Here is a 57,671-nt window from a genome sequence, read left to right on the forward strand (position 1 = left end):
TGAGGTTGACCCTTCGATTGTAAAATCCATTCTTCGACTGTATCTATATGATCATATTTAGTTTCTCTGTTTGTCCACCTTAGGTTTAAAGTTGCGGGATCACACGGGTTAGGATGAAAAGGTTCGGGAAGAGCACCCGGACCTTGTGTTCCAGCTGCTGAATAATGTAGATAGAACAGACCGTTATAATAAAACTCGGGATGAAACGCCAGCCCTAGCAATCCCCGCTCATCATATCCGCCACCGGCACCCAGTTTGATAATACGCGAACGAATATCTAAAAAAGTATTTATTACCCCATTTCCTGTGTAAAAGATCTCTCCTACCTGGGTTGCAATAAATAATCTTTCCATGGAATCGCCTGGAAGTATAGCTGCTTTCAGAACAGTGGGTAAATTGATCTTACTTACAATAGGCCGTAAACGAACCTTAACTTTTTTCAACTAACTTTACACTCCTTCTTATTGCTTTTTTTAAGAATATGATCAGAACTATTCTAGTAGTACACGACTAGGGCGCAGGTCCTGTGTAAGGGTTACTTCAATGAAACAGCAAAGAGGAGCTGATCTTGAGGCAGCTCCTCTCTATCGTTCTCCGCTAGTTTATTTTATGCGTTCATTCCAAGCCCAGCCGGTTCAGCCTCCACCACCGCAACGGCCCGAACCGGGGACCCGTCGCCACAGACGATACGCAGAGGAAATCCGTAAAACATAAAGTCGGTTCCGCCGGGAAGACGATCCAATCCTTGCAGTCCCGTATACGTCACAATTCCGATAGCAAGCAGCGCCCGCTCCAGATCTTCAGACAGTTCGCCGCCAACGAACGGTGGTCGCAATGCAGCGAGTCGGTCCAAGCATTCTAGCCCGACGGATTCGGAGAAAAACAGCCCCCGGCCTTCCGGCCAAGCCGGGTCTTCGATCCGTACTACGCGCGATACACCGAAAAATCGCTCCAGTGGCAGCTCATCCAATGTCGCGGCACCGGGATGCATGTGCGAAGGCACATCCACGTGTGTTCCAGTATGGCTGCCCATCGAAAGCTGCCGCAGTTCCCAGGTGTGACTCTCATACGTGTGCGCTATCTTGACTTTCACCTCCGGATCGCCGGGATAAACGGGCATGCCGTCCGCAATCGGCATGGACAAGTCGATCACTCTCATTCAGGCGCCTCCTTCCTCCGAGTTCCACATCGAACTATTAAGAGTGCTATTTATTGGTTTTTCAATTCGTCGGAGAAGAACTTATACCTTCTTATATTACGACGAAAAACGGGCCCCGTCATGAGCCCGTCTTCCTCCTAATCTTGATTACGCATAGCTTTCCAAAAAAGGTTCGAGTACGGTTAGCGCTTCATGTTGCAGCGGGCTGCCAACCCCATAAAAGAATCCGTGCTCGGCTTCCGGAAACAACACGACCTCCGAACGTTTGGACAACTGCTGAAGCTTTTCGCTCATTTCATAAATGAAGGAATGCGGGAAAAACTTCTCCTTGCCTGCAAGTATAAACAGAAAGTCAGCTGCCTCCCCTTCCACATATGCCATCGGAGAAGCATCGCGAAAGAGCGGACTCTCTTCCTCGTAGGTGACGCCAAGCATATTCTCAATATCGCGCTTGATGCCTTCGTGCATAGGTTCCCACTTCTCCAAGGTGGCCGGTCCATTGATGGACACGCAAGCGATTGGCCGGAGCCATGGTACCGTCGGTTCAATGCCCCGATTCCATACCGCCGGATCGGTCAATGCCAGCATGGAAGCGAGATGCGCGCCTGCAGAGCTTCCAAGCACGATCACCCGGTCGACCTCCAGCTCCCGCTCCCGGATATAAGAGAGAAACCGGTCATACCCGATCGCGACATCCCCCATTTGCTCCGTAAAATGAACATGGGGCGCAAGCCGGTAGCCTGCCGAAGCGCATACATAGCCTTTGCGTGAAAAATAATACAAGTGCCGGTGAAAGCCGTCCCGCGCCCCCGCTCTCCAGCCGCCGCCATGAATGTAGAAGAGGGCGACTCTCCGGGTAACCTGCGTCGGACAAACGATATCGACGGCCCGTTTCAATACGATATCCTCATCATAATAGCGGGTAATTAATTCCAATCGGCTACACCTCCCATCCTAACCTTCACACGATCAGATCAAACCGTTCAATTCCGGCAAAACGAAATGCTGAACATATTGCCTCAACTCGACATAAGGCCGGATGTCGTTCACGTCGGCAATCGTATACACGAGCGGGGAGTAGATCTCATAGCTTTCCCCGTTCGCGGGCGATTTCCCGCACGGCCACATATCCACCGTTACGACCGACGCGGCTGAACCCGCCTTCATAGCGCTTGTTAGGACGGAGAACTCCGTATTGCGAAACGAGTTGCCATGCCCGTAATGCTCGAATTCGAAAGTTTGTCCGCTTCCTTGCAGCGTAATCGCGGTGAAGGGTGTACGCCCGATCGTCTTTTGACGCAGCATCCAGCATACGACCACCCATTCGCCTGCTGCGACCGTAATATCGAACGGCTCCGTAATGCGGCGGTTTGCGGCCGTCCCGATCACAGGCGGTTTAGCAGGCGCAGCATCGTTCCAGACCGGTTTTTGCAGCAGCTGCGGATCGAAGCGGTCGCTTCGGAAATACGGTGTCGTCGCATTATTGTTTAAAAATTTCTCCGTATTGTTAATCCCTGGCATCACAAATTCCATCTTATTCGTTTGCTGCGACCAATAAGGATCGCTGCATCTGCCGTTGAGCGACTGACTGAGAAGCACCCGGTGTGTGGTCTGCGGCCGGGACATAAAGTTTTCTCCGATATCGAAAGGCCCATTGTTACGATGCACGTAAATAATAGCCTCGCCCGTATTCGCTTCAAAATAATTGTTTTTGATCGTCAGCCCGCGCTGGCCGCCCGAAATACGGATCGTGTCTCTCTGCCCTTCCAGAATATTGCGGCAAATGGAGATGTTGTGGCCCGAAATATGAATACCGCCCGTACCTGTGCTTTTTCCGTTGTTGCCTCCTTCATTATAATCATAAACAAATCCGTTCCATGCCGTGGAATCGATCGTCCGTGCAATAAAGTCATTGTGCATCGTCGCACAATTCTGAATCCGAATAACGCCCATCGCAGAAAAACTGGTACCGCTGGAAGCGGAGCTCGCGTATAACTCAAACGCTTTCCCGAATTTTCCGACGGATACGTGCTCGAATACGAACTCCCTTCGGAATTGCCCTTCCCCGCCCACATCGAAGCCAAAGCAGCGTTCTGCCTTCAAGCTTTGCACACCTGACGCTTTCTTTACATTCGTAACGAAAGTCAACCGGCTTGCCGCAAATCCGTTCAAATTGTACGCATGGGACAACCAGACGCAATCCCCGGCATGATCGGCCAATATTGTAGACGGAACGGTATGGTCGAAGCGGTGCTCCCCTTCCCGGTGCAGATGTTGGATACTCCGTTTCCCCGTACCCGATAACATCACATTCCGGTGTTTGACGATCAGCTTCGATGTCGTTCGATACGTGCCGTCAGGGAAAAATACGATTCCGCCTTCCGGCATACCATCCATAGCCGCCTGAATCGCTGCGGTGTCATCGGTCAAGCCGTCGCCGGCGGCGCCGAACCATTTCACATTTACGCCGCGGCCTTCGTGAATTCGTTTGAACCGGGCGCCGTATGCCGTGACGACGACGGTTCCCGTATTGTCCGACGTGGTCGTATCGAGCGAATCGTAGCGAAAGATGCCTTCCTTGCCTTCATCCGTTACGACATACAGATCGGCGGTTGGCGCAGCGGCCATCAAGCGAAGCTCCTGTATCGTAATCGTCTGTAAGCACGACTCATCCAGCATCGCAGCCATCAGGGGAGGAGCGAGATCTTGAATCATGGGAGGGACCTTTTCCTCGACGACTTGCTCGGCGACGCTGCGAATCCCACCCGCATTGCCGCCATTGTTCTTGAAGACCGAGCCATATACCGAATCGGACACATTCCCTTGCGGTTCCGGGTCCAATGCCCGGGCATGAAGCAAGCCTCCTACAGCAAACGAGGCTCCGGCTGCCCCCATGGAAGCAAGCAGCTTCCTCCGGCTTATCGAGTCTGAACGGTTTGGATGTTCCTCATTCATAGGTTCTTCCTCCCTAACATCGCTTTATAAATGGAACTGCGCGGAGTCCTTCGTTTTCATAACCCGATCCGTTATTTGTTCTTCTCCGTCGCAACCAGCTTGTTGATCTCTTCCTCCGCTTGACTAAGCGCCGTATTCTCGTCAATCGCACCGTTTACGTACTCTCTGAATTTGTTCACGAGGATGCCCTCCGCTTTCCCCCGAAACGGCGAAGCGACCGGGTACGCAACGGGAATGCTTTTAAAAATGCTTGGTAAGCGTTTACTTTTCAAGTCGGGATTGTCGGCTCCGAGCGCTTGCTTCACTTGATCGCTCTTCAGAGGAGACAGTCTTCCTTTTTTGGACAAGGCTAGCTGCACTTCCTCCGAAGTGATCAGCTCGATCGCTTTTACCGCATCGTCCCGGTGCTTGCCCGTTTTGGTTGCAACCATGACGTATACGCTGGCGTTGCCGTACGTATTCGGCTTTTCCGTATAGCTCGGATACTGCGCGACATCCCAGTTCAGCCCTTCTTTCCCGGCAGCCGATAATTGGGTCAGTATGTTTAAATCGAGCAGCACGGCCAACGTTTTGCTTTTCATGAACTGATCTTTCGGCGAAGCCGTTATGAAGCCGTTGCCGGGAATTTCATATATCGATTTGGCCAGCTTGAACACTCTGCTCCATTTGTCGTTATGGACGCTCGCTTTATCCGTTTTCGGATCGATGGCCGCGATCGATAACGGCTGCGACATCCAGATCACGGTACTCCCCGGGTCCAGTCCGCGGAACCCCGTACCTCCTTCCAGCCGCGTCACTTTTTTGGACAAATCGATGAGCTGCTCCCAATTCATCCCATCCGTCGGATAAGGCGCTCCGAATTTATCGAAGATGTCTTTGTTGTAGTACATCGCGTGGTAGTTCACATTAATGGGCAGTCCGTACATTTCCCCTTTATCCGAAGCGTTCTTCACATCGGTGATGTATCCGGGCTCGAAACGGTTAAGATCGATATTGGATGTTTGGAACAGCGGCGTCATATCGGACACGAGTTCTTTTTCTTTATACGAAGCCAGATTGCCGTTGAAGGTAACGATGAGATCCGGAATGGTTCCGGCAGCCATCAGCGCATCAAGTGACGTACCCGCGCCCTCCGGATTGTAATTCAGCGTAATATGCGGGTATTTCTTTGCCAAAAACGATTGGACAACATTTTTAAACTCCTCGTCCAGAACTGTACTGGAGCCTTGGCTGGCCACCTGCAGCGTTACCGGATCGGCCTTGGCCGGCGGCGGCTTCTGTTGCTCGCCAGGCTCTCCTTGCTCGGATGCTGTTTGGCTGCAGCCGGTCAACAGGAGTACGCCGATACCGGACAGAAACAAAAACGTTTTCATTTTCATGGGGGACACCCTTCCGAATTGTTTTTTCAACCGCTATATTAGTTCAACTTATATAGTTGAAGCGTTCATTCCACACGAATCTCGACGATTCGGGCATGATTAATACCGTTCGTTTCGATCACTTCGATACGCAGGCAGGAGACGCGGTTCATCGGGATGTCGAACTTCAGCTGTCGTTTATAATTGTCGCGGACGTGGACGATCTCCCGAACCTCATCTCCAATTGCCGCCAACACGCGAAATTGCTTGACCGTCTCCGGCTGAGGCCCCCATACCATTTTGTTTTGATGCGCTTTTTGGTGCGATAAGGTCAAGTACCGATGCAGTCCGGTATCCAATACGATGGTGATGCTGTGGATGACGATCGGCTCCTCCCAGCGCAGCTCCAGCCACGGCGCCGGATCGGACGGGTCCGACATCCAGCGGTGCGTCCCCGGAGCGGTCAGATCCGGCCGTACGCCAAGCGGTCCCGACACCGTCCTTGTATGACGGTCGACGACTTGCGCGGCGCGGCCGATTTCCTGCTCGGAGGAGGCCGTTATTCGCGCTTCCGCCCCCCGGTTGCAATCCGCCAGCAGCCGTCCCGGCAAATACGCCCCTTGCCGCAGCAGTTGCTGCTGAGCTTCCTCAACAAGCGGCTTGTCGCACCAGGCGTCCTCCAGCGGTTTTCCCGATTTCAACGCAACCGCGGCGAATGTACCAAGCCCTTCTCCCGCCACCGCGCACGTTGCCATCACCCTTGTGCTGGAGAAGGCTATGTGCGTAGCCGACATGTTGCGCCCGGCGAACATCAGGTTGGCGATATTTTTGCTGATTAACGATCTTAGAGGGATGCCGTACATGTATGGCGTATACGGCTGGTTGCACGGCTTCTCTTCTTTGGCGTCGATGCCCCCCGGAGGGTGCGTATCCATCGACCAGCCGCCGTAAGCGATTACATCTTCGAAATCGACTGCCTGCTCCAAATCGTTCTGGGTCAGCACGTGCTTCCCGATAAACCGGCGCGATTCCCGCTTGCCCGGCACGAAACCGAACCAATCGAGCGCCCAGTTCAACGATTCGGGGTGATTGCCGCTGTTCTTGATATGGTCCCAGACCCCCATCAAAATTGCCAGCAGCTCGTCGCGGATCGTTTCGTTATCTTTGATCGTATCCAACATGCCGCCGAACTCGATCCACCAGTATCCGTATTCCCACGAGTGATGTCCGCGGAAACGCAAATCGTCCTCGCTGAATGTGCGCGCCCAGGCCGGCTTGACAAACGGCATCGGCCTGCCCTCGTCCCGCGCCGTGAACAGCAGCGAGGAACCGAGCCGGTAAGCGTCGCTTTGCCCGACTGCTGCGGATTCTCCATAATCCCCGGCCGCCTCTCTTCCGGTCGTGAACGACGCGCCCGCCTCGAAGCCGAGTCTCCCGTCGCCCGTACAGTCGGCGAAAATCGCAGCCTCGATTTCAAAATAATCTTCCGTGCTCTCCCGGTTGACGTAGGCCGCCGCAATCCGGCTGCCTTCCTTCCGCACGCCGACGACCGCCGTATTCAGCATCAACGTCAGGAGCGGTTCGTCTCTGCATGTTTCGTACAAAATCAGATCGAGCATTGAGGCGCTGCGCTGAGGGTTGCGTACGGCGCATTCCAGCATGATTTCTTCGATGATGCCGCTCTCCCTCGCCTCCGTTTGCAGTTCTTTCCCCCGTGGAGACGAGCCGGATACATGCATCCGGATTTCCGACGAAGCGTTTCCCCCTAATACAGACCGGTCTTGACACAAAATCACGCTAACTCCGTTGCGCGCCGCTGCGACCGCGGCCGCTACTCCGGCAAGCCCCCCTCCCGCTACGAATAATTGCGTGTTCAAAACGGTTCTTTTGCGGTTTTCTTGTTCCAGCTTCATGGTTTCCTCCGAGAAATTTAATCTGTAGTCGTTCTGACTTCATACTAGAACAGCCGTTTTCCTTTTAAAATGCCGGTTTTTTAATTACACTGTATACATAATTTAATCGCTTTCATTTCTTGCTGCAGAGGAGGGTGACCTGTGGACGGCTTCCTGTTGAGCGATTGCGTGCCCCGATTAATTTACTCGATGTATTGGGAGCGCAAAGACAAGTTTTTGTTTTATGAAGATACGTACAAGGAATGGACCATTTTCGCCGTGGAAAGCGGTTCGTTTTATTACGAGCTGGGCGGGGATAAAGGAATCGCGACGTTTGGTGATCTTCTCATCTGCCCTCCGAAAACGCCGTTTCGCCGTGTCATCGTCGAGCCTCTCACTTTTTTCGTACTGCGCCTGCGCTGGTTTACCCGGGAGGGACGCCGGATGGAGCCGGCCGATAGCCAGGAGTTTTTCACAGGCAAAATCAATTTGCAAAATACAAGCCGCCTTCTCGCCAACTATAAGATGATGAAACAATCCGAGACGTTCGATACCGAGCGAAGACTGCATCGGATCAGCCATTATGTGCAGGACATCTGGCTGCTGTATTGCGGGGAATCCGGAGAGGATGCGGGGTCTGAAGACCGGATCATGCCAAATAAGCCCGAGCCGATTATGCTCAAAGCCTCTTCCCTTATCCAAAAGCACGCCTTCCAAACGATCGACCTGAAGCAGATAGCCGCTATGCTCGGATTAAGCCCGGCCCGATTCACCCAGAAATTCAAGGCGGACTTCGGGATCACGCCGATTCAGCATCTCACCTCGATTCGTCTGGAGAAGGCGAAGCGGCTGCTGCTGGAAACGACTTTAACGCTGGAGCAAATCTCGGAAAGCATCGGGTACCAGAACGGCTACTATTTGAACCGGATTTTCAGAAAACATATGAATGTTACTCCGGCGACGTACAGGAAGACGCACAGTGTCTGAAAAAACACCCCCTTACCACTCGTCGGAATAACCCGGAGGTTGTTTCGATGAATGCTAAGGGGGCGCCCGAGCAGGTGAACGTCGCGTTATTCGTGCAGCTTGCAGCGGACATCGAATGAACGCGAAGCTTCCCAGATCGGCTCGATCGACGATCCGCGCGTCTTTTATATGCCGGAGAGAACCGAAGCATCCCTTCTCTGGTTTTCGGGAGCGGGGAGCATCGAATATTTTTTTGCCAATCCGATCCCGCCCGGCGTACCTCTCGAGGAGCTTAGGCTCAAAGCCGAAATAGGCTCGGAAGTATACAGCTTCAAGATGGATTGGCCGTCCGATATTTCTCTGTACATGAACGATCTGCATATCGGCACATGGACCAGCCCGGGCGACTTCGGCGACCGCAAAGGCAAGCTGACGCCGGAACGCTGGTTCCACGGCACCGAATACGGCACCCTGACCGAATGGAAGGTGACCAGACAGGGCAGCTACCTAGGCGGCGCTTCGGCAGCCGAGACGACGCTGGACATGCTCGGCCTTCATTATCTCCAGCCGATCCGCGTACGCTTCGAAGTAAGCGAGAACGCCGTGAACAAGGGCGGCCTGAACTTGTTCGGCTCCGGGTTCGGCGACCATCCGCAAGATATTGTGCTGTCTTTCGTTCGCAGCAGTGACCGGTGAACGAACAACGATTTCCAGCGGGCAGAGGCTCCGACTCCGCGCGCACAAGCAGGACGTGTTCGACATCGCTGCAAAACGTCATGCGTGTGGGCCCTATGGCGAAATAGGACATCGCTGAAAACGTATTGCGTGCGGGCACTATGACAAAATAGAAGTCTTTGGCACCTCCTATTTTCGGCCTTTTCGAGAAACTGGGCCAAATAAAGGCGGTTGCACCCCTTGTTTCAACCAACTCGCACGGTCTGCACCCTTATCGCGAATATTAGCCGCTTCAAACCGCTCTTATTTCCCCCTCCAGACCACTAGCGTTGCATCAAAGTTTTCAAATAAATTTTCATTCAATAATTTACTATTAATGTAATTTAATGATGTATTTTCGTGGACAAAAAAATGGAAATCCTCTATTGTTGAGTTCCCAAGCGCGTTATCCCTAACACGTCTCAACAAAGGGGATTTCTATGGATAACGTTACGAATTCAAGTGTCATTTGTCAATGTCTACAAATGCTAAAAGTGGATCTTTCCCGAAACAAACAACTGGATTACCGCACCCATAAGTTGTTCACGGGTACTTCAACACTACTCTTTATCGAGGCTCAGTTACAGCAACGCGGCTCCTATGCCGAAATGTCGGAACATCTCGCGGCGAACGAATCTCTTCAAAAGTTACTTGGTCTAACTAGCATTAGTGCTTCTCAACTCTCGCGTAAAATGAAACTGATTCCCCTTCGTCATCTGCACTCGCTTTTCATACAGGTAACCGGGCAAATTGAGCAGTTGACGAAGGGCCGACGTGCCATTTCACCGAAGATCGGGAAACTGAAACTCATTGATTCCACTCAGGTCACTCTGCCGGAGATTCTCTCCAAGTGGGCCTATTGCTCTGCAACCAACCACGGTGTGAAAATGCATACTTCCCTTGTCGTGGTCGATGACGAAACAAGGTATCCGGATCAAATCATTGCCTCGACACAAGATGTGGCGGATCATGAGGTCGTTCATGGCCTTATTGTCGACAAGGACGCGACTTATGTCACCGATCGCGGCTATCAGGTGTATAAAAATTTTCGACTCTGGTTGACGCAGAACATTAAGTTCGTCGCTCGTGTGAAGGATAACAGTCGACTGATGGTCGCTCAGGAACGGGAACTTCCCAAACGAGGCAATTTCTGTCGAGATGCAATGGTCCAGATGCCCGGCGAAGAAGGTATACTGAGACTGATCGAGTTCAAAGATGGTAAAGGGCGCTTGTATCGGCTGGTCACGAACCGTCTGGATTTATCCGCCCACCAGATCGCCGACGTTTACCGTCATCGCTGGCTGATAGAGTTGTTCTTCAAGTGGATCAAACAGCACATTCGTTTGGTAAAGCCGCATGGATACACGCCGGAAGCCATCTGGAACCAGTTGTATATCGCGGTGATCGCCTATGCTTTGTGCTTGCTAGTCAAGCTGAAGGTAGACTGCAAACGAACCGAATGGGAACTCCTTCGGTTGATCCGACTCTATGCGAATCTACCGTGGTCGAAGCTACTAGAAGCCCTGGAACGAAAAGCAACACGTACCTCGAAGGGACGTCCGAAGCGAGAGGGGCGACCTCCCAAACGGGCAAAGAAGTCCATGAAGCCAAGACTCATCGCACAAATTTGACACATTAAATCACATTTTACATATTTAGGATAATGCGCAAGGACGATAACTCCCCCTTTACTTTTTAGCTTATTCGGTGAAAAACCAACTGTAAAATTATTACTGAATTGGATGAACTGGAGTCATCTCCATTTTGAACAGGAGCCGAATTCTTTCCTCCAATTTGCTCTTTGCAACGCTAGTGGTGATAAAGGTGGTTTGCGGCTCTTATTTCGTTCGCCGGGAACGAATTCTTCGTTTTCGCAGCTTGATAAGAGGTGCAAACCACCCTTATTTTTGCGCAAAGCCCGCCAATGACGAAAATAAGAGCGGCAAACCGCTCTTATCCCCCAATACCTTTAATTGCAGCGACGTTTGAAGCTGCTTGCAACGAGTCATATTAACAGATGACACCGAGCATTACTTCAGCGACGCTCCAAGCTGCTTGTGCAATAAGCCACGTTCCCGGGTGACACTGACATTCTGCGGCCCGTTTCCGTTCTCATTCGTTGATGTTCTTATCCAGCCTGTACCGAATCGTTTTCACGATAGCTGCAAGTAAGCATAATCCGGCCACCCAATAGTTTTCGGTAAATGCAAAGATCCCCGCTCCAACTGCGAAAAGTACAATTTGCCATTTCATTGTATTCCACCGCCCACCGTTTATTTGTATACATGCCCCCACCCTATTCCCACCATAATCAATCATATTTGTTCTAACCATTATCTCTTCCTATTTATCCACATATTAGGTTGGATGTCTATACGAATCTCGATGGGGAAGTAAAGAGACCTGCTTCCGATTTTCGCCGAATGACCGAAGGCAAGAAGCAAGCGCCTCGACCGCAGTTGGCCCGTATCACCCGCCCCGGATAATATGCCTGTAACAATTCGTTCCCTTGTTCCGCGAGCAGGGGGCTGTTACGTTTGGTTATACATTCATTTCCATATGGAGACGAGGTGCAGAAGCGATGCCGTATTACAAACGAATCGAGGGGGAGCGGCTTTATTTATCCCCGCTTGATCCGGAGGATGCAGAGAAGCTGGCGGAGTGGAACAACGACCTGGATTTTTCGATACTGACGGGGCATGCTGCTGAAATGTTCCCGCTTCCGAAGGTTCGCCAATCGTTGCAAAGCATGAGTGCGGCCGGCCACCATTTTGCGATTGTGGATCGGGCGGCTGAGCGGTTCGTCGGGATCTGTGCGCTAACCGGCGTCAATGAGCATCATCGCTACGCCAGCCTGGTCATTTCGATCGGGGACCCGGAATTCCGGCACAAAGGGTACGGACAGGAAGCGGTTCGGCTGCTGCTTCATTATGGCTTCATGGAGCTGCATCTGCACAATGTCGAGCTGGGCGTATACGAGTATAACAAGGCGGCGATCCGGTGTTACGAGAAATGCGGGTTTCGCGAAATCGGGCGCAGGCGGAAAGCCAAGCTGGTCGCCGGGCGCCGGTACGATATCGTCTGGATGGATATGCTCGCGGACGATATTCTGAAGGAGGGGGCGGATGCGCCATGAGGAAACATTGGCGGCGGGTGCCGGGGAACCACGTCTATTTATCCCCGCTCCTGTCAGAGGATGCGGAGCCCATCGCCGGATGGAGAAACGATCCCGCGCTCACGCCGTACTGGGACAGCGGTACAAACTCATGCTCGCTGGAGAAGACGCGGGACGACGTGGAAGAGATGATGAAGCACGGCTATCATTATGCGATCGTATCGGCCGAACAAGAACGCCTGCTGGGCGTCGGGAGTATAACCGGGGTCAGCCATCTGAACCAATCCGGATTTCTGTGGCTCGCTCCCGGCGACTTGGAGTTTTGGACGAACGGCTGCGGGCAGGAGGCGGTCGGCTTGCTGCTGGAATACGGCTTTCATATTTTAAACTTGTACGCGGTAACGGTATGGGCGATGCACGACCAGCAGGCGAAGCTGGACTGCTTGCAGGCATCCGGCTTTCGCGAGATCGGCCGGCGGCGCGAGCTGATCCGGTCCGGGAATCGCAGAGTGGACACGGTGTATATGGATATGCTGGCGGACGACTTCGCACGGCCGGTCCGCGCTTACACGATCCGGCTCGATCAGTCGTAACCGCCATTCCCCGTCCAAGCCTGCGCTTTAGTTGATCTGCCCGGCTTTGCGCCTAATCTCCACGAGTTCCTCCGCCTCCCGGAAGGCGGTGTTCAAATCCTTCTGCCCGGCAAGCACGTCGCCGAACTTGAGTCCCAGCTCGCCAAGCGCCGCAGCTTCCAGCCTGGAACGGCTCGGAGCGGTAACGATGCCGGCGACAGCGTACAAAGCTTCCTTCGGATGCCGGGCGGTCTTCGGAACCACGAAAACGTATCCGGCCGGCAATCCCGGGATGCCCTCAAGCTTGCTGTCAAAGGAAGGAAGCGGGATTCGGCCGACACGACGCTGCATCTGCTCAAGAGGCGGGTAGATGAAGTTGCCGGCCCACATGGCGACATCCCCTTTTTGGATAAACCGGTTTTTGCTAAGGTCCCGGCCAATCCCTTCGACTTCCATGCCGGGTACATCGTATACCGATTTCAAAGCGGTCAGCCATGGAATCCATTTTTCGCTCATCAACTGCGCCCGTTCGGATTGCGGATTGGCCAGCGGAGCCAGCTTCGACATATGGCTCAGCAGGAGAGAGCGGTCCGCCGCGAAACCGACGTACCGGATCTCCCGGTCCACCCGTGTCAATCGGGCCGTCAGCTCCTTCGTCTCGCCCCAGGTCAGTCCTTCTGCAGGATAAGGAATCCCGAATTTATCGAAGATGTCCTTGTTAAAATACAGGGAAGCGCCCTTCCCGGGAGGCAGCAGACCATAGGTCCCCTCCGTGCTTCTGATTTTCTCAGCGCCGTTAAGCGGATCGGTATCCTTCGGAAGCTGGCCGAGCTTGCGTGCTTCAACAGTCATTTCCTGGATGATGCCGGACAGATCGAGCCATTCGTTCGCAGCTTGGCCCGATTCGAGCTCGGACAGCGGAATAAGCGCAAGATCGGGGGATTCGCCGGCCAGAAGCGTCCGCCAGTCGGTTCCTTCCGGATAAACGACCGGCTCGATCGTGATCATCGGCTGGCGCTTCAGCAGCAGGTCTGTTACAGCGCTCTGGAACGTATCGGCCGGCATCCGGCTCGCATCGAGCAGACGGAGCTGGACGGGCTGCTGGATTACAGGACCTGCGAAGATGGGCCTGGAGCCGGCCCCGTTGCCCCAGCTGCCCCGCGATGTTTGGATGCAGCCCGCCGTGAGCGTCCCGATCAGGACGGCGGTTATTGCCAGCAAGCTTTTTCTCTGCATGCAAGGCATCCTAATTTCACCCTTTAATGTTAAAGTTTATATTTACTTGATTAGACGATCGGGAGAGGAAATAGTTTCGACACATCCGAACTTTACCCGCAAGGAGGATAACCAGATCCATGAGACAAACCGAGCAAACGTTCACCACCCCGGCCGTGTGGGAGCCGGTTTATCGGCTGGAGGCTGGGCCGAGCCATTCGAGGTTGAGCTGTTCCAATGCGCCGCCGTCAGAAGGTTAAAACATTTGCATCATTTTGGCGCGGGCGCTCTGATCGGTCCGGTTACACATTCGAGATACGAGCATACGGTGGGGGTGTGGGCGCTGACGAAGCGGTGGTTCCCCGAGTGGCGGGAACTGCATGCCGCAGCCATTTTGCATGACGTCGGGCACTTGCCCTTCTCGCATTCCGTGGAAAAAGCACTGGGCAAAAGCCATCACGCGCTCACGGAAGAGGTGATCCGGTCGGCTTCCGTTGCATCGATTTTGGCCAAGCATGGCTTATGCGCGTCCCGGTTGATCGAACTGTTGAACGAGGATACTCCGCTAAGCGGCCAATCGGACGGCATCCGCATCGATCATCTGGACAGCTTCCTGCGCGATACGTATGGCGCGGGTCTTTACATCAGGCATCCGTCGGACATTATCCGCGGCATCACCTTTTGTGGGAACCGAATTGCGGCGGACGACGAGACGGCCTTGCATATTTGCCGTGCGGTTGCGGCCGATAATCGGATTTTTGCGCATCCGTTTTATTTGGCGGCGGACGAGATTTTGGCGAGGGCCGTGCTGGAGCAGCTTAAGGCGGACGGGAGCACAGCCGCTTCGCTGGATGGGCTGACCGATTACCAGTTGTTACTGCTGCTGGAGAGCTCCTCTTCCGCAATCGTGCGGGATTTGACGGGCGTGCTGACCTTCGAGCCCCATCGCATCGTGATCAGGCCGGGTGGAGGAGGGGCGTATAACGCCGAGCTTAGGAAGATTTACAACAAACAGCCGTTGGCGGGGGATCATCCGGTATCCGACAGGCTGCCCGAGGCGAAGCGGCTGATGAGCGAGCTGGAGCAGCTGCCGCGATCGTGCAGCTTCGATATTTTGCCTGCGGGCCGGTGACTGGGCAACCGCGGGTGGCCTGCTATTTGGTGCGCGGGCGTACACAGGCTGTTGTCCAACCTCGTGAAAATCCGACATGGCGATAGCGTGAAACCGGGGTCCGGCTCTTTTTCGACGGCAAGCGTGATGTCCGACATGAAGTAGGCGTTACGTCCCAACGGACGGGTCCCGTGCCCGTCTCCATAAGTAATGCTCTTTTGACAGCGGCCTTCGACAGTAATCTTACTGGAAGTGCGGTAGGATAAAAACTACTAATCTAGTAGTCCAGTTATTTTATTGAAGGAGGCCGAAGCCGTGGAACCGCATATCGAAACAGCCGCTAATGATCCAATGTCGTCGCAGCCGTCCGATCGTTCTGTAGAAGAGCAACAAAAGCCGCGTAAGTCGAGACTTACGATGAAAGTTTTGCTGGAGCAAATCGAGGAGCTGCAGAAGGAAAACGCTCAGCTTGCGAAACGTCTGCATGTGCTGGAAGGGAAAATGATCTATCCGCTCTGGCGGGAGGAGGCCGCAGCCGCTGTGGAAATCCCGGCGGCAGAGGGCCGCGGGGGAGACAGGGAGCTGGAGATTCCGCTGCTGCTGTCGCAGTTGATGCCGGATCGCGGCGGCGTGCAGGAAGCGCCGGATGCTTTCGCGAAAGACGCTTCAGCGCAAGCGGCATTGCCGGCTCTGTCCGATCTGGTGCAGGCCGTCACCTCGCAGCAGGCGGCTGCTCCCGCCTGGTCGACACTGCCCGTCCCGGTGAACGACCGTTCTGGCGGCGGCAAGCTTCTGGCAGGGGGGCTGCAGCCGGTCCTGACTCCGCGGTCCGTGCGCCACCCGGTGCGCCGCAGAAGCTTTTGGCTGTTTTTCCCGTTTTTCCGAAACCGGTCGGTTTGAGGGGCACGTGGGTTTGCGTGAATGCGAATAAAGAATGAAACTGAGGTTGTCCCAAAAGTGCTCGCATATGGCCTGGGAACACCCGGTTTCCAAACGAAAGGACCTCAAATCCCGCTGCATTGTGGGGGCCGAGGTCCTTTTTTCGGGGAACCGAAGAAGGGAGAGGGCAATAGGAGCGATTTGTACCCCTTATTTAGTTGGAAATCGGTCGTGGTGAGAAAATAAGAGCGGTTTGCAGCAGCTAATTTCCTCGTAACGCTACCCATTTGCTGCAGAGAGCGCCGGAATTAGAGGTACAAACCGCTCTTAAGTCGCCCTCATAGGCACAAAACGGCCGAATAAGAGTCTCAAACCGCTCAAACCGCCTTTAAAAGGTATCGGCGGGCCCGCGTCTGCCCGATACGAGCGCCAGCCCTCTTCCGCTGTGCTTCCACCAGAGTCCGCCCCCGGCTCCGGCTTCGTACCGCTCCTCGCCCGCTTCCAATGACGATCGGCCGCCGCCCTGGGGCGGATCTCCCATGTTCTCCCTGGATTGCTTAATAACCCGCTTACAGCTCGATCAGCTTTAAATTGCGGAACTCGATGTAGCCGCCGTGGTTTTGCAGCCCGATATGTCCCCGGCGGGGCTGGTCGCGCCAAGCGTACTTGAACTTATTGTCCGTGCCGTCCGGGTTTTTGCCGGCAACGGTCCACTGGTCGAGATCGGCCTTGACGACGAGCGTCCCGTTCAGCGTGAGCTCGACGATGCTGCCGTCGCATTTGACGACGATCTGGTTCCATTCCCCCGCCGGCCGCACGGCGTTAACGGACGGAGCGACAAGATCGTACAAGGCGCCGGAGCTGTTTTTGACCATTTCCTCCTGGTGGAACGTATCCCAGATCTGCATCTCCAGTCCGGTGTTCACCGGGTCGCTCAGATCCGACCATCTGAAAAATACGCCACTGTTCGTCCCGGGCGCCCCTTTGTATTCGAGCTCCAGGATGAAGTTCTCAAACTGATCCTCCGTATACGCATAGCCGTGGCTGTCCCCGGTGCACACCAGGTTCCCGTCGCGGACGAGCCATTCCTCCGGCTGGCGCGTTACCGCCCAGCCGCCCAGCGTGCTGCCGTCAAACAACAGCCGGTATCCTTGCTGGCGTTCTTGTTCCGTCAGAGCGTTCATCGTGTTCCTCCCGGTTATCGGCGTCGGAATGCGGGTCTGCCCCTCCGCAAGGAGGACAGTTTCCCGCGTTTATGGCGGCCTTGCGCCTCGGCAAAGCTCCACCCGCGCCATGATATGGAAACGTACGAAGCTACATATTCGTCCTCGCCTCCGGATCTCCTGCCGCCATTTTCCAATTCGCTGATAGGGCAATAAAAATCAAATGAGGAGCAGGAAACGACAATAAAAATCAAATTTCCGCCATGGAATTGTGATACAGTAGACTCAAGACCATTTGATCAATCTTGCCCATCCATCGAAACCAACTAATCGAATTTGGAGGGATTATCGATGAGGCACCCCCGTCAGCATTTCCCTTTTGCCACGTATGAGTACAAGAAAAGCGACCCTGGCGTCACTCCCCACGACTGCACCCAATACCATTTTTATTACGTCCATAGCGGCCAATGCGACTACCGGCAAGGCGAGCATACGGTCCGTTGGGGGCGCGGCGACATGATCATTACGAACGGCATCACGCCTTACAGTCCGAAGGCGGAACAGGGATGGGACTGCGTGCAGACCCGGTTTTCGTTCGACCCGCAGTTGGCCCACGTATTCGACCCTTACTTCTGCACGGACTCGCCGCTCAAACCGTTCATCGAGCTGCGCAACCACCAGATCCGGCTGAGCGAGGAGCAGGTTGCCGATTGCGAGAACATTTTACTGCGGATCAACCATTTCTACGAAGAAGAGGAGAAGGCGTATTACAACCGTTTCCTGATGGCGTTTTACGATTTGCTGATGTTTATCAGCAATTTATGCAAGGAGACGATGGAGAGCAATCCGAAGATATCGGCGGAAAAAGAACGGAACGTGCAGAAGATGATCGCCTTTATTGAAAATTATTACATGCAGGACGTCACGCTGGAGCAGATGGAAGCCGAGCTTCATATGAGCAAATATTATTTGACGAGAATGTTCCGCGAGATGACCGGCATGACGATCTTCGATTACTTGCGCCACAGACGCATCAAGCAGGCCAAGCTGCTGTTTTATTACCGGAAGGACAGTACGGTTACGGATGTATGTTACCAGGTCGGCTACAATAATTTGGCTCATTTCAGCCGAGTGTTCAAAAAGCAGGTCGGCATGTCCCCGGATCAATACCGCCGGGAGCAAAGCGCCACGTCATGAGTGGGCCGTGCAGGACGGATACGACGGGCTGGGCGGAGGGACGGCAAGGACGCAAGAAAGCAAGATTAGGCAAATAAGAGTCGAAAACGATGCAAGATAGATCATATCCCGGAAATGAGGGTATGGTACGCTATAGTTGTGGTTCAGCATACGGAACGACATTCCGTCAGTTGAAAGAAGGGGGGCTAACCGTATAAATCGGAGACGGGAGACTGCTTCACAAGATGCAGCAACATCATTGTAAGCGCATACAAAAAGAGCGGTAACGATCCTTACACAGATAGGAGTGGAAGCAATGACTTTAAAGATCGGAATTGCCGGGGTAAGAGGGTTAAGCATGATGCTCGGCTTCAACTCGATTCCGGGCGTCGAGGTAACCGCTTTATGCGATCTGCACGAAGGGCAGCTGTTGGAACGGGCGGCATGGCTCCGAATTCCGAACACGTACCGGATCTATGAAGATATGCTCGAGTCGGATATCGATGCCGTCTTCGTCGCCACGCCGATGCAGTTTCATCTCCAGCAGACGATCCAGGCGCTGGAAGCCGGCAAGCACGTGTTGTGCGAGGTGACCGCGGGGGTCACGATGGATGAGCTGTGGTGGCTGAAGGAAGCGGTGGAGAAGCACGGCAAAGTATATATGATGGCGGAAAACTACTGCTATATTCCGGAAAACCAGCTGATCGGCAATATGGTCCGGCAAGGGATGTTCGGCGATATTTATTACGCCGAAGGGGAATATTTGCACAGCAACCGCCATCTCGCCTTCGGACATAACCGCCGGGTGGCGAACGATCCGACGGCGAACCGGACCTCCTGGCGCCATTACTGGCAGTATGGCAAACGGGGCAATTTCTACCCGACGCACAGTCTCGGGCCGCTAATGCAATGGTTCCGCGGAGACCGGATCAAAAGCGTCGCCTGCTTCGGCACGGGCTGGCATACGGCCCCGCAGTTCCGGCAGGAAGACACGTCCGTCACGATGTGCCAGCTCGAGAGCGGCAAGCTGATCCGTCTGCGCCTTGACTGCGTGTCGAACCGGCCGGGCAACTGCGGCTATTACACGCTGCAAGGAACGAAAGGCAGCTACGAGGCGCCGAGAGGGCTGGGCGATCAGCATAAAATTTATTTTCATACCGACGGCGAATCGATGGATCATGCCAAATGGGAGCCGCTTGCCGGTCATTACGACAAGATGCCGGAGCGGTACCGCAACGCTACCGAGGAGCAGAAGCGGGCCGGCCACTGGGGCGGAGATTATTTTATCGTGCACGATTTTATCGAGGCGGTCCGCGGCGGGATTCCTCCGGCGATCGACGTGTATGACGCCTGCGAATGGACCGCGGTCGGTCTGCTGTCCGAACTGTCGATTATGAACGGCGGCCGGGTGATCGATGTGCCGGATTTCCGCAACGCTTCCTCGCCTCGCGATCAGGTGATCAAGCTTTGAGCGAGCAGGCAGTTGAACGGAAGCGGGAAAGACGGATGCGGCCGGGGTGTGGACCGGTTCGCTAGGCCGGTTATGGAATGATCATATGAGACAAACGAAGGGGTGTTCCGAATGAACGGAAAAAGATCGATCGTGATTGCGGGCTTGACGATTGCGGCTCTGCTGGCCGGCTGCAGCGGGAACGGAACCGGAGGGAAAACGGCGGAACCGGGCGGAGACAGCGGTGCAGCCAAGAAAGACGACTTCGCCAGCAAAATTGCGGAAGCGACATCCAAGCCGGTCGTCATCAACGTGTTCGAGAACTCGTCTACGTATACGCAGGAGCAGTTTATGGAGCTGTACGGCAATCAGGTCCGCAAGAAGTACCCGAACATGTCCTTCAAGCTGTATTCGGCCAATAAGGATAACGGAGGCGGGTCGCTGCCCGACCTGCTCGCCCAAGGCGTTCCGCTCGATCTGATCAAAGTAAGCGGAGCTTCGTTTTATACGCTGATGGCGGACAACAAGCTGGAAAGCGACGTCACCGATCTGATCAAGCTGTATGGATATGACTTGAACAAACTGTATCCCGTCGTTCTGGAACAGATGCAGCAGTTCGGCAGCAAGCAGGAAGTGTACGGGATTCCGAATGCGGCCGTATCGACAGCGCTGTTTTACAACAAAGACATTTTCGACAAGTTCGGGGTCTCCTACCCGAAGGACGGCATGACCTGGGACGAAGTGTACGAGATGGCGCGCAAACTGACGAGACAGGACGGCGGCGTTCAATATTTAGGTTTCCAGGAAGGCTACGGCCATCTGCTGCCGGTCAATCAGCTGTCGCAAGGCTACATCGATACGAAGACGAACAAAGCAACGCTGAATAACGACAACTGGAAAAAAATCATCGATAATTTCGCCCGGTTTCACCGCATCGACGGCAATGAGTACGCCCCGACCTTTAACGATCTGTTCTGGAAAGAAGGCCGGGTGGCGATCATGGCCGCTCAGAGCGGGGGTTCGTGGGATATCGTCAAACAAACGCCGATCAATTGGGATCTTGTGGAGCTTCCGCGCTTCAAGGACGCTCCCAAGGCTGGACCCGGCTTGCAGCTTCCGTTTTACGCCATCGCGAACACGAGCAAAAACCGCGACCAGGCGTTTCTCGCCGCGGCCTATATCGGCTCGGAAGAGTTCCAGAAGGAGTTCGCCAAGCACGGGTATGTTCCGCCGATCAAGATCGACAATTTGACGGAAGTGCTCGGGAAAAACGTGCCGCAGTTGGCCGGCAAAAATGTAAAGGCAGCCGTGCCGCTGGAGTCCGCGGCTTCTCCGTATCCGTTCAATACGTATTTCGGTCAGGTGCCGGGCTTCCTCAATACGGCTTACCTCTCGGTTATGAACGGGCAGAAGGATATCAATACGGCGCTTAGGGAAGCGGAGGAAGCGGCGAACAAAAAGATCGAGGAAGTGATGGCCGCCAAAAAATAACGCCATGCGCCGATCGTTCACAAACTGCTCATTTGTAGCGCGTCGTTCCGGTTAGGTATACTAGAAGCATCATAGACGGAACGGAGACTTCATGAGCATGACGACGCAGCGGACAGTACTGGAAGAAGCGGAAGCATTTATCCGGATATGCGGCGATGAACTGGGCTGGGGCGCTGATCGTACGAACGATCGGCTGCTCGAGGTCCGGCGCCGGATCGCGGAGAGCGGAAGCTACGAGCATACGGAGGAGGAACTTCGGCTCGGAGCGCGGCTTGCCTGGCGCAACAGCAACCGGTGCATCGGGCGGCTGTTCTGGGAGACGCTCGAGGTTGTGGACGTTAGACAGCTCGAGACGGAGGAACAGATTGCCGAGGCGCTGCTCCGCCATATCGGGACCGCGACCAACGGCGGACGAATCCGACCGACAATCACGGTATTCCGGCAGGCGGGGCGACCCGGCCGGGAGATTCGGATCGAGAATTATCAGTTGATCCGTTATGCGGGTTACGAGACGGAGGAAGGGATTGTCGGCGACCCGGATTCGGTCGATTTTACGAAGCGATGCCTGGAGCTTGGCTGGCAGGGGGAACGGACGGCTTTCGACGTGCTGCCGCTCGTCGTGCGGATCGGGGATCGGACTCCCCGGTTATTCCCGATTCCCCGCGATCTTGTGCTGGAGGTTCCGCTCTCCCACCCGGAGCTGCCTGGACTTGCCGATCTGCAGTTGAAATGGTACGCCGTGCCGATCGTCTCCAACATGAGACTGGAGATCGGCGGCGTCTCGTACACTGCGGCTCCGTTTAACGGCTGGTATATGGGGACGGAGATCGGGGCGCGCAATCTGGCCGACGAGCGCCGGTACAACCTGCTTCCGGCGGTGGCGTCGCTGATGGGGCTCGATATGCGGCACGAGTCGTACTTGTGGCGGGACCGGGCTCTGGTGGAGCTGAACGTGGCCGTTCTGCATTCCTACAAGAAGCACGGAGTGATGATCGTCGATCATCATACGGCGGCGCAGCAGTTTACCCGGTTCGAGGAGCGGGAGAGCCGCTGCGGAAGAGGCGTAACGGGAGACTGGACATGGCTTATCCCTCCCATATCGCCTGCGACGACGCCGATTTTCCATAACCATTACGAGGACCGGACCGTGACTCCGAACTTCTTCCACCCGGACCGTGACGGCACGGCAACAGGCGATATCGGCGTTTGTCCGGTTAGCGGTACGCAAAGGGCATTCACTCCATGACGGAGCGAATGCCCTTGACGTTTTTACGCCGCTTTGCCGGCCAGCAGCTCCGGCACGGTTACGAACGTGTATCCTTTTTGTTTTAAATATTCGATCATTTGCGGCAGCACCTCGACGGTATTGTCCAGCTTGCCGTTTTTGCCTCCGAAGCTGTGCATTAAGATAATGCCTCCGGGCTTCGCATGCTCCTTGACGATCTCCATGATCTGCTCCGGCGGCGTGCCGGCCCAATCCTTCGTATCGACCGTCCAATGGATAAGCTCCTGTTTGGAGGCCGCTACCGTTTTCTTCACCTTCTCGTTGGTCGCACCGTACGGCGCACGGAACAGATCGGTTCCGCTTCCGAGCACTTTGCGGAGCGCTTCGTCGGTTTTGGCGATTTCTTCGGCGATTTGATCCGGGTTGCATTCGGTCAGTTTGGCATGATGATACGAATGATTGCCGATGGCGTGACCTTCTTTTTGAATCCGTTTCAGAACATCCCCGTACTTCGCAATCTGAATGCCAACGACGAAAAAGGTCGCCTTGACGTCGTGCTCCTTCAAAATATCCAATACTTGAGGCGTATACGTTTTGTCCGGACCGTCGTCGAAGGTGAGCGCGATCTGCTTCCCTTCCGGCTTCTTGACCGGACCGGTCGGCTTCCCGGCTTCATTTGGCTTCGCCGTTTCTTTCGGTGCTGCCGGTTTCGGTGTGCCGTTTTCCTTGCCCGGCTTCGCTGCTACGGAGCTGCCGGGCGCCGGCAAGCCGCTCTGTCCGTCGGTCATCGATGCGTTCTCTACCGGCGGAACCTGAGGGGGAGTCATCGGACTGTGCACTTCCTCGGCTACAGCGGTCTGCGGACTTTCGCCGCCAATCCATGCGGTTTTAATCGTATAACCGGCAAAAATCAGCAGCATGACAACACTAACGACCGTTAGTCTTAATCTTCTACGTCTTCTCATAAGCTGAATCCTTTCTCTTCTACCATGCTGGCTGCTTGCCGATCTATTTATTTGGTTGGAAACGATGCTGGATGATCAGGAACGAACTTCCGCAACAAGCGCGGACGCCGTACCATCATTAGGCTCCGTTTCGAAGTGTTTCATAACGGGTGAATCGGTTGCTTGGGGCGGCGCACCGCGGTTTGCGCCTACAAGAGTTATGCGTACGCTATTGCCGAACTCTCTTATCTTATTTGACGGTTGCGGCGACACGAAAGTTTAGATGTTTTCGGGTAAATTCTACATTTTTTTTAACGATGCAGAATGTGTCCGTTTGTTAAAGCAAATCGGGGTGTTCCGGCATCATTTCGGCTCCATAATGGGACAAGTTTCTGCTGTTCGTTCGGAATGGATTTATGTACCCAGCTGCTGTGTTTGAAATAAAATCCCTTCTTCTGGGCTTCCGGGCAGTAATTTCTTGTGACCCCGCGATTTCCCCCGTCTAGTTCCATGGAATGGAAAAAACGGTTCTGTCGGCAGTTGCGTCTCTTTGTCGTAAATGGTAAAAATGAGAGTAAGGAACTTAAAGTGCGAGTTCAAAAAGTCCGGTTTTCAGCACCGAGAAGATGGGATGAGCTAGGAAATGAGGAGCGGAGCGTAGTGACAGCTACGTGAGCACCGGAGGTTCCGGCTGAATTCCATATTCGATGTCGATCAGGCTTCCTGTATCTGCTTCGTGATCAAAAGTGGGCTTTTTGAACAACCTCTTAAGCCTATTAAAAGAAAATAAGAGGACTGCTATGAAACCACCTATTGCACGGAAAGCTGTTCTGGTTCTCGGCATGATGCTCTGCATCTCTTTGCCTGTAACGGAAAAAGCGCACGCCGGCGATACGTATTCGGCTCGGGTGACCGCGGATCATCTGAACGTTCGCTCCGAACCGGCGGCCAGTTCGAAGATCGTCAGCTCTTTGTCGAATGGTGCGGTTATCACCGTCTCGGACGAGGCCTACGGCTGGCTGAAGATCAAGGTGGGCCAGAAAACAGGCTGGGTAGCCGGACAATATGTGAAAAAGCTGAGCAACTCGACAGCAACTGCCGGCAGCACGGCGGCAAGTCCGGCCAAAACCGCAACGACGAACACCTCCAAAAGCGAAGCGACGCCGAAGTCGGCTGTCGGGAACGCCACCGCAAGCAAGCACGGAGTCGTCTCGGCGGACAAGCTGTGGATGCGCAGCGGACCGGGTACGAATAACGAGGCGACGGAGCTGCTGCAGAAAGGCGCGGCGCTGACGATCGTGAAGCGGGAGAACGGCTGGCTGCAGGTCCGTACGACCGCCAGCAAGACCGGATGGGTGTCCGGTCGTTATGTGGACGAGACCGGAGGCAGCGTAACAGCGCAGGCGGTACGGAAAACCGGCGGTCTTAGCGGGAAAGTGATCGTGCTCGATCCCGGGCACGGCGGCGATGATCCGGGTGTGATCGGCAACAAATATAAAACGATAGAGAAGACGATTAATTTGAGTACGGCCCAGTATGTTGCGGAGGAGCTGCGCCGCGCCGGGGCGAAGGTCGTCATGACCCGGACGAACGACAAGGAGCAGCCGGAGCTGTCCCAGCGGGCCGCGCTCGGCAGCAAGCAGCAGGCTGACGCCTTCGTCAGCATTCATTACAATGCGTCCCCCAAGAAAGTGTCGGGCACCTTGACGTTTTATTACTCCGAATCGAAAGACCGGCCTTTGGCCCGCAGTATCGAGGCGAGGCTCGGCCAAGGGGTTGGCATTAAAAGCAATGGGATCTCGTACGGCGACTACCACGTGCTGCGGGAAAACAAGCAGCCTTCGGTGCTGCTCGAGCTCGGCTTCCTGACAGATGCCGGCGACGAATCGGTCGTCCGTAAGGACGATTACCAGCGCAAGGCGGCGCGCGCGATCGCGGCCGGCCTGAACGATTATTTCGGCGGCTAACCCGATCGCGGCGCTTTTCTTGCGGGGAGCTGACCCGAAAGTGTTTGCAGGACCTGAGAACGCCCAACGTCCAAACGAAAGGACCTCAACTTCCACTGTAGCGTGGAGGCTGAGGTCCTTTTTCTGGAAGAAAGTCGGTTCTATGCGGGAGTCGAAATCCAAATCTCAATGGAACGATTTCCAGAACGCCCCGTTCGTATCGAGAATATCCGCTATTTCCGCATACGGGATCTTGAAGGTCGGGAAACCTGCGACATACGGCGCGATCTCGTAAGGCGGGAACAGGATGTGCAGCGCATCCCGGTTTACGAAAAACAGCTGATCGGGCTTCACTTCAACCTTGCTGTCCGGGAAGACGTAATCGTACTCCGGATTCGTCGCGATCTGCTTCTTCACGATTTCCGTCAGCCGTTGCGTGTAAGGCGCTCCGGGCTTGAACAAATCTTTCAGCGCATACATATCGCCGTTCGCCAGATTCAGGTGGACGTACACGCGGCTCGGCATCCCGTGGGCCGCTCCGAACGGATAGTTGTATCCGTACAGCTCGAGGACGAGCAGGTTTTTGTCGAAAAAGACAACCGCATAATCGCCGGTGTAGTTGTAGTCCAGTTGCTTGTCGGCCGGAACCGGCTTCACGGCGGACAGCTCCGCGAGCTTGCGGTTGACCTTCTTCTGGACAGCCGGATCGGCCATGCCTTCGATCTGCGGGTAGTAGACGAGGTAATCTTTGTTCGGCTTATACTTGACCTCCCGGACCTGGTAAGGTGGACGGAGCGGCAGCACGACCGGGGGGCGCCAGACGAGCTTGCCGCTGCGGTCGTAATACGACAGCCGCTGATCGATATTGGCGCTGATCAGCTTGCCGATGAACACCATCGTGCCGCTGCCCTCGAGCCGGGGCAGATGGGCGGCCGGCCTGCCGGTAGGGTCGATCCAGTACGTGTACCGGTCGTTGTACACGGAGGCGTACCCTTCGTGGAATTCGGTAATTTGGCCGAAATCAAAGCCGGTCAGCCGTTGTCCGCTGCCGCTGTCGGCAAGCGCGTATGTGGAGCCGAGATATGGCCGCTTCGGATCGAGCGCTTTGCCAGCCGCCGCCCGCTGCTCTCCGAGCAGCGAGATGTCGTTATATTCGGGCTGCATGATATACGCGCCGGTTGTATCGATCAGCCCGTACAAGTTGTTGTAATCCTCCGCGATATTAACGACGGCCCGGCCGTTCTGGAAAGGCAGAGCGATGCTGAAGCGGGGAGGGATCACGATTTTCCCCTTTTCGTCGATATACCCGTACTTGCCGTTTTCCGTCTGTTGGAACGACAGAAGCCCGTCGCCCGGACTGCCGACAAAAGCGTAGTTGTAGACGGCCAGACGTCTGCCGTCCGTTCCGATTAACGCATACTCGCCTTCCTTCACCTTCACGACCGCTCTGCCGTTTGCAAAGTCGGTCGCATCCAAGTATTGGGCGGGAATCGCTTCTTGTCCGGCCAGATTCAAATACCCGTAGCGGCTTAACCCGCCCGCATCCATCGTATAGAACACCGCTCTGCCGTCATGGTAAGCGCCGATATAGTCGTAAGTGTTCGGAGTCAGAATATGGCCGAGGTCGTCGATGACACGGAACCCTTTCTTGTCGATGACAATGGCGCGGCCTTCCGAGAACGGGGAAACGGATTCGTAAACCGGCTCTACGACAAACCGTCCCCGGGCATCGATGACGCCTTGTTTGCCGCCGGTCTCCACCACAGCGAGCCCGTTCTCCTGAAAGTCGTTCGCGTACTCGAACCGGGGAGGAAGGATTGTCTGCCCGCGTTCGTCGATATACCCCCACAGATTGCCCCCGATCGTCCTGACCGTGATCGGATACAGCGGGATCGTCCGGACGGCGGCGGCGGGCAGTCTCGTTTCGGCCTGTTCCGGCACCAGGACCGGGGCGTAACCGGAGCCGTATCCGGTGCCGGAGATCAGCGGCCGGGCCGGGCCCGGACCGAAGTCCATCAGACCGTATCCGGTCCATTCGTAGATCGCCAGCCGAGGGCCGTTCTCCGCATCGTGCCATCCGGCGACGATGTTCCACCGGTCAGGACGGGTGAGCGGAGCGGCGTAGAATACGTTAAGCTCATTGCCGTACCCTCTTAAGGCGGAGGCCGGAGCCCAATTCGTTCCGCTCCAGCGGTACACCATCACATACAAGTCGCCATTGCGCCTATACACGCCGATCCACTCGGGGACGCCGTCTCCGTCCAGATCTGCGTTCAGACCGGGCTCGGCCCGATTCGGACCGCCGGCCGTCACCCACCCGTCGTCCTCCCGTTTCTCCAAGGAGGCAGTCTCGTTAAGCTTGCCGGCTTCAGCCGGGAACCGATAGGACATGCTGGTCAAACTTCCTTTCCGATTGGATGTTTGCCTACAGCATATGGAGAATGGGCGGGATTGGTGAGTACCGGTCCGAAGGAGATCATCTGTCCCTCATTACGGAGAAGGCGGAGGGCGAGACGGCCGTCGCCCGCTTGAACATCCGGTAGAAATAGGAGGTGTCGTAATACCCGAGATAGTCGGCGATTTCAGTCACCGTAAAATCGCTGTTCAGCAGCAGATTGCGCGCCTCCGCGATGCGCAGCTGCTGCATATAGGCGACCGGCGTCTGGCCGGTCACCTCCTTGAACAGCGATATCGCGTAATTGGGGGAACGCTGGATAAGCTCGGCGAGTTCGCCTACATGAAGCGGCTCGCGGTAGTGTTCGCGGATATGCCGTTTCATTCGCTCGGCCAGCCTCCACTTCGTCGGGGAGATGCCCGCAGACCCGGATTCGCGGCTTGCGATGGCCGCGATCTCTTGAACAATTCCCGCAGCCGCGAACCGGTGCATCGGCTTCTCCTCCTGCATTTCGCGGTGCAGCGCCTCGAACCGCTTGGCCACGTAATCGATATCGCCAATTCTTTTTTTCGTAAAACAGCCGAGGTCGAACAGAGGAACGGTTCCGTGCGGAAACGAATGGTCGAACAGCGCCGAATACTTCCGGTGGGGGTGCGGCCCGTCATTTTCCGCGCTGCGGAACGTCCCTTTCGGGATGAAGACGAGATCGCCTTCTTCCGCCGTTATTAGAGTATGGTTGATGGTATACACGAGCCTGCCTTCTGTGACGAGGACGAGAATGTTGGATTCTACCGCGACCGGCGCCATACGCCAGTTGGGAATCCTGTCGTCGTAGTAGGCGGAATGGAGAGTGATCATCCGGGAAACACCCCTAACACGCCATCATTTGCCCTCATCGTAACACGATCCGCGCTGTCGTTGCCAATGTGATTTTGTACATAAAGCCGGAGTATTGTACATGGCTGGCGGCGATTCGGATTCGTTATAATGGGGGCAACCAAGCGTTGGAAGGAGCTGACGAAGGTGGAGCCACAAGCGGACAACCGCCCGAATATCGTATTCATCATGAGCGACGACCACGCCGCCCATGCGATAAGCTGTTACGGCAGCCGGATGAATCGTACACCGAACATCGACCGGATTGCGGACGAGGGGATGCGCCTCGATCAATGCTTCTGCACGAATTCGATCTGCGCCCCGAGCCGGGCTGCGATCCTTACAGGCGTCTACAATCATATCAACGGCGTGCGGACGTTGTCCGACCGGTTCGATGGCAGACAGCAAACGATGCCGAAGCTGCTGCAGGAGAACGGGTACCAGACCGCCATTGTCGGCAAATGGCATCTCGGACACGGCGGGGAAAGCGACCCGACCGGTTTTGATTATTGGGACATCTTGCCCGGTCAAGGTGATTATATCGATCCGGCCTTCATCCGCGGAGGAGAGAGGCGGGTCATCCGCGGGTACGCGACCGACATTATTACGGATTTGTCCATCGATTGGATCGGAAGACGCGACCCAGACCGGCCCTTTTTCCTGATGTGCCATCACAAAGCGCCGCACCGGCCGTGGATTCCGGACGCGAAGCACGCCAGCCTGTACGAGGATGTCGATATTCCCGAGCCGGAGACGTTTCACGACGACTACACGAACCGGGCGAGCGCAGCAGCGGTCGCGGAGATGCGGATCGACCGGGATCTGACCGCGCGGGATCTGAAGATGGAGCCGCCTGAGCATCTGACGGGAGCCGCGCTCAAAAGCTGGAAATACCAGAGATATATGAAAGACTACTTGAGATGCGTCGCTTCCGTCGACGACAATGTCGGCCGCCTGCTCGATTATCTCGATGCGGAAGGGCTGACCGACAACACGATCGTCGTGTACACGTCCGATCAAGGCTTCTTCCTCGGCGATCACGGCTGGTACGACAAGCGGTTCATGTATGAGGAATCGCTGCGCATGCCTTTTGTCATCCGTTACCCGCGCGGCATTCGGCCGGGGACCGTCGATGACCGGCATATGGTGCTGAATACGGATTTTGCCCCGACCTTCCTCGATTATGCCGGAATCGGAATACCTGCGGATATGCAGGGCGTCACTTTCCGGCCGGTATTGCAGGGAGAGAGCCCGGAGGGGTGGCGCACGTCGATGTACTACCGGTATTGGATGCATATGTCCGAGCATGCCGTCTATGCCCATTACGGCATCCGCACGGAACAATACAAGCTGATCTATTATTACGCCGACGCCCTCGGCACTACGGGCTCGGAGGATAACCCCCAGCCGCCGGAGTGGGAACTGTTCGATCTGAAGAAAGACCCGCACGAGATGATCAACGTTTACGACGATCCGGACTATGCTCGTGTCGTGGACATTTTGGAACAGGAACTGTACCGTCTCCAGGCGGAAGTACAGGACGAGAAGTACGAACCGAATCCGGCAAGGTGACCTGCCCGGATCAGGGACCAAACGGCTGACCTGATAGGAGAAGCAGTCAGCCTGTTTGGTCTACCGGGAATGGGAGACAGAGGTGGGATGCAGGCGCTGGAAGCGGAGCGTTTTTTCTAAAAGGTGAAATGAGAACGGTTTCAGAGGTCGTTGGGAGGTTATCACGTGCCTGTTCCGGCAGTACCGAATTCAGCGCTCCTCGTGAGAAAGGGGAAGCTGGAGATAAAGTTCGATGGGAGGTGGTCATCGCCGTGTTTATTTGAATGCGTTTACATGTAGCAAGGGGTACAGTCTGTTCATTCGCAGTGCAACAGTTCAAAGGTTTTATGATCAATGATGAGGGGGAGTTAGACGATGAGAAGACGGAAGGCGTTTGTGCTCGGACTGATCCTGGCGGCAGCACTGGCCGGCTGCGGCAAAGAAACGGCTTTACCGGACGCCAAGACTGCGGCCCAGCCCGTGAACGAGCCTGTAACTTTGAAAATTTACGATTACCAGGCCGGCATTAACGACCGCGAGCTGCAGGCGTATATCGTCAAGCCCATCCAGGCCAAATTCCCGCATATTTCGTTCGAGCTGCTGACGGCCAAATCCCCGGAGGACCTGGCCGCGTCAGGTGTCGTTCCGGATCTGGTCGCTACGAGCAATGTGTACGTGAAGTATATGCTGGATCTCGGGTTCGGCGAAGATATGCAGTCTATGGTGAAGGCGAGCGGATTGAATCTGAACCGGATCGAGCCTGAAGCGCTGAATGAGCTGAACAAGTTCGGAACGAAGGGAGAGCTGTTCGGCCTGCCCCTCTCGATGAATTACGGGGTCATGCTGTATAACAAAGAAATATTCGACAAGCTCGGCGTCCCTTATCCGAAGGACGAGATGACCTGGAGCCAGACGCTGGAGCTGGCCAAGCGGGTAACCCGGACGGAAGGCGGAATCCGCTATGTAGGCGTATCGATGGGAGCGCCGCAAGGACTGTTGCGGCAATATTCGCTGCCAGTCGTGGACGAGAAGTTGGAGAGGTCGGCGGTTACGTCCGAAGGCTTCAAGACGATCTTTACTTCCTTGAGGCAGCTGTACGATATGAACGGATATTTGGGACCGAACAAGGAATTCAACTACGGATTTAACGAATTCGCCAAAGACCAGACGCTGGCGATGAATCCGAACTGGATCGCGGCGACGACTGACACTTTGGCGCAGATGGAGAAGGAGGGCCGGTCGTTCAAGTGGGATATGGTCTCGCATCCGGCCTTCGACGACCGTCCGAAGCTGGGACGCCAGATCGACTTTCACCTGTTCATGGTGCCGCCCGCATCCAAAAACAAAAATGCCGCCTATGAAGTGATCCGTACGCTGCTGTCGGACGAGGCGCAGGTGGCGATGAATAAAGCCGGACGTCTGACGGTGCTGAAGGATACGGCGATGAAACAAAACTATGCGGCCGACTTGAACGTGTATGAAAGGAAAAATTTGGCCGGCATTTTCAAAGTGTCCCCGGCTCCGGCCCCGATGAGCACGAACTACGATACGAAAATTTATTCGTTCCTCCAAGAGTCCAACAAAGAGATGGCGCAAAACAATATGGACGTCAATACGGCGCTTCGGCTCGCGGACGAGAAAGCGAACAAGCATATTCAGGAGATGAAGCAGCAGGGCAAGTAGCGGGAGGGGGTCTCCCGATTGCCCGAGCGTTTTTGGATGCCTATTTGGCCTGCCTCCGGCCGCTCTCCCTCCCATTTTCCGATTGAAAATAAAGGAAATAACGGAGATAATAGATGGACAATGAGGAACCGCTGCGGAAACTTGTGCCGCGCGCCGATGTGGAGGGGGAGAAACCGGTTGCTGCCGAAAGCTTTGTTGGTGGATATGGACGATACGATCCTTGCATATGAGCAGGGAATCGATCTGGATAGTTGCTGGGTAAGCGTGTGCGGGAAATATTTGAACGGGGAGAACGGCCCGGACGTAGGTACGATCGTCGCCGCCATCAAAAAGCAAGCGCATTGGTATTGGAGCGATGCCGAGCGCCATAGGGTGGGAAGGCTGGATCTGACGATGGCGAGAACCGAAATTATCGGAACCGCGATGGAGCAGCTCGGTATCGGGGATCGTTCGCTGGCGGGGCTGATTGCGTCCGATTACGGAGTCGAGCGGGACGAGAAGGTGTCTGTATTTCCGGGTGCTATCGATACGATTCATTACCTCAAAAGCTTGGGCATTCCGCTCGCCCTGCTGACGAACGGCGCAGCCGCTCCGCAGCGGTCCAAGATCGACCGGTTCGGGCTTGCTCCGCTGTTCGATCATATTCTGATCGAAGGGGAGTTCGGCAGCGGCAAGCCGGACAGCCGCGTGTACGAGCACGCCCTGAAGCTGCTGGGAGCCGAGCCGGAGGAAGTGTGGATGATCGGCGATAATTACCAATGGGAAGTGGTTGCGCCCCAGCGGCTCGGCATCCGATCGGTCTGGATCAATCATAAGGGCCAAGACCCGTTGTCGATGCACGAGATTCAGCCGTTTCGGACGATCCGTACGTTCAGCGAGCTCGTACCTGTGATGGAGGAGCTGCGCGGACGCGAGCAGTCGGTTGAAGACAGGATGGATTAGAGACGTTTGTTGGAAAAAAGTTTGCGGTGGGACGAGCCACTACGGCGTCGTCGCTTCCCGCCGCGCCAAAAAAGTCCCCGTCCGGGGTGCCTGGTGCACCTCCGCGGGGACTTTTCGTGTACAACGGCCGCAGCTGGATAAGGGAACGCGGGATACGTCGTCTACCGCAGCATTCACCTATTCCTGATGCCGGTCCGCATAGACGGCCATCGCATCGCGCATAAATACGGCGAGTCCTTCTCCGAACTGGTCGATGTTGCGGGTGAACCGTTCATCGTCCACGTACATTTGGCCGAGCCCTCTGAACGCCTCGGGCGAGTATTGACCCATCCGGTTCAGGAAGTCGTACCATTCCTTGATGGCGGCTTGCGACTCGTCGGATTCGGGCGAATTGCCGCGAAGCGCCGCTAGCTTCGTGTAGATGGCGTTCATCGCCTCGCCCCAGGCGGCCTGCTCGTCTTTGGACAAACTTCCGACTTTGGCGTTCGCCTTGTCTACGGCTTCGTCTCCCCACCGTTTGCGGGCTTCTTTCTCGTACGGATTGTGACTGAAGTCGAAGCCTTCGAATTTCTCTTTGTTGGACATTTGGATTTCTCCTCTCGTATGCTGAATCGTTTTCGTAATGGTGGCAATCATCTTGTCGAGCTGGCGGCGTTTCCCCAGCAGCATCTTCCGATGCAGCTCCAGCGCTTCCTGACGGTCGAAGGAAGGACTGCTCATAATCTCTTTGATTTGTTTGAGCGGGAAGCCAAGCTCTTTAAAAAATAAAATTTGCTGCAGCGTCTCCAGATTACCGTCGGAGTACAAGCGGTATCCGGCCTCGGTGACTTCCTCAGGGGTTAGCAGCCCGATTTCATCGTAATGATGAAGCGTCCTTACACTGATGCCGGCCAGCTCCGCCACTTCGCTTATTTTGAGCGGAATCGCGATGACCTCCTTTCAACATTTACTCTAAAGTATAACGTAACGTGAGAGTCAATAAGAAATTTGCAAGGGATACGAAATAGAATTTTTCAGCTCCGTATCGTATGATTAGAGAATCAAAGCCGAGTACGGAGTGGAGGATAAGAACTATGGATTCGCGGAAAGAGACGCATTCAAAACGATCCGGACTTATGTCGCGCAAATTTGGGCTGTTTCTGCTCGCCATCGTCCTCGTGGCGGCTTGTGCGGTTGTGTTCGTGAACGGGCAGCGGGCCGGCCAGTCTCCGGCAGCGGAGTCCGAGGCGCCGCCAATGCCGGTACAGCCGCCTCCCCCGGAAGTCGTAAAGTTCGGCATGACCGATCTGGACCGTGGGTGGATGCGTTATTCGGACGGTTCTATCAAAGTAACCGAGGACGGGGGGAGCCAGTGGCGGCTGGTTGCGGACAGTCCAACAGGAGCAGGCGGCGCCGGCGCCGGCGCTGTTCCGGGGGTGTCGGCGGGTGGTGCGGCAACCGGGGCAAACGGTGCAGCGGCGAACCCGGGGACAATCGCCACGACACCGGGCGCAACACCGGGTACAGCCCCAGGCGTAACGCCGAGCACAACACCAGGCACAGCCTCGGGCGTAACGCCAGGCGCGACACCAGGCACAGCCTCGGGCGTAACGCCAGGCGCGACACCAGGCACAGCCTCGGGCGTAACGCCAGGCGCGACACCAAGCACAACGCCAGGCGCAGCGCCAGCTTCCCCGAACGGCACTGCCGGACCATCGGCCGTTCTGTTCGATTGGAGCACAGTGCCGGAGGGAGAGCCCAAACCCGCGGCCGTTACGGTCGGGATGAAGTCGTATGCGGTCAAGCAATCCCAGTTCGTAACCGACCGGGTCGGCTGGGTGCTGCCCGTGCAGCCGGCGGACCCGGCTTCACCGCTGCTGGTGACGACCGACGGAGGGACGAGCTGGCAGGCGGAAGTAACGCCGCAAGTTAAAGAAGCTCTGGAGGAAGAGAAGTCGCGGCTGCAGCGAATCGGCCGGGAAGCGGCATTGTATGCCACGCCGGAGCAAGCGAAGCAGACGATGGGGACCGAGTGGGTCATCCTGCCGGAGCAGGCTTCGCCGGGAGATGTCGTGCTTGTCCGGTACAACAAGCCGGGGCAGGTGGAATGGAACGGCAAGACGTACACGCTTCAACCATTCGGTGCAGGTTACTTCACGTATATCCCGATTCCGCTGTCGGTGAAGGCCGGCTCGTATCCGATCGGGGACAAACAGCTTACGATTCAAGCGAAAAAGTTCGACACCCAATATTTGCAAGTGACACAGCAGATGGAGAGCATGAAGCAGGACACGCAGCGCATCCAGGCCGATCAGAAAAAGATTAACGAGGCGCGGAGCAAATCCGAGCCCGAGTTTTTGTTCGATTCCGCCTTCATCCAGCCCGTCGAAGGCCGGCTGACCACGCCTTACGGACATACGCGTTATGTCAACGGCAAATACGACAGTTCCCATCTGGCGATCGATCTGGCGGCGAAGGAAGGAACGCCGGTCAAGGCGACGAACGACGGTGTCGTCGTATTGGCGGAGATGTTGTATTTAACCGGCAATGCGATTTATTTGGATCACGGCATGGGTTTGTTTTCGCAATATGCACACATGTCCGAGCTAAAGGTGAAGGCCGGGGACCGGGTGAAAAAAGGCGACATCATCGGGCTTGTCGGTACGACCGGATTTTCAACGGGGCCGCACCTGCATTTTACGTTCTGGGTGCATAATGTGCAGGCCAACCCGAATCTGTTTTTTAACAAGCTGCCTTTTCAGTGGTAGAGGGGCAATCCAGCGACCCACCTAACATCGGTTATTTGTCAGGCTGCTGAAGTTCACATGGTTGATCATGAAGCGCCGATGGAACAAATTATGTCGGAACTTGCAGCGAAAAGACCGTTCGAAGCCATCTCACCAGGCTGAAACGGTCTTTTAACGTTCCGGAAAAGCGGCTAATACTTCGTTCGGCCGTTTTCCCTTGTGGCTGAATTGCGGGTGCAGTTGGAATTATGAAGCGGGCGAAGGCGGGACCAGTCAGGGAAGGGCTGCGGACACGTACACGAAGGGATTCACAAAAGTCTGCAGCAAGTCGGACTCTCCCGGGGAGCTCAAGCAGAGGGAGCGGAAATCATGAAAAATGCGAGTCGAAAGGTGAAGAGAAACGGGGGAGCTGATGCCTAGTGCAACGCTACGTAAAAATCCCAACACTTGTACGAGCGGATTTTACCGAAGCGGCGAGTTTGCGCAGACGGGGAGGGTGGATGTACTAGTCGGCATATAGAGGCTGTCGATTCATGGAGTAGAAGTGATAGCAGGGCGTTCCAAGTGAAAAGTTACCTTCTTCTGCTCAGACAGGTTGTCCGGAATCCCTTGATGAATAAGGATGGTAAGGTAGGGGATTCCAGACAAAACTCGCCAGAAGGTAATCTTTTCCCTTTCCACTTGGTTGTCCACATTGAATCGACAGCCTTATATAACAGGCGAGCGATGGTCGTTTGGCAAAGAATACGGTTCAACCTTGTTTTGCTCCCTGCAAATGAAGATAGAGGAAACTTTACTTCCGCTAATTCATTGATCAAACTCTTTTATGGTCGTTAGCGGAAGTTTTATTTCCTCTATACGGAGGATTTCTCTGTATTTCAAGTAAATTTCCATAAATAACGGAAATAATAGTTCCGCTATCCACCTTTCTGGACGGTTTCAGGCACAGTAGCGGAAGTCTTTCTTCCGCTAATCGCTTCACCCTGCAAGAAACAACCCCTTGCTATCCTCATTCAGCGTGTAGGCGTAAATTCATTCGCCGCTGGATCCGGACACCGATCTCTGCTGCCCATACGCTGGTAGATTTATCCGTTGGTCTAATTTCGGGGTCTGGCACTAGTCGGATTTGGTATACTACATCCTATCTACAACCCAACTATTATTATATTTAAATTTATAACATCCTATCTACGTCCCGAACAAAATAAAATAAACAATCAAATATAACATTTATACAATTTCTTGTTTGTTTCAGGCAAAAAAACGTCCAAAACCCTCTTTACAGGATGTGGGAGACGAAATATAATGAGTTTCAAGGTCGGATCTTCAAACGTCCTAAGTTGTCTGCAAATAGTTAATTCATTAATGAAGGATGTAGATAGGGCCTAATATAAGCGGTCAGGAGGTAATTTTCTTTTTTCTTGCGGCATGCAATTTCGAGCGTGATGTGGAGTAGCACTACCGTTATGAGTTAGGCCTACGGAGACAGGCAATATGAAATGCGGATTATGAAACAAGTCCGAAAATGAAAGCGTTGTCAATAAAAGGGGGTCAAGCGATGTTTCGCAAGCCGATTTACACGTGCACGATGTTCGCTCTTGCCGCGAGTATGATCGCCGGATGCGGAGAAACGAAACCGGAGACCGTAAACGTTCCCGGGCAGAACGTGCCCCAAGCGGATGCGGCGGTTGCAACAGCTGAACCGGCTACGCTGAAGATTATGTATTTCGCCACGTTAATTACGCAGGAAGCGGTCGATCAGTTTATCGGCGAACCCGTAAAGAAGAAATATCCCCATATTACGATCGAATATGTGAACACGGGAGGAGGGGTCAGCTTCCAGAAGATGATCGAGCAAGGAACGCCCCCGGATCTCGTCATAACCGACTATCCGAACTTATCCGCCGTTACGGACTATGCGTATCCGCTCGACTTGAATCCTTACCTGGAGACATACAAAGTGAATCTGAATCGGCTGGACGCATCGCCTGTTCAAGGCATCCGGAACGTCGGACCCAAAGGCGAAATATTCGGTCTGCCGTGGTACGTCGATAAATTCATGCTATTTTACAACAAGGACTTGTTCGACAAATTCGCGGTTGCGTATCCGACCGATCAGATGACTTACGAAGACCTGGTGAATGTATCCAGACGGCTTACACGTAAGGAAGATCAAGTTCAATACGAAGGCGTCCGCTGGGGCAATTTGCATACGGTCGGGATGCAGTGGGGCATTCCGATCATTAACAAGCAGACGGGAAAGGCCGATTTTCAAAACGATTTATGGAAGCGGGCACTTGGTGTAGTGAAGGATATTCACGAAACGGGAATTACGAATTTGCCCAACGAGGCGTTTTATAAGGAAAAGCGGATGGCGATGCTCACCCAGTGGCTGAATCCGTTGCTCGGTTTAGCCGAAAGCGTGGAGAAGAGCGGGCAGACGCTGAACTGGGATATGGCTTCCATTCCGCAGCATCGGGAAGCGCCCGGCATATCCGGTGCAGCTAAGCCGATTTATTTGCTAGTGTCCCAGAGCAGCAAATACAAGGAGCAAGCGTTCCAGGCCGTATCGTACATATCGACCTCGGAAGAAGTGCAGTTGCTGCTTTCGCAGTATGGCAAAATAACCGCCCTGAATTCAGAGGCGATCCGAAAGCAGTTCGGCACGAAGTATGAGCTCGTCAAAGGCAAAAATATTGAGGCGATTTTCAAACATCAAACGGCTCCTCTGCCATACAGCACGAATTACGAAAAATTGGCCAGCCCCGAGCTGAATATCGCGGGAACGGATGTCGCTTCGGGGGCCAAGGATGTCAATACCGCCCTGCGGGAAGCGGAAGAGCGGGCCAATAAAAAAATCGAAGCACAGCTGAAATAACTAAAAGTGCGTGATCAAAAGTGGACTTTTTGAACAACCTCTAAAAACTTACATGGGAGAGTGATCCGCATGGAAGGGAATCGGGTTGGATGGGAAAACGGGACCATCAGCCGCAGGAAGATGCTGGCGACGATCGGGGTGGCTGCGGCGGGCGCCATCGCCGCATCGGGCAGCACGGTCGGATTCGCCAAGAAAGCCGCCGGTGCGAGCTGCGCCATGTGCGTAGACAGTCTGGCCGACCTGACAGCTATAGACGAGTCGGAGCTGCAGGACGGACAGTGCTTCCGCTTGAAAGGCTACCGGGCGGGTACGCCGCATGGGGGCGGCGCTTATGTCTGGGATGCTTCGCTTAGCAAAAGTCTCCATAACGGCGGAACTGTCGTCGATCCAAACCGGCCGCTGCCCGCGGACTGGACGAATGACGGACAAGTGGCGAATTGGTTCCTTGCGGACACAACCGGCCAAGGCTGTTATAGGAGAGTGGGAGATATGGCTATAACGCCCGAGATGTTTGGCGCCGATCCGGGCGGTGTCATCCCGAGCCAGCGTCAAATCACCCAATGTGCGGCTGTTCACGGCGGCGTTCAACTGTCGGCGAAAGCAACTTATTTGTGCACGGGCAACATCTATCTCACCAAAGGCAACCGTGTCACGGGATACGGCCGAAGCACGAATCTTCGTTTTACGTCGGGCGGGGTCGTCCTGAGCGGAGCGGAGTCCAAGGAGTTCAGCCTCGATAACTTCCTGATCACGACAGCCGGGAGCGGCCAGATCGCACTCGATATTATCGATGCCAGCGTTAATACGGCGCCTACGCGCTGGTCCCTAAGCAATCTCTTTTTATACAGCGAGACCGTCGGGCAAGGGACCGGATGCCGCATACGCGGTGGATGGATCGCGTCCGTATTCAATCTGATCGCACAGCGTTTCGCTGTAGGTGTGGATATCGTAAGAAGCGACTCGCCCCCGCATGTCGGCTTTAACGGCATTTCGTTCGTCGGAGGGGAGCTGCAAGGAAACGGAGTCGGATTCAGATCCCGTTCTCCGCTTGGAGTCAACTTCTTCGGCACGGCCATCGAAGGGAATAGCCAGTTCGGCGCCCGTCTCGAAAACGGAACGCGTCAAGTAAACTTTGACGGTGTTTATTTCGAATCGAACGGCACGGCCAACGCGAACAATGGAGCCGACGTTGCGGTCGATGTGGACGATCCGCTGGCTACGATTTACGGGATCGCTGTGAGAGGAAGTATTTTTTTACGGGGATCATCCGGCTGCAAGCGGGCGATTGTCGTCAACAAAGCGATCGGGCTGTACATCGATCCGGCATGTTCCTTCCACGGATATGAAAATGCGCTTGTGCTGAATGAGATCGTTGCCAACGGGGTGAGGGGCGGGATGTTCGATGGGAGGTCGCTGCTCAGTGTAACGGGTCAGCCTGTTATCAACAATACGCAGCAGTACGGCAACCCGACAAGCCGCTCGTTCTCGCTCGGCCATGTAGCTGCCGGCCCGGATGTCGCTACTGACGGGTGGCTCGGGTTCGTCGCCTTCGGGACCGGGATAGCTAACCGGGGAGCCGTTGACGTAATAGTCAATGCTGAACAAGCGGGCAGCGCATCATTTCGCCTTGCCGCCATCGATACGGCGACGAATGCGCCTCTGGGAACGGATAACGTGTTTCATGCCAGCTTGACGGCGGGAATCAATAAAGTTCATGTCACCTATAATTTCGAGAGCGGGGGACTCAAAGGCAAAAACGCCGCCTTCCGATTGACCCGGCAAGGCGATTCGCCGACAGATACGAATGCGGGCAGCATCGCTTTGATCGAATGTATCGTCCACTATTACGGCTGACCGTTCCGTCTGTCAGATCCGCCTTTTCCGTTTTGCCACCTTGGACGAATGCGTCTGTTGACTTTGAATCCTGAACGATACACAATGAAAGAAGTGAAGTTCCGGCGATTGGACAGGAGTGTAGAAACCGTTGCATAAAGAGGAGAAAACGAGCCGCAAAACATTTCATTCCCGGCTGAACCGAATGGTGGAGAAATTGGAGAGGGATATTGCCGAAGGCGTGTACAGCGTAGGCGATCTGCTTCCTTCCGAAACCGCACTGGCGGAGCTGTTCAAGATGGGACCGCGTTCCGTCCGCAAAGGCATCGATCTTCTGGTGGAACGGGGCGTGGTCGTCAAGGAAAGGCGGGTCGGCGCGAAAGTCGTCCAAGCTCCCGAACTGGAGCAGGTGACACTGGTGATCGCCTGTTATGCGACGGTTGTCCACGATTTTGCGCTGGAGCCGTTGATCGCAGACTTTCAGGCCTTGCACCCGTCGATACGCGTGAAAACGATTCTGGTCAATACGGACCACTACCACATGTTCACCCAGATGCTGGACAGCGGCGTGATCGACGCGGTGACGCTGAATCAGGATACGTTCCAGGATTTTGCGGTGCGTGACAAACTGTCCTTGCTGGAGCCGCTTCCGGACCGTCTTCCGGGCGTGTACCGCTTTCTGACAGATGTGTTTTCCGTCGGAGGCCGGCGCTACGTGCAGCCTGTGATCTTTTCTCCTCTTATATTATGCTACAACAAAGTGCATTTTCGCGAGAATGGACTTCTGGAGCCGGACAGCACCTGGACGTGGAGCGATATGATCAAAAATGCGAGGCAACTCACCCGAAGCGATTCGTACGGCCTGTATTTCGATCCGCTGTCCATCAATATTTGGCCTGCCCTGCTCCTGCAGAGCGGCGTGAAATTTGAGCGCGATGCCAACGGACGTTTCGAGATCGACCTGGACGGGAAGTTTATGGAGTGCATGCGGTTTTACCGGGAGATCGTCTCGGACCCGTCGATGTTCCCGCCATTCTGGAACGACCGGGAGATCGATTATATCCGGATGGTTAGAGAAGGGCGCATTTCGATGACGCTCGTCGGTTACAGCACCTTAACGAGGCTGGGAGGAAGCGGTCTCGATTACGATATCTCGCCGCTGCCGTTTATCCGTCATCCGCTGACTAATGCGGTCTCGATCGGAGTCGGCGTCAACGAACAGTCCAGACATAAGGAAGCGGTCCGCACGTTTATGGAGTATTTGAGATCGCCAAGAGCTCAAAGGCTGATCAGCACCCATTCTCTGAGCATCCCGGTTCATAAGGAAGTCGCCGACGAAATCCGGCCGGATGACGGCCTGCGTCCTTCCCGCTACAATTTGTTTAAAGAAATTATGCCGTCATTCCGCGTTCAACAAGATCTGAATCTGGCCAACTGGCAACTGCGAAAAATATCCGGACCGCTCCAGCTTTATTTGACCGGGCAGATCGGCGAGACGGCTTTATGCGAACGGCTTGAACGTGCGCTTTTCTAGAAAGAGCTGGCCCCGCCCCCTCGAGATGAGGGGGTTTTTGTTTGTCTGAACGTTCGTTATCGAATCGGAATCGTTATAGAAAGGCGAATGGCTGTCTGGCTATGTCGCGGTCTTCTCTCTCAGAGCAACGGCCGTTCAGGAGCGATCCGGAGCTGTTAAACGCTCCAGCGTGCTTAAATAGTCGAACGCGTGCTCGTTCGAATTGCCGCACATGTCTTCCGAGGGCCGCAATCTTACACATACGGCAGGACGTTCGGGCTTCCCGAACAGGCCGCACTTGTTATCGCTTGTAAGCTGGACGCACCGGACACCGGCGGGTTTGCCTTCCGGCATTCCGGGGATAGCGGACGAGATCGACACGACGATACAGCAAGCGGCGCATCCGATCCGGCATTCCATCAAGCATCCCTCCTCCAAGGCTCTTGTACGGGTCCATAAGACAAGTATACCACAGGCGATGAGCCCGGAAGTGCAGACGCTACATAAACCAAACCGGGCAACAAACGTCCCGTATAGAGGAGAACCAGACAGGATGCCCCTTTACACGAATTGCGAGGGCGGCTTGTTGTAATACTTTTTGAACGCTTTCGAAAAGGTGTACGGATCAGGGTAGCCGAGCAGCTCGGCGATTTGTTTGATCGTGTACGATCTCCGGTACAAGTAGTCGCGCGCGCGGTTCATGCGTACTTGATACAAGTAGTAGCCGGGTGTGACGCCGACGGTCTGCTTGAAAAACGTAATGAAATATTTCTCCGACATGCCGGCTTTTTCGGCAAGCTCGCGGACGGCGATCGGACGGTGCAGCTGTTCATGCACAAAGCGGAACACCGGCTGCAGGATGTCCATCTGACGGGAAGCCCTTGCCTTCGGAGGCGTGTCCGCCGGTTCGCCGCTGGCGGCAGCGGCTTCGGATTCCGCCGCATTTTCGATAATTTTGGCGAGCAGTACGGTCAGACAGCCTTTAAGCCGGACGCTCGACAAAACCGAACGATTGGAATACCGCTCGAAAGCTTGCCGGAACAAAGCCGCCTCTTCCTGCACCGAGCTTCCTGCAACAATGCCGGATAAAGGGAAATCGTCCAATATCCGCGACCGGTCCCCGATGCCAAAATCAAAGTGAACGTAGATAAACCGGCAGCCCTCCTCCCCGTTCGAAGCGGTGTAAGGAACGTTCGGATAAAACAAAATCAGGTCTCCGGCCTTCGCCGTCCCGTTCACGTCCCCCATCCGCAGGGCAACCGTCCCTTCCTCTACGATCCATAGATCATAATCGGAGTGCTCCTTGACTTCTCTCCACCTGCTGTCGTGGTATAGCGAATGGCAGGAGCCGATCCGAAGTGATATATGCTCGGACAGCTCGTTGAACAGGTGAAAGGACCCCGCCTGACCTTTCATAGGTTACCGCCCCTTCGATACTTTTTGACGAATCGCGTTGGTTCCAATATAGCACAAGATTATGGCCGGCATCTCAATCGTACTATTTGACATCCGCTTAAAACTACAGTCCATTTGAATTCATTCCCATCCTTTTATAATAAAGGCGAGAAGGAAAAGGAGGGATACGCTATGAATCGGGATGGCGGGAAATCTGGCAAACCTAACAAACCGGGCAAACCGAAAGTTGTCGTACTGGGAGCGGGCAGTTTGTTTTTCGGAAGACAGTCGATTTGGCAGATGGTCACTTCGCCGTATTTGAACGAAGGGACGCTCGCGTTGGTCGATACCGACGAAGCCCGGCTGAACAAGCTGCTGAAGCTGGCCCGTATGGCGGCGGCCGAGCACGGGGTGAAGCTGGCCGTGGAAGGCTCGACCGACCGCCGGGACGTACTGAAGGACGCCGATTTTGTCGTCCTCAGCTTTGCCAAAGATACGGTAAAGTACAGGGGCATCGACTGTGCGGTGTCGGAGAAATACGGCATCCGCATGTGCTCCGGGGATACGATCGGACCGGGCGGCATATTCAGGGCGATGCGGGAGCTGCCGGTCATCATGGAAAGCGTCCGCGATATCGGGAACATGTGCCCGGATGCCTGGGTCATCAACTACATTAATCCGTCCGCCGTGCACGGCATCGCCTTAAGCCGGTATGCGCCGAAGCTGAAAAGCTTCGCTTTGTGCGACGGGCTGCATATGCCTCATGTGAAACGGAATTATTTGAGACGGTCCGGCCTTATTGGAGAAGCCGGTCAATTTACGGAAGACGTGTCGCGGCGGTTCGACCTCCGGATTGCTGGCGTCAATCACTTTACGTGGCTGCTGAAGGCGGAATTCGACGGAAAGGATGTTGCTCCATTAATCGCCGAATCGCTTCGCAAAGCGGCGGAAACCGGCACCGACGGCGGCGATCGCGGAGCCAAGGCGGCGTACAACGACGCGATCGGGTATGAGCTGTACGATATTTTCGGATACATCCCCACGTGTGTCGCCCATACGAAGGAATACGTGCGCTTTTGGCAGGGGCTCGGCAAGACGGTGGAGCCGGTTCCGCCGCTGCATATATGGGAGACGGAAGAACGCTACAAGCGGCATGACGAGATGTGGAAGCAGGTCGACGCTTTTATAACCGGCCGGAAGCCGATCTCCGAGTTTAAGACCGCCTTCGGTCCCGATCATGCGACGGATATTATTGAGAATATGGTCGGCGGACTGGGCAAGCCGTTTTATATCAACACGCTAAACCGCGGGGCGGTGTCCAATATGAGCGGCGACGCTTTTCTCGAGTTGCTCTGCGATGTGACGATGGAAGGGATCGTACCGCGGCCGGTAGGGGAAATGCCGCGGGGGATCCGCGGGATGCAGGAGCTCGTCCTCGATACGCACGAGCTTACCGCCGAAGCCGTAGTGGAGCGGAGCTTTGTCAAGCTGAGAAGGGCGATGATGACCGATCCGCTTGTCAATTCGATCGGCGACGCCGACCATATCATCAGAGAGCTGCTGGAGCAGGAACGGGAAGCGCTGCCCGCCTATTGGTACGAGTAACGGCGGCGATATGCGTTTTGCCAAAGGCGAAAGGATAGGACGGGGCAGGGCAGGGAAGAGCAGGACAAGGGCAGGGAAGAGCAGGACAAGGGCAGGGAAGAGCAGGACAAGGGAAACCAATTGCAGTAACCTTCTTGGGCTGGACACCTAAAATGCGCTTATCAGGCGGCGGGACATCCTTCGCGAAATGAGGGAGGAAATCCGGGAGGTTATCCGCTCAGCCTCCTCTCCAAACCTCGGCACATGTAAAAGACGCCCTCCCTGGGGAATCTGGGAAGGGCGTCTTTTACGCCGCCAAGTTACGCCGCCAAGTTACGCCGCCAAGTTACGCCGCCAAGTTACGCCGCCAAGTTACGCCGCCATATCGGCGCAGCTGCTGGCCGGCGCGATCCCGTGCGCCGGATTTTCCTAAAAAAAGACGGGCCGGAACCTTCGTTCCGCCCCTATACGATCAAGGCTGCGCCGTCGTTTTCGCCGCTGCGCCTTCCTGGGCCTTCCACTGCTTGCAGGCGTTGTACAGGCCCGTATAGTTTTTTTTGACATACTCCACGACCCGTTCCTGCTTGCTGGACGGTTGACGCTTGTGCAATTTCAGAGGCTCCATCGTACTCTCCCTCGCTGCATAAAGTGAACAACGAAAGCATTTATATGCAGCTCGGCGCGTCAATATGCTTGTCCGTAGCCAAAAACAGGCGTGTGACGGCACAAAAAAGGCTGTCCCACCAGGAAAAATCTCCACTGAGTCAGCCCCGCAGCTGCATAAGTTGAACGAATACACTCTATGGTTAAGCTCCACTATCCGAAGCCAAGTCCAATCCGGGACATTCCAAACCTCGTTATTTCAAAAACAGATCCGCCACTTCCCGCCAATTGTTGACGCGCGGATAGCGGGTCTCTTCGATGTTGTGCGAAGCGGTATACAGAATGCCCTGCCCCCGGAAGCGCTCGAATTGGTAGGCGTGGTCGTCGATCAGATAGTCGGCGTTGATGATGCTTTTGTCACCGCAGAACACGATGTGGGTGTTCGGGATGAAGTCGAAATGCTCCTTCAGCCATTCGTACTTGGCGGCGAACGAAGCCGGCACCTCCATGGCGGCGGTGGCGATGAAGATCTCGTACCGGGATTGCAGCTCCCGGATCACGTCCTGGCTGTCCGGTAACACTTTCAGATCCCGCAAAAAGGAGGGGTCCTCGAAATATTTCGATACTTCGGAGCCGCACTTGGCGACATGGCGCAGCTTTTTGCCGCGGAGGTCGTCTACGGTGAGGCAGTCCGCATAGTCCCGGTTGTAACACTCGAGCATTTTGCCCAGCGTGTCCCCCATAACTTCGTCCATATCGATTGCGATGCGTGGTTTGACGGCGTCCATCCGGCATGCTCCTATCTTGTTGTTTACCTCTATGCTAGCCGTAAACGAAGGCGAGGTCAATGGATAACGGATGCCCGGGCCGCGCAGGCCCGCATATGCCGGCAGACCTTGGCGCGTGGGAGGACGGACGCATAGTGCTTGGCCGAAAGGCGTGATATAATGTACCAAAGAATGGGTCGTGATTCAATATAGGGGAAACGGCAAGTAGACAATCGCACAGAAGGATCGGAGCCGTGACATATGAAAGTAATCCTTGTTGATGATGAGCGCTTGGCTCTTGAAGTTATGGGGAGATTGATCGGGGAAATCGATAGCTTCGAGGTCATCGGCAAGTATACGAACCCTCATCAAGCCTTGGAGGCCATCACTCGCGAGGAGCCGGACGTGGCGTTTCTCGATATCGAGATGCCCGAGATTAACGGAATCCAACTGGCGGAGCGAATACGCAGCCGGCTGCCTTCGGTGAAGATCGTGTTCGTGACCGCCTACGACAATTACGCAGTCAAAGCGTTCGAGCTGAGCGCAATCGACTATCTGCTGAAGCCGGTGAAGCGGGAGCGTCTGGCCGAAACGGCAAAGCGGCTCTTCGAGAAAACGGAGAAAGCGGCCGTCCCTGTTCCGGACAGTCAGCTCCTCATCCGGTGTTTCCAATCGCTGCAGATCGAGCTGCCCGCAGGCTCGGCGGAGCAGGCCGCGATTCGCTGGAGAACGTCGAAGGCGCAGGAGCTGTTCGCTTTTCTGGTCCATCAGCGGGGGCAACTGGTCAGGAAAGACACGCTGCTGGATATGTTATGGCCGGAAGCGGATTGGAAGAAAGGGTATACCTTGCTGTATACGGCGGTGTACCAGATTCGTAAAATGCTGGAGAACGCCGGGGTCAACATGCGCATTTTAAGCTATGACGAAGGCTACCAGCTTGAGATGAACCAGGCGAAGCTGGACGTCGCGGACTGGGAGCACGGCCTGCGCGAAGCGCCCCCGATCTCGGCCGCGACGCTGCCGGAGCATCGGAGCTTGCTGGAGCTGTACCGCGGCGATTATATGGCAGACAACGCCTATATCTGGGCGGAAAGCGAGCGCCAGCGGCTGAGGGTGCTTTGGATTCAGCACGCGATGGCGGTAGGGGAATATCTCATCGCTTCCCGCAACTACGCGGAAGCGATTGCGCTCCATCTCCGGGTCCAATCGCTCTATCCGTACATGGAGCAAACCTACTTCATCCTGATGCAGCTGTACGAAGCCGCAGGGGACCGCGGCTCCGTCGAACAGCAGCATAAACGTCTGGAAGAGATGCTGCGCGGGGAGTATGGTACCCAGCCGCAGGAAGCCGTCCGCCTCTGGTACGAGAGATGGAAAAGCAAGTCCTGAACAGCCGCCTCCGCGCGGCCTACTTCTTGGCGGGCTTGATCAGAACGGTGCCCAGCGCATAACGGCCGTCGGCTCTTTTCCCGTCCATCGCAAACTCGACCCCGGGTTTCCCGGATTGCGGATCGAGAATGGCGGCGTTTACCGTGTACGTGCCTTCCTGGAGATGATCCGGAAGCGGCAGCGCATAGGAGGCTTCGTGCTCGCCGGGAAGCCACTTCCGAATATCGATATCGGTCCGGACGGCGGCCACGATCGTCCCTTGTCCGTCGGCAAGCGACAGCTCGAGCGGCCAATTGTAATAAAACGGCGCTACTCCCCGGTTGTTCACCGCAAGCGAAATAGGCAGACTTTTGCCGGCCGTCGCTTCTTTCTCGTGCGTTTCTTTCGTCAAAACGAAGCGGTAGCCGATCGTTTTCAGAAAACGGTCGATGTTCGGCTGAATCGCTGCATCCTTCTCCCGGTAAGGCGCGCTGGGCCCCATCCAGGTGACATGCGTCAGCCGGGCTTGCCGCAGCGTCTCCTCAATCACGCTGTCCTTAAAATACGAGCCGCTGGAAAACTCGCCGCCGCTCGGCGAAGCCGCCCAGAAATCGGGCATCGCCGGCTCGTCCTCGTCCGTCAGCCAAGATTTGTATCCCTCCGTATACCACTTCAGGAAGCCGTCGATCGTCGATTTCGATTTTCCGAAGGCGTCGTTATACAACCCCATCTTATGATCGAGCGCGACCTGATGCGGCCGCCTCATAAGCAGATGCTTGTCCGGAAACGCGCGGACATAATGCTCGGCGTACTGGTCCGAGATGTTCCGTTTCGGAAACGGAATGAAGCCCTGATCGTCGTCCCGCGTATGCCACTCGCCCCAATGGCCGAGGCTGCCGAGCTGGATGAAGGCGATCTGCGGATCTTGGTTATACCGCTCTCCCAGAGCGTTCAGCAGCCGCTCGTGGTTTTGGATCAATGCGGGATGACCGTAATCCGGGCTGAAGCCTTTGCCGTAATCGCTATCGTACCAATCCCCTTTTTGGCCGATTTCTTCATACAGCCAATCCGGTATATCCATATGCGACTGCTCGCGGGGGTAATCGAGAATAACACGCAAAATGAGATGAACGCCCCGCTGCTTCCAGAGCGCAAAATGAAACCGTTTCTCCACCGCTTCGAACGCGTATTTCCCTTTTTCCGGCTCCAGTTCCCGCCACGAGAGATTGGCGTGGGCGAGCCGGAACGGCTGCACCGCATTGTCGTATTTGGCATCGATCGCGAATCCCATATAGGGGTTGGCAAGCACAAGGTCGGTTTCGGCCGACATGTAGCTGACGGCCTGGATTTTCGTATCGGCGCGAAGATGACTGGCGATCAGCAGGCCGGACAGGCCGGCGGCGATCAGGACGGCAACGAGTGCATAACTTCGGGTCAAGCGCAAAGGAAGTCCTCCATCCATGAATGCGTATAGTTCTACCATTATATATCGACTCGGGAAAATCTGGCTATATAGGAAACTAGTTCAGTTTTTGTTCAGATCGATGTCGTACAATCACTTTCATTGTCGAAATATTACGGGCGAAGAAGTGGTGATTAACTTGAGAGTACTGGTAACAGGAGGCTACGGATTCATCGGATCTTTTGTAGCCGAACGGTTTTATAAGGAAGGGTATGAAGTCTCGCTTATAGACAGCATGTCCTCGGGGGACAAGAGCAACATTACCTTCAAGCACAAAAGTTATATCGTCTCCATCGAAGACCGCAAATGCGAAGAAATATTCCGGAGCACCAAGTTCGATGTGGTCGTTCATCTGGCCGCGCAAGTAAACGTATCGACCTCGCTTGACAATCCGCGTTTGGATACGAAATCCAACGTTCTCGGGCTCTCCAACATTTTATCTCTGTCGCACAAATATGGCGTCAAAAAGTTTATTTTCGCCTCCTCGGCCGCCGTATACGGGGAGAACGACCGGCTGCCGCTCGCGGAGTCGGAGGAGTGCGAGCCGATTTCCCCGTACGGATTGAACAAATGGATCGGGGAAACCTACTGCCGGAAATGGCAGGACATTTACGGGCTGGAGACGATTTGTTTCCGGTTTTCTAACGTGTACGGCCCCCGCCAGGGAAGCGTCGGCGAAGGGGGAGTCGTGTCGATTTTTACCGAACGGGCGCTCCATGCGAAGGAATTGATGATATTCGGCGACGGAGGCCAGACACGCGATTTTATTTACGTGGAGGATATCGCCGACGCGATTTACCGCGCCTCGTATTCAAGTCTGACCGGGGTGTACAACTTATCCACGAACAGGGAGACGAGCGTGAACGAGCTGGTCGACACGCTCCAGTCGCTGCATGGACCGATTCCCGTTACCTACAAGGAAGGTCGCTCCGGCGATATTTACCGCTCGGTGCTCGACAATTCGCGGATTAAGAAAGATCTGGACTGGGCGCCGAAATATTCGCTGAAGGAAGGGCTCGGCCGGACGTACCGGTGGTTTGCCGACGAGCATAAGCGCTCGGAAGAACGGCCGGCTGACGTAAAGGCGGACGGCTCCCCGGTCTGGACGACGGTCAAAAAAGCGCTCCCCTATGCGGAGAACGCGCTCGCGTTCGGGGTTACCGCCTGGATCACGCTGTCGCTGCAAAACGGCATGTACGATATTCTCGATTTCCGGCTGATCTACATTATCCTGCTCGGCATTCTTTACGGGAACCGCCAGTCGCTCATAGCCGTCGCGCTATCCGTCGCGCTTTACGTGTACCAGCAGCTGGACAACGGGCGCGAATTCGTGTCGCTGCTTCACGATACCGAGTTCTTTTTCCATACCGCCGTTTATTTGTTCATCGGCCTCGTCGTCGGTTACGCCATCGAGCGCAAAAACCTCGCGCTGCGCAATATGAAGCGGCAGACGGAAACGACGGAGGAGAAGTACGCGTTCCTGAACGACATCTACACGGAGACGCGGCTGGTGAAGGACGAGCTCCAGCTGCAGGTGATGAACAGCAGCGACAGCTTCGGCAAAATCTACTCCGTTACGAAGGAATTGGAAAGTTTGGAGCCCGAGAACATCTTCAACTCAACCGTCAGCGTAGTCGAATCGATTATGAAGGTACAGGTCGTATCGATTTATACGGTCAACAAATACGGGAACTATCTTCGTCTCGTAACCCGCTCGGGCTCGGGCGATTATGAGGTCGCCAAGTCGATCAAGGTGGAGGACGTCGATTTCGCCAGGCACGTGCTGCACGACAAGAAGCTGTTCGTCAACAAGGAGCTTCAGGCTGACGCTCCGCTGATGGCCGCGCCGGTATGGAACGGAAGAGAAGTGGTCGCGGTCGTCGCGTTGTACGGGATGAAATTCGACCATTTCACGTTGTACTATCAGAACTTGTTCAAAATTACGGTCGACCTCGTCTCCTCCGCTTTGTCCAGAGCGCTCTCCTTCGTGGAGGCGACGGAAAACGTGAGATACATCGACGGCACGCCCGTTTTGAAGCCCGACGTGTTCCATGACATTCTCGTTAGCAAACGGATCGGCAGAGCGAAGCACGGGACCGAATACGTGCTGTTGTCCGCCGGAGACGGCAATGAGCTGACCATCGACTTGTCCCATCTAATCTCCGGCTCGCTGCGCGAAACGGACTATATCGGGATCGGGCCGGGCGGGGAGCTGATGGTGCTGCTCAGCAACTCCAGCTTGGCGGATGCGGCCTTCGTCCTGGAACGGCTGCAGAGGAACGGCGTTACCCTGACGGTTGCGGAAGAGGAAGCCCAGTATGTTTGAGATCGCGTGGCTCGTCTATATCGTCGTATGCGGCATCGTGTTCGGAATCCTTTACAGGCAGGACAGAAGAGAAGGGTGGACCCGCTTCGCGCTGGCCGCCTCGCTGCCCGTGGTCGGCTTCCTGCTGCCTCTTTTCCGCTCCGGGGGCAGAGGAGAGCGGAAATCCCGCCCGGTCGAATCGGGAATATTCGATCATTTCAGCATCCGGGACGTGGAGCAAACCAATCTGTACGACAGCCCGGACACCGTCAAGGAGATGAACGTCGTGCCGCTGGAGGAAGCGCTGCTCGTCAACGACTTTTCCACTCGGCGGAGAGTAATGATCGATCTGCTCAAGCAGGATTCCCTCGACTATCTGGAAGTTCTGCGTCTGGCGGTCAGCAATGAAGATACGGAGACGTCCCACTATGCGGTCAGCGCCATTACGGGCATCAAGCGCAAGCTGACGCTGACGCTGCAGCAATTGTCGGTCCAGTATGAGGAGAACAAGGACGATCCGTACTTGCTCCGTTCCTATGCGGACGTTTTAAAAAACTATATGCGCAGCGGATTTCTCGATGAGCGGACGCTCGCCAAGCACCGGTATACGTATTCGGCTGTGCTGGCCCGCCTGCTCGAGCTGGAGCCGGAGTCGGCCGAGGCGTACGCGGAGAAAATCGAAACCGATCTGGAGCTGGGCGAATACGCTTCGGCCGAAGCGTGCGCGGAAGGCTTCCTGCGGCATTGTCCGCATAACGAAAACGCCTACTTGTGCCTGATGAACGTATATTTCACCGTCCAGTCGATCGAGAAGCTGAAGGAAACGCTGGACCTACTCAAGCAATCTCCGATTCGTTTGTCGAACGAGGCATTAACAACCGTGAGATTCTGGTCGGAAGGAACATGAGATGGATACGAAAGTAAAACTGAAACGAAACGTTTATATCATTATCGCGGGCGTGCTGCTGCTCGCGCTTGCGATTCAACTGACGAGCTCCCGCTACGTTTTGCAGTTCAGCCGGAACGAGGCGGTGCCGGCTCAAGCAGGGACATGGAAGCCCGCCCTTGTGGACAAGGCCGCGCTGGCGTCCTCGGGAGCTCCCTATTGCGTGGTCTACGAGGGCCGCGAGTCTTACAGCGTACAGATCAAGGATCAGGCGGAGCATACTTTGAAGTATATGAAAAAGCCGATCCGGTCGTTCGATGTGAGCAGCGGCGGATTTCAGCCGGGCTCCTGCGCGGCCGTTATCGTCGCGACGGAGCGTCTGGAGCTGCTGGGCGCAGACGGGACGGCGCTCGCCGGCTATGTGGAGAACGGAGGTTACGTGTTTCTCGCGGTCATCCCCGAACTGGACGACACCTTTTATCGCATCTATCGGAAAATGGGCATCGTCGCAGCCAAGGACATCCTGCCTTCGAACGGAATCGAGCTGACCTCGAACGTGTTGATCGGCGAGAAGGGGCTCGTCATCGACGCTCCGATCATTACGAATACGTCGGTGGTCGCCGAATTGGACGACAAGAGCCGGGTGCTGGCCAAGTCGGCCGAGGGTATCCCGCTTCTCTGGGACTATTCGTACGGCAAGGGCAAGTTCATGGTGTACAACGGAACGATATTGACTTTAAAAGTAAACCGCGGCTTGTTGGCGGGCGCGATTAGCATGCTGGAGCCGGAGTTTATTTATCCGATCTTCAACTCCAAAATTTTTTATATCGACGATTTCCCCGCGCCGATTCCGAAAGGAATCAACGAAGGTATCTTCCGCGACTACCGCCGCGACACTCCGGCTTTTTTCAAGGAAATCTGGTGGCCGGACATGCTGAAGGTGGCCAAACGGTTCGATGTCAAATATACGGCGGCTCTGATCGAGTCCTATAACGACCAGGTCAAGCCTCCGTTTCGGGAGCCGGTGGACGCGGATCTGAAAGGACTTCTCAGCTACGGCCGGGAGGTGCTCAAAAGCGGGGGAGAGATCGGCCTTCACGGCTACAATCATCAGTCGCTTCAGCGAAGCCGGGACGTAGCCGCCTGGTACGGCTATATGCCGTGGGAATCGGTCGAAGACATGACGGAATCGATCAAGGAATCGGTGGAGTTTGCGGGCAAGGCATTCCCGAACTATACGATGCTCTCTTACGTTCCCCCCTCCAATGTGCTCAGCCCGGAAGGCCGGGAGGCGCTCAAGCAAGGGTGGCCGAGTATGGCGGTGATCTCGTCGCTGTACGGAATCGATGAGGCCGGACGCGCCTACGTGCAGGAATTCGAGGTGGCGCCGGACGGAATATTGGAGATGCCGCGCCTGACGTCGGGGTATCTGGAACAGCCGTTCGACCGTTGGATGATGGCCAATTCGATTACGCTGTTCGGCTTCTTCTCCCACTTTATCCACCCGGACGATCTGCTCAGCGAGGACCGTAACAACGATATGTCGTGGGAGGAGTTGTACGAAGGCTTCTCCTCCATGCTGGAGCGGCTTGACCGCGTGTATCCGTGGCTGAGACATTCGACCTCTTCCAAAGCGGCCGTCGATATGGAGGAGGTGCTGACGAGCCGTGTCGAGTTTACACGCCAGGAAGGGAAGATCAGCGGCAAAATCGACTCGTTTCGCACCCGGCAGCACTTCATATTGAGGACGGAGCGGGCCATTCAAACGATGTCGGGCTGCAAAGTGCAGAAAATCGACGAGTCCGCCTATCTGGTCACCGCGGTTCAGGCAAACTTTGAAATCGGGTTGGGAGATTGAAAACTATGCGGATCTGCATCATCGCCGAAGGCTCTTATCCCTATATAACGGGCGGGGTTTCCAGCTGGATTCATTCTTTGATGACCAGCATGCCCGAGCACGAGTTCGTCATCTACACGATCGGCGCGCAGGAGCAGCAGCGCGGTCAGTTCAAATACAAGCTGCCGCCGAACGTCGCGGAAGTCAAGGAAACGTTTCTGGACGCGCTGCTGGACGAGCCGGGAGGCAGCCGGAGGAGTATCCGGCTAACGGCGGCGCAGAAGTCCTCGTTTCGTTCGCTGCTTTCCGGAGACGGGGACGTCGACTGGGCCGGGCTTTTCGCGCTGCTGCGGTCGGAGCAGTTCGTGGTGGCGTCCGATTTTCTGATGAGCCAAGATTACTTCGACATCCTGGTCGAGCTGTGCAGCGCCAAGTATTCGCAAATCCCGTTTACGGAAATGGTATGGATGGTCCGTTCGATGATGCTGCCGCTGTTCCAGGCGGTGCGCCAGGATATCCCCGAGGCGGATCTGTACCACAGCGTATCGACGGGTTATGCCGGTGTGATCGGCGCGCTCGCCAAGCATCTGTACGGCAAGCCGTATTTGTTGACCGAGCACGGCATCTACTCCCGGGAGCGGGAAGAGGAGATCATTAAAGCGGATTGGGTCAAAGGATACTTCAAGGATTTGTGGATCGAATATTTCTACCGGCTGTCCGGCTGCGCCTACGATTATACCGACCGGGTCATCACTTTGTTCAACCGCAACCGGGAAATCGAGATGGAGCTGGGCTGCGATCCGGACAAGATCGAGATTATTCCGAACGGCGTGAACGATCAGGACTATGCGGATGTCGCGCAGATGCCTCCGAAGGAGGAGACGAAAATCCGTATCGGCGCGATCGTCCGCATCGTGCCGATCAAGGATATCAAGACGATGATCCACAGCTTCGCGCTCGTGAAGCAGCAGGTGCCGAATGCGGAGCTGTACATCATGGGGCCTGCGGAGGAAAACGACGAGTACTACGAGGAATGCTTGCAGCTCGTGGAATCGCTGCAGGTGGAGGACATCATCTTTACCGGCTCAGTCCGCATCAAGGATTACTTGGGGCGGATGGATCTCATGCTGCTGTCGAGCGTAAGCGAAGGGATGCCGCTCGCGGTGATGGAGGCGATGGCGAGCGCAAGGCCGGTCGTGACGACCGACGTCGGCAGCTGCCGCGAGCTGTTGTTCGGGCGAGACGACGGGATCGGTCCGGCCGGCATCGTCGTGCCGGTTATGCATTACGATCAGATGGCCGGCGCAGTCGTCCAGCTGTGCATGAGCCGCGCCCTGCGCGAGCAGATGGGACGCAACGGGCTGGAGCGCATTCGTCTGCATTACACGCACCGGAAGTTTATCGACAGCTACAAGCGGCTGTATGCATCCTTTGAGGAGGTGAGACCATGGCGGGCATAGGTTTTGAGCTGAGAAAGCTGTTCCGCGACCAGGGACTGCTGAGCAGCATCCGGGCATACGGCTATTCGTCGCTGACGACGGTCGGGCCGATGGTGCTGTGCATCTCGATGATCATCCTGATGCAACGGTTGATGGCGTCGACCGGAGCCGCCTATTTGGAGCAGGAGCTGTTTCTGGCGACGGTCGTGTACTGCTTCATCTTTTCCGTGCTGATTACGGGAGGGCTGTCGCTTCTGCTCACCCGGTTTATCGCGGATATGATGTTCGAGAAGAAATACGAGCATATGCTCTCCTCGTTTTACGGAGCTGCGGCTGTATGCTTGCCGCTCGGCGCGGTATGCGCCTGGCTGTTCTTGAGAGGCGTTACGGCGGGATTCGGCTACAAGGCGGCTGCGTTCCTCTTTTTCTCGGAGCTGATTATTATCTGGCTGCAGACGGTCCACTTGTCGGCTCTGAAAGATTACAAGCGGATCGTCCGCAATTTCTTGTACGGCGTGGCGATTGCGGTATTGGGCTCTTGGCTTGTACTGGCGCTGACTCCGTTCAAAAGCGCGACCGCGGTGCTGACGATGATGGCGATCGGATTTTTTGTGATCGTGCTGCTGTCGGCCCGCCATTTCGAGGAGATGTTCCCCCCGAAGTCGAGCCGGCTGTACTTCCGCTTTCTCGGCTACTTCCGCAAGTATCCCGCTTTGTTCGGGATCGGGACGTTTTTTTACTCGGGGGTGTACATCCACAGCTTCGTTTATTGGTTCGGGCCTTACAGCGCGCGCGTTGCGGACCAGTATGCGATATCCCCGTTTTACGATTTGCCGGTTTTTTATGCCTATTTGACGATCGTGCCTACGCTGGTGGCGTTTGTCGTCTCGATGGAAACGTCGTTTTACGAGAAATACCGCGACTACTACGATAGGATTTTGAACGGCGGCACGTTTAACGAAGTGAAACGCGCCAAACAAGCGATGCAGCAAACTTTGATGCAGGAGATCAGTTTTATTATGGAACTACAGCTATTGTTTACCGTTATCTCGATCGCGCTCGGCATCAAGCTGCTGCCGATGATCGGCTTCTCCATGGTTCAGCTCGATACGTTTATGACGCTCGTGCTCGGTTACTTTTTGTTTATTACCGCCTTTATCGTCATGCTGCTTATGCTGTACTTCGACGACCGGAAGGGAGCGCTCGTCATCAGCGGCTTGTTCGTCGTCTTGAACGCCGGGATGACGTATTGGACGATGAGCTCCGAGAACCACGGGCTGGGCCTGTTTCTCGCCGCGTTCGTGACGCTCGTGCTAGCTTTGACGCGTCTGGTGGCCTACGTCCGGAATATCGATTATTACACGTTCTGCGCTCGGCCTTCCGCGTTTACATCCAAGACTTCGGGACCGGGATTCGGAACCAAGCCTCCGTTCTGGAAGCAAGGGGGCGGCAAGGCGGCTGCAACCGCCGTTTCGGTGCTCGTCTTGTCCGTCGTGCTGGCTGCGTGCTCGGAGGAGGGCGGGGAGCCGGGCAAGACTGCCGCACCCGGGGCGACGGTCGTTCCCGCGATGTCCGGCGAACGTTTCATCGACGACAAGCGGCTGTACGAGCGGGATGAGGATACGTCGGTCATTCCTTTGTATTTGACGATACTGCCTGAAGATAAAAATGCGGCGAAACCGCTCAGCTGGTACCAATTGAACCGGATTACGGACCGGATGGAGGAAGGCGAGCTGAAGATGATCTTCCAGGAAGGCGCGCCCGACGGAAGCGGCCCGGTGCAAGGCGCCTTCGGCTACGGAACGACGGAGGCCAACGCCAAAATCAGCATTCGCGGCAAGACGGCCCGGTACGCCCCTCAGCGCTCATACAAAGTCAGGCTGAACAACCAGGCGGGGCTATGGCGCGACCAGCGCATCCTCAACCTGAACAAGCATTACTACGACCCGTCGCGTATCCGCAACAAGTTCAGCTATGACATCCTGGAGACGCTGCCGGACATCGCCAGCCTGAGGACCCAGTTCGTCCGGCTGTATGTGAAAGACTTGTCCGAACCGGGCAAAGCGAACCAGTCGTTCGTCGATTACGGCTTGTACACCCACGTCGAAAATCCGAACGAGATGTTTTTGAAAAACCATTGGCTCGACCCGAACGGGCAGCTGTACAAGGCGGTCATGTTCGAGTTTTTCCGCTACTCCGACGCCTTGAAATCGCAATCCGATCCGGGCTACAACAAAGAGGCTTTCGAGAAAGTATTGGAAATCCAGGGCCGCGAAGACCACGACAAGCTGCTTAAG

44 protein-coding genes (2 of these 44 cut by a window edge) are annotated in these 57,671 nt (G+C 55.3%); 26 read left to right on the plus strand and 18 right to left on the minus strand.

Features of this window, described 5'->3' with window-relative positions:
- The 6 genes from AC3Y2E_RS11915 to AC3Y2E_RS11940 form a co-directional block, all read right to left on the minus strand.
- Positions 1-443, minus strand: the start of a protein-coding gene (locus AC3Y2E_RS11915; RefSeq protein ID WP_379210414.1) for a PQQ-dependent sugar dehydrogenase. The gene continues 970 nt to the left of window position 1, outside the view; only the first 443 of its 1,413 coding nucleotides appear in the window; it begins with the start codon at positions 441-443; the stop codon falls past the left edge of the window.
- 164 nt (positions 444-607) lie between these two features.
- On the minus strand, positions 608-1,159 hold the full coding sequence (locus tag AC3Y2E_RS11920; RefSeq protein ID WP_379210416.1) for a cyclase family protein: 552 nt from the start codon (positions 1,157-1,159) through the stop codon (positions 608-610).
- 147 nt (positions 1,160-1,306) lie between these two features.
- Positions 1,307-2,095, minus strand: a complete 789-nt coding sequence (locus AC3Y2E_RS11925; protein ID WP_379210418.1) for an alpha/beta hydrolase — start codon at positions 2,093-2,095, stop codon at positions 1,307-1,309.
- Positions 2,096-2,128: 33 nt separating this feature from the next.
- The gene (locus tag AC3Y2E_RS11930) at positions 2,129-4,114 is read right to left on the minus strand and encodes a glycosyl hydrolase family 28-related protein (RefSeq protein WP_379210420.1); all 1,986 of its coding nucleotides are present in this window, start codon (positions 4,112-4,114) and stop codon (positions 2,129-2,131) included.
- 71 nt (positions 4,115-4,185) lie between these two features.
- The gene (locus AC3Y2E_RS11935; protein WP_379210422.1) at positions 4,186-5,493 is read right to left on the minus strand and encodes an ABC transporter substrate-binding protein; all 1,308 of its coding nucleotides are present in this window, start codon (positions 5,491-5,493) and stop codon (positions 4,186-4,188) included.
- A 65-nt stretch (positions 5,494-5,558) separates the two neighbouring features.
- A complete protein-coding gene (locus AC3Y2E_RS11940) occupies positions 5,559-7,385 on the minus strand; it encodes an FAD-dependent oxidoreductase (protein WP_379210424.1) in 1,827 nt (608 codons plus the stop codon).
- Between the two features lie 141 nt (positions 7,386-7,526).
- Here AC3Y2E_RS11940 and AC3Y2E_RS11945 point away from each other — a divergent pair, with 141 nt between their 5' ends.
- The 5 genes from AC3Y2E_RS11945 (at position 7,527) to AC3Y2E_RS11965 (ending at position 12,752) form a co-directional block, all read left to right on the plus strand.
- A complete protein-coding gene (locus AC3Y2E_RS11945; protein ID WP_379210426.1) occupies positions 7,527-8,351 on the plus strand; it encodes an AraC family transcriptional regulator in 825 nt (274 codons plus the stop codon).
- 99 nt (positions 8,352-8,450) lie between these two features.
- The gene (locus AC3Y2E_RS11950; RefSeq protein WP_379210428.1) at positions 8,451-9,026 is read left to right on the plus strand and encodes a hypothetical protein; all 576 of its coding nucleotides are present in this window, start codon (positions 8,451-8,453) and stop codon (positions 9,024-9,026) included.
- A 458-nt stretch (positions 9,027-9,484) separates the two neighbouring features.
- Positions 9,485-10,675, plus strand: coding sequence for an IS4 family transposase (locus tag AC3Y2E_RS11955; RefSeq protein WP_379210430.1), 1,191 nt, complete (start codon positions 9,485-9,487; stop codon positions 10,673-10,675).
- A 950-nt stretch (positions 10,676-11,625) separates the two neighbouring features.
- Positions 11,626-12,180, plus strand: a complete 555-nt coding sequence (locus tag AC3Y2E_RS11960) for a GNAT family N-acetyltransferase (protein WP_379210433.1) — start codon at positions 11,626-11,628, stop codon at positions 12,178-12,180.
- Positions 12,177-12,752 carry a GNAT family N-acetyltransferase gene (locus AC3Y2E_RS11965; RefSeq protein ID WP_379210435.1) on the plus strand — a complete coding sequence of 192 codons (576 nt, stop codon included), beginning with the start codon at positions 12,177-12,179 and terminating at the stop codon, positions 12,750-12,752. Before AC3Y2E_RS11960 ends, AC3Y2E_RS11965 begins: the two co-directional genes overlap by 4 nt.
- 27 nt (positions 12,753-12,779) lie before the next feature.
- On the opposite strand, the gene AC3Y2E_RS11970 is transcribed toward AC3Y2E_RS11965, so the two are convergent.
- A complete protein-coding gene (locus tag AC3Y2E_RS11970; RefSeq protein WP_379210438.1) occupies positions 12,780-13,967 on the minus strand; it encodes an ABC transporter substrate-binding protein in 1,188 nt (395 codons plus the stop codon).
- A 244-nt stretch (positions 13,968-14,211) separates the two neighbouring features.
- Between AC3Y2E_RS11970 and AC3Y2E_RS11975 the strand changes: the two genes are divergently transcribed.
- Both AC3Y2E_RS11975 and AC3Y2E_RS11980 read left to right on the plus strand, forming a co-directional pair.
- The gene (locus AC3Y2E_RS11975; protein ID WP_379210440.1) at positions 14,212-15,078 is read left to right on the plus strand and encodes an HD domain-containing protein; all 867 of its coding nucleotides are present in this window, start codon (positions 14,212-14,214) and stop codon (positions 15,076-15,078) included.
- Between the two features lie 294 nt (positions 15,079-15,372).
- On the plus strand, positions 15,373-15,957 hold the full coding sequence (locus AC3Y2E_RS11980; protein ID WP_379210442.1) for a hypothetical protein: 585 nt from the start codon (positions 15,373-15,375) through the stop codon (positions 15,955-15,957).
- A 367-nt stretch (positions 15,958-16,324) separates the two neighbouring features.
- Here the strand turns inward: AC3Y2E_RS11980 and AC3Y2E_RS11985 are convergent, their stop codons facing one another.
- Both AC3Y2E_RS11985 and AC3Y2E_RS11990 read right to left on the minus strand, forming a co-directional pair.
- Positions 16,325-16,477: a hypothetical protein gene (locus tag AC3Y2E_RS11985; protein ID WP_379210444.1), complete on the minus strand. Its 153-nt coding sequence runs from the start codon at positions 16,475-16,477 to the stop codon at positions 16,325-16,327.
- Positions 16,478-16,505: 28 nt separating this feature from the next.
- The gene (locus tag AC3Y2E_RS11990) at positions 16,506-17,120 is read right to left on the minus strand and encodes a 3-keto-disaccharide hydrolase (protein ID WP_190932239.1); all 615 of its coding nucleotides are present in this window, start codon (positions 17,118-17,120) and stop codon (positions 16,506-16,508) included.
- Positions 17,121-17,450: 330 nt separating this feature from the next.
- On the opposite strand from AC3Y2E_RS11990, the gene AC3Y2E_RS11995 reads away from it, so the two are divergent.
- From AC3Y2E_RS11995 to AC3Y2E_RS12010, 4 genes are all read left to right on the plus strand, one after another.
- A complete protein-coding gene (locus tag AC3Y2E_RS11995; RefSeq protein ID WP_379210447.1) occupies positions 17,451-18,296 on the plus strand; it encodes a helix-turn-helix transcriptional regulator in 846 nt (281 codons plus the stop codon).
- A 295-nt stretch (positions 18,297-18,591) separates the two neighbouring features.
- A complete protein-coding gene (locus AC3Y2E_RS12000; RefSeq protein ID WP_379210449.1) occupies positions 18,592-19,746 on the plus strand; it encodes a Gfo/Idh/MocA family protein in 1,155 nt (384 codons plus the stop codon).
- 111 nt (positions 19,747-19,857) lie between these two features.
- Positions 19,858-21,216 carry an ABC transporter substrate-binding protein gene (locus AC3Y2E_RS12005; protein ID WP_379210451.1) on the plus strand — a complete coding sequence of 453 codons (1,359 nt, stop codon included), beginning with the start codon at positions 19,858-19,860 and terminating at the stop codon, positions 21,214-21,216.
- 97 nt (positions 21,217-21,313) lie between these two features.
- The gene (locus tag AC3Y2E_RS12010; protein ID WP_379210753.1) at positions 21,314-22,462 is read left to right on the plus strand and encodes a nitric oxide synthase oxygenase; all 1,149 of its coding nucleotides are present in this window, start codon (positions 21,314-21,316) and stop codon (positions 22,460-22,462) included.
- A gap of 23 nt (positions 22,463-22,485) precedes the next feature.
- On the opposite strand, the gene AC3Y2E_RS12015 is transcribed toward AC3Y2E_RS12010, so the two are convergent.
- Positions 22,486-23,406 carry a polysaccharide deacetylase family protein gene (locus AC3Y2E_RS12015; RefSeq protein WP_379210453.1) on the minus strand — a complete coding sequence of 307 codons (921 nt, stop codon included), beginning with the start codon at positions 23,404-23,406 and terminating at the stop codon, positions 22,486-22,488.
- A gap of 779 nt (positions 23,407-24,185) precedes the next feature.
- Here AC3Y2E_RS12015 and AC3Y2E_RS12020 point away from each other — a divergent pair.
- The gene (locus AC3Y2E_RS12020) at positions 24,186-25,352 is read left to right on the plus strand and encodes an N-acetylmuramoyl-L-alanine amidase family protein (RefSeq protein WP_379210455.1); all 1,167 of its coding nucleotides are present in this window, start codon (positions 24,186-24,188) and stop codon (positions 25,350-25,352) included.
- Between the two features lie 165 nt (positions 25,353-25,517).
- Here AC3Y2E_RS12020 and AC3Y2E_RS12025 read toward each other — a convergent pair whose 3' ends face one another.
- Both AC3Y2E_RS12025 and AC3Y2E_RS12030 read right to left on the minus strand, forming a co-directional pair.
- Positions 25,518-27,722 carry a WG repeat-containing protein gene (locus AC3Y2E_RS12025; RefSeq protein WP_379210457.1) on the minus strand — a complete coding sequence of 735 codons (2,205 nt, stop codon included), beginning with the start codon at positions 27,720-27,722 and terminating at the stop codon, positions 25,518-25,520.
- Positions 27,723-27,807: 85 nt separating this feature from the next.
- Positions 27,808-28,584 (minus strand): helix-turn-helix transcriptional regulator, encoded by a 777-nt coding sequence (locus tag AC3Y2E_RS12030; RefSeq protein ID WP_379210459.1) that lies wholly within the window; start codon positions 28,582-28,584, stop codon positions 27,808-27,810.
- Between the two features lie 165 nt (positions 28,585-28,749).
- Between AC3Y2E_RS12030 and AC3Y2E_RS12035 the strand changes: the two genes are divergently transcribed.
- From AC3Y2E_RS12035 to AC3Y2E_RS12045, 3 genes are all read left to right on the plus strand, one after another.
- Entirely contained in the window at positions 28,750-30,174 is a 1,425-nt protein-coding gene (locus tag AC3Y2E_RS12035; protein WP_379210461.1) for a sulfatase family protein, read from the plus strand.
- Positions 30,175-30,528: 354 nt separating this feature from the next.
- Positions 30,529-31,836, plus strand: coding sequence for an ABC transporter substrate-binding protein (locus AC3Y2E_RS12040; protein WP_379210463.1), 1,308 nt, complete (start codon positions 30,529-30,531; stop codon positions 31,834-31,836).
- A gap of 177 nt (positions 31,837-32,013) precedes the next feature.
- Entirely contained in the window at positions 32,014-32,778 is a 765-nt protein-coding gene (locus AC3Y2E_RS12045) for an HAD family hydrolase (RefSeq protein ID WP_379210465.1), read from the plus strand.
- Positions 32,779-32,955: 177 nt separating this feature from the next.
- On the opposite strand, the gene AC3Y2E_RS12050 is transcribed toward AC3Y2E_RS12045, so the two are convergent.
- Positions 32,956-33,702, minus strand: coding sequence for a MerR family transcriptional regulator (locus tag AC3Y2E_RS12050; protein WP_379210755.1), 747 nt, complete (start codon positions 33,700-33,702; stop codon positions 32,956-32,958).
- A gap of 149 nt (positions 33,703-33,851) precedes the next feature.
- On the opposite strand from AC3Y2E_RS12050, the gene AC3Y2E_RS12055 reads away from it, so the two are divergent.
- The 4 genes from AC3Y2E_RS12055 to AC3Y2E_RS12070 all read left to right on the plus strand — a co-directional run bounded on the left by AC3Y2E_RS12055 (position 33,852) and on the right by AC3Y2E_RS12070 (position 41,749).
- Positions 33,852-35,525 carry a peptidoglycan DD-metalloendopeptidase family protein gene (locus tag AC3Y2E_RS12055; RefSeq protein WP_379210468.1) on the plus strand — a complete coding sequence of 558 codons (1,674 nt, stop codon included), beginning with the start codon at positions 33,852-33,854 and terminating at the stop codon, positions 35,523-35,525.
- Positions 35,526-37,062: 1,537 nt separating this feature from the next.
- The gene (locus AC3Y2E_RS12060; RefSeq protein ID WP_379210470.1) at positions 37,063-38,382 is read left to right on the plus strand and encodes an ABC transporter substrate-binding protein; all 1,320 of its coding nucleotides are present in this window, start codon (positions 37,063-37,065) and stop codon (positions 38,380-38,382) included.
- 69 nt (positions 38,383-38,451) lie between these two features.
- Positions 38,452-40,236 carry a putative phage tail protein gene (locus tag AC3Y2E_RS12065; RefSeq protein WP_379210472.1) on the plus strand — a complete coding sequence of 595 codons (1,785 nt, stop codon included), beginning with the start codon at positions 38,452-38,454 and terminating at the stop codon, positions 40,234-40,236.
- 130 nt (positions 40,237-40,366) lie between these two features.
- Positions 40,367-41,749, plus strand: a complete 1,383-nt coding sequence (locus tag AC3Y2E_RS12070; RefSeq protein WP_379210474.1) for an extracellular solute-binding protein — start codon at positions 40,367-40,369, stop codon at positions 41,747-41,749.
- Positions 41,750-41,884: 135 nt separating this feature from the next.
- On the opposite strand, the gene AC3Y2E_RS12075 is transcribed toward AC3Y2E_RS12070, so the two are convergent.
- Entirely contained in the window at positions 41,885-42,148 is a 264-nt protein-coding gene (locus AC3Y2E_RS12075) for a YkgJ family cysteine cluster protein (protein ID WP_379210477.1), read from the minus strand.
- Between the two features lie 141 nt (positions 42,149-42,289).
- On the minus strand, positions 42,290-43,144 hold the full coding sequence (locus AC3Y2E_RS12080; RefSeq protein WP_379210479.1) for a helix-turn-helix domain-containing protein: 855 nt from the start codon (positions 43,142-43,144) through the stop codon (positions 42,290-42,292).
- A gap of 171 nt (positions 43,145-43,315) precedes the next feature.
- Between AC3Y2E_RS12080 and AC3Y2E_RS12085 the strand changes: the two genes are divergently transcribed.
- Positions 43,316-44,728 (plus strand): family 4 glycosyl hydrolase, encoded by a 1,413-nt coding sequence (locus AC3Y2E_RS12085; RefSeq protein ID WP_379210481.1) that lies wholly within the window; start codon positions 43,316-43,318, stop codon positions 44,726-44,728.
- A 451-nt stretch (positions 44,729-45,179) separates the two neighbouring features.
- Here AC3Y2E_RS12085 and AC3Y2E_RS12090 read toward each other — a convergent pair whose 3' ends face one another.
- Entirely contained in the window at positions 45,180-45,332 is a 153-nt protein-coding gene (locus AC3Y2E_RS12090) for a hypothetical protein (RefSeq protein WP_379210483.1), read from the minus strand.
- Between the two features lie 232 nt (positions 45,333-45,564).
- On the minus strand, positions 45,565-46,098 hold the full coding sequence (locus AC3Y2E_RS12095) for a 5' nucleotidase, NT5C type (protein WP_379210485.1): 534 nt from the start codon (positions 46,096-46,098) through the stop codon (positions 45,565-45,567).
- A gap of 240 nt (positions 46,099-46,338) precedes the next feature.
- Here AC3Y2E_RS12095 and AC3Y2E_RS12100 point away from each other — a divergent pair, with 240 nt between their 5' ends.
- Positions 46,339-47,466, plus strand: coding sequence for a response regulator (locus tag AC3Y2E_RS12100; RefSeq protein ID WP_379210487.1), 1,128 nt, complete (start codon positions 46,339-46,341; stop codon positions 47,464-47,466).
- Positions 47,467-47,485: 19 nt separating this feature from the next.
- On the opposite strand, the gene AC3Y2E_RS12105 is transcribed toward AC3Y2E_RS12100, so the two are convergent.
- Complete coding sequence (locus tag AC3Y2E_RS12105) at positions 47,486-48,889, minus strand: DUF4832 domain-containing protein (protein WP_379210489.1); 1,404 nt, start codon at positions 48,887-48,889, stop codon at positions 47,486-47,488.
- 157 nt (positions 48,890-49,046) lie between these two features.
- Here AC3Y2E_RS12105 and AC3Y2E_RS12110 point away from each other — a divergent pair, with 157 nt between their 5' ends.
- The 5 genes in view from AC3Y2E_RS12110 to pelG are tightly spaced (at most 5 nt apart) and all read left to right on the plus strand, a layout consistent with a single transcriptional unit that may run on beyond the window.
- A complete protein-coding gene (locus tag AC3Y2E_RS12110; RefSeq protein WP_379210491.1) occupies positions 49,047-51,233 on the plus strand; it encodes an NAD-dependent epimerase/dehydratase family protein in 2,187 nt (728 codons plus the stop codon).
- Complete coding sequence (locus tag AC3Y2E_RS12115) at positions 51,226-52,119, plus strand: hypothetical protein (RefSeq protein ID WP_379210493.1); 894 nt, start codon at positions 51,226-51,228, stop codon at positions 52,117-52,119. Before AC3Y2E_RS12110 ends, AC3Y2E_RS12115 begins: the two co-directional genes overlap by 8 nt.
- Position 52,120: 1 nt before the next feature.
- Positions 52,121-53,956, plus strand: coding sequence for a DUF2194 domain-containing protein (locus AC3Y2E_RS12120; protein WP_379210495.1), 1,836 nt, complete (start codon positions 52,121-52,123; stop codon positions 53,954-53,956).
- Positions 53,957-53,961: 5 nt separating this feature from the next.
- Positions 53,962-55,395 carry a GT4 family glycosyltransferase PelF gene (gene pelF, locus AC3Y2E_RS12125; RefSeq protein ID WP_379210497.1) on the plus strand — a complete coding sequence of 478 codons (1,434 nt, stop codon included), beginning with the start codon at positions 53,962-53,964 and terminating at the stop codon, positions 55,393-55,395.
- On the plus strand, positions 55,383-57,671 hold the 5' portion of the coding sequence (gene pelG / locus AC3Y2E_RS12130) for an exopolysaccharide Pel transporter PelG (RefSeq protein WP_379210499.1). 846 nt of this gene lie beyond the right edge of the window; the window shows 2,289 of its 3,135 coding nt (coding positions 1-2,289); its start codon is at positions 55,383-55,385; its stop codon lies off the right edge, out of view. The genes pelF and pelG overlap by 13 nt, the downstream gene beginning before the upstream one ends.

The sequence above is a fragment of the Paenibacillus sp. MAH-35 genome, assembly GCF_058135425.1.

Excerpts from the sequence above, each read along its gene's own strand:
- AC3Y2E_RS12025 (WP_379210457.1), bottom strand. The coding sequence starts at position 27,722 with ATGTCCTATCGGTTCCCGGCTGAAGCCGGCAAGCTTAACGAGACTGCC.
- AC3Y2E_RS12005 (WP_379210451.1), top strand. The coding sequence starts at position 19,858 with ATGAACGGAAAAAGATCGATCGTGATTGCGGGCTTGACGATTGCGGCT.
- AC3Y2E_RS11965 (WP_379210435.1), top strand. The coding sequence starts at position 12,177 with ATGAGGAAACATTGGCGGCGGGTGCCGGGGAACCACGTCTATTTATCC.
- AC3Y2E_RS12055 (WP_379210468.1), top strand. The coding sequence starts at position 33,852 with ATGGATTCGCGGAAAGAGACGCATTCAAAACGATCCGGACTTATGTCG.
- AC3Y2E_RS12060 (WP_379210470.1), top strand. The coding sequence starts at position 37,063 with ATGTTTCGCAAGCCGATTTACACGTGCACGATGTTCGCTCTTGCCGCG.
- AC3Y2E_RS12080 (WP_379210479.1), bottom strand. The coding sequence starts at position 43,144 with ATGAAAGGTCAGGCGGGGTCCTTTCACCTGTTCAACGAGCTGTCCGAG.
- AC3Y2E_RS12075 (WP_379210477.1), bottom strand. The coding sequence starts at position 42,148 with ATGGAATGCCGGATCGGATGCGCCGCTTGCTGTATCGTCGTGTCGATC.
- AC3Y2E_RS12090 (WP_379210483.1), bottom strand. The coding sequence starts at position 45,332 with ATGGAGCCTCTGAAATTGCACAAGCGTCAACCGTCCAGCAAGCAGGAA.
- pelF (WP_379210497.1), top strand. The coding sequence starts at position 53,962 with ATGCGGATCTGCATCATCGCCGAAGGCTCTTATCCCTATATAACGGGC.
- AC3Y2E_RS11920 (WP_379210416.1), bottom strand. The coding sequence starts at position 1,159 with ATGAGAGTGATCGACTTGTCCATGCCGATTGCGGACGGCATGCCCGTT.
- AC3Y2E_RS11990 (WP_190932239.1), bottom strand. The coding sequence starts at position 17,120 with ATGAACGCTCTGACGGAACAAGAACGCCAGCAAGGATACCGGCTGTTG.
- AC3Y2E_RS11955 (WP_379210430.1), top strand. The coding sequence starts at position 9,485 with ATGGATAACGTTACGAATTCAAGTGTCATTTGTCAATGTCTACAAATG.
- AC3Y2E_RS12040 (WP_379210463.1), top strand. The coding sequence starts at position 30,529 with ATGAGAAGACGGAAGGCGTTTGTGCTCGGACTGATCCTGGCGGCAGCA.
- AC3Y2E_RS11985 (WP_379210444.1), bottom strand. The coding sequence starts at position 16,477 with ATGGGAGATCCGCCCCAGGGCGGCGGCCGATCGTCATTGGAAGCGGGC.
- AC3Y2E_RS12020 (WP_379210455.1), top strand. The coding sequence starts at position 24,186 with ATGAAACCACCTATTGCACGGAAAGCTGTTCTGGTTCTCGGCATGATG.
- AC3Y2E_RS11970 (WP_379210438.1), bottom strand. The coding sequence starts at position 13,967 with ATGCAGAGAAAAAGCTTGCTGGCAATAACCGCCGTCCTGATCGGGACG.
- AC3Y2E_RS12065 (WP_379210472.1), top strand. The coding sequence starts at position 38,452 with ATGGAAGGGAATCGGGTTGGATGGGAAAACGGGACCATCAGCCGCAGG.
- AC3Y2E_RS12120 (WP_379210495.1), top strand. The coding sequence starts at position 52,121 with ATGGATACGAAAGTAAAACTGAAACGAAACGTTTATATCATTATCGCG.
- AC3Y2E_RS11995 (WP_379210447.1), top strand. The coding sequence starts at position 17,451 with ATGAGGCACCCCCGTCAGCATTTCCCTTTTGCCACGTATGAGTACAAG.
- AC3Y2E_RS12095 (WP_379210485.1), bottom strand. The coding sequence starts at position 46,098 with ATGGACGCCGTCAAACCACGCATCGCAATCGATATGGACGAAGTTATG.
- AC3Y2E_RS12010 (WP_379210753.1), top strand. The coding sequence starts at position 21,314 with ATGACGACGCAGCGGACAGTACTGGAAGAAGCGGAAGCATTTATCCGG.
- AC3Y2E_RS11940 (WP_379210424.1), bottom strand. The coding sequence starts at position 7,385 with ATGAAGCTGGAACAAGAAAACCGCAAAAGAACCGTTTTGAACACGCAA.
- AC3Y2E_RS12115 (WP_379210493.1), top strand. The coding sequence starts at position 51,226 with ATGTTTGAGATCGCGTGGCTCGTCTATATCGTCGTATGCGGCATCGTG.
- AC3Y2E_RS12100 (WP_379210487.1), top strand. The coding sequence starts at position 46,339 with ATGAAAGTAATCCTTGTTGATGATGAGCGCTTGGCTCTTGAAGTTATG.
- AC3Y2E_RS12000 (WP_379210449.1), top strand. The coding sequence starts at position 18,592 with ATGACTTTAAAGATCGGAATTGCCGGGGTAAGAGGGTTAAGCATGATG.
- AC3Y2E_RS11930 (WP_379210420.1), bottom strand. The coding sequence starts at position 4,114 with ATGAATGAGGAACATCCAAACCGTTCAGACTCGATAAGCCGGAGGAAG.
- AC3Y2E_RS12085 (WP_379210481.1), top strand. The coding sequence starts at position 43,316 with ATGAATCGGGATGGCGGGAAATCTGGCAAACCTAACAAACCGGGCAAA.
- AC3Y2E_RS12030 (WP_379210459.1), bottom strand. The coding sequence starts at position 28,584 with ATGATCACTCTCCATTCCGCCTACTACGACGACAGGATTCCCAACTGG.
- AC3Y2E_RS12015 (WP_379210453.1), bottom strand. The coding sequence starts at position 23,406 with ATGAGAAGACGTAGAAGATTAAGACTAACGGTCGTTAGTGTTGTCATG.
- AC3Y2E_RS11935 (WP_379210422.1), bottom strand. The coding sequence starts at position 5,493 with ATGAAAATGAAAACGTTTTTGTTTCTGTCCGGTATCGGCGTACTCCTG.
- AC3Y2E_RS11960 (WP_379210433.1), top strand. The coding sequence starts at position 11,626 with ATGCCGTATTACAAACGAATCGAGGGGGAGCGGCTTTATTTATCCCCG.